Origin of the sequence: Neorhizobium petrolearium (genome assembly GCF_017873175.1) — a bacterium.
GTDB classification, from domain to species: Bacteria; Pseudomonadota; Alphaproteobacteria; order Rhizobiales; family Rhizobiaceae; genus Neorhizobium; species Neorhizobium petrolearium.
Genome location: NZ_JAGGJW010000005.1, coordinates 225,427 through 283,097, shown reverse-complemented (window position 1 = coordinate 283,097; position 57,671 = coordinate 225,427). Strand labels below are relative to the sequence as shown.

The window sequence follows — 57,671 nt, the reverse complement described above, 5'->3', positions numbered from 1 at the left end:
ACCGCCGCCTCGATCCGCTCGATCAAAGGCTGAAGCACCCGCATGGCGCGACCGCACCAATCGACCAGCGTGCTGTCGGGAATGTCGGCGCCCATGCGGGCGAAGATCTCGTTCAGGCGGTAGAGGGGCAGATGGTCGTCGAACTTCGAGACCAGGATATAAGCCAGAAGCCCGGCACCTGCCATGCTGCCCGGTATCGGGCGGCTTGGCGCCGGCAACTGCACCATCTTCTCGCAGCAACGGCAGGACTTCTTTAACCGGGCGACCTCGATGACCTTCATCTGCGCCGCGATCATGTCGAGGATTTCGCTGGCGTCTTCACCCACCAGGCGCAGTTCTCCTCCGCAATCGGGGCAGACTCTGCCGGGATCGATTTCCCTGCGCTCGCGCACGGCCTTTTCTGATACGCGTGGACGCCTGCGGATCACCTTCTCCCTGGAAGGATCTGTGGACGCCTCCGGGACGATCTCATCGTCCTCGTCTATTGGTTTGGTGCTGTTCTCCGACGCTGCGATCAACAAATCCTCCAGCGCCAGTTCCAATTGCTGGATTTCGCGCTCGATCTTCTCGGAGGATTTGCCGAAGGCCTGTTTCCTTAGCCTGGCGATGCGCAGCCGCAGGTCCTGGATCAATTGGTCGTGCGCCCGCAACGTCGCCGACATCTTCGCATTTTCCGCCTGCAAGGCAGCGATCATCGCCTTCAGGAAGGCGGGATCATCGGGAAGATTTTGGGTCGCGTTCGACATGAGCATGACTATCAAAAATCAGGACGAATTGCCATAAAAACAATAAGATTCAGAGAGATAAGAATCAGCCGACACGTGCCGGTGGTGCGCCCCAGTTTGGACGCCGCCAATCGATCCCTTCCCATAACATCGCCATCTGCGCCGACGTCAGCCGGGCTGTCCCGTCGGCCGCCGAAGGCCAGGGGAAACGTCCCTTTTGCAGAATTTTGTAATACAGGCAGAAGCCCTGCCCATCAAAATAAAGGAGCTTCAAACGATCACCACGTCTGCCTCGAAAGGCGAAGACCGCGCCCCCGGTCGGCTTCTGGCGCAATACGTCCTGCGCCAGCGCAGCCAGGCCCTCTATTCCTTTGCGCATGTCCGTAACCCCGCAAGCCAGGTACACGCGTACGCCAGTTCCTGGTCCGATCATGCCGCTTCCACCGCCCGGATAAGCCGCGTCAGGACGCTGGCGTTCACGCCGCTGTCGAAGCAAAGGCTGCGACCGCGGGGCAATCGCAACTCGATCATCCCAGATCGGTCTTGTTGATCGCCATATTGCTCGGTCTGCACGGCACTCATATCGACGGGAATAAACACCGCATTGGCGGATGACGACAACAATCCCTTCTTCTTCAGCTCGCTGCGCCAGGTGTAAATCTGCTGCCGCGTCACGTGGTGCCGATGAGCCACCTCCGTCACCGTAGCTCCCGAAACCCCAACCGACATGACGATCTCGCGCTTTTCTTCGTCGCGCCATCGCCGCCGCCGTTCCTGCCCAAGAATTTCCACGCGCATCGTAACACTCGCCTAAGACACGTCCCTAACGACGTCGTTAAACACGTGTCTTAGGCCATCAAGCCCCAATCCGGCAGGCGGTCACAATCGGGCGGTTACGATTTTTACGGCCTGGAGATCCCAGGTGAGGTGCGAGCCCGCAGCCTGCTGCCGCTGCTCGAAAAGGATGTCCGCCAGCGCGATGTTGCGGCATTCGGCGTGTTTTCCGGGCCGATCGGCGTGACGGATGGCGAATGGGTGCTCTATCATTATCCGCCGGATATTCTGGCGGGCGGACTGGTGGAATACACGCTGGCGCCCGCGCATATGACCGTGCCGTTCGATGCGGAAGAACTGCGCACGGCCAGGTTGGCGCCGCCGTTTGATTTTACCAAGGGCATACCGCTGCTCGCCATTGATGCCTTGAAGGGCGTGCCTCGTCCGCCCCGGAATGACGGCAAGGGTTTCGAGGATCTCGGCACGCGTCTCTACAACGTCATCAACGATCCGAAGCAGGAAATAACTGTCGAGGATGCCGGACATCAGGTACGGCTCACGCGTCTACTGCTCAGTGAACTCGCGGCACACGATGCGCCGCCGGAAGTCTATCGGTGGTATGGGCTTACGCAATAGCCTTCAAGGCCCCGCTTGCGAGGCCTTTTTCTTGTCGGATCGATGGGCCACTGCAAAGGGAGTCGCCTTCTCGAGGAATTTCCGCATCACCTTGATCGGCGGAAATTCCTTAGAGGAGCGATGATAGGTGATGCCGGTCGGAATGCTCCAATGGAAACCTTCCATATGGATTTCGCGCAATTGCAGGGTCGAATAGCTCTGGGCGAGCGGCACCGGCATGCAGGCGATGAAATTGTGCTCGACCAGCATCTTGAGCGCAATCTGCAGGGAATGAGATTCGAGCGCAAGCGGCGGTGCTGGCAGTTCATGGCTTGCAAAAAATCGATCGATCTTGCCGTTCGCCAGTCCACCGCTGAACAGGCTCAGCCAGGGATAGTCGAGAAGCTTCTCGGGCGTGATCTCGCCCCCGTCGAACAGCGGATGCTGGCTGGATGCGAACAGTGAATTCTCCTGATCGTAGAGGATATCCGTGATGAAATCGCGGCCTAGTCCGTCGATCTCGGTGGGAATGCCGCCAGCATAACATCTCAGATCACCGCGCTGCAGCAGCGGCAGAAGATCCGCGCCGACACCGGTCGACACTGCGACCCGCAGGTTCGGGAAATTGGTACGCAGGTCGGCCAGCATGTTGGGAAAATAGACTGCCGAATAAACCGGTCCGCCACCGATGCGCATCTCGCCGCCGAGGCCGCGCGTTTGCACCTTGAGTTCGACCAGCGATGCATTCCATGACGCCTCGATCTCCCGTGCCCGGTGTCGGAAGAGCTCGCCCGCCTCGGTTAGCCGCACGCCACCCGGTAGCCTCACGAACAGCGAGCAGCCGAGATCCTGCTCGAGCAGGCGGATCGATTTGGTCAACGCCGGCTGGCTGACATTGATCGCCCTTGCTGCCGCGTGAAAGCTTCCCTGTTCCGCAACACTCAGAAAATGATGCAGCCGCCAGATATGATGCATCGCCACAAGCGATATCCCCAGGTTATCGACATCGATGTGAGAGGTATTAGCGCAAGCCGAAGACTGCCGCTAGTTTCCGCTCATGGAGGATCGTTGATGCGTGCAGTTTTTGTGCTGTTCGACTCGTTGAACAGGCTTGCTCTGGGTTGTTATGGGGGAACAGCTGTTCCGACGCCGAATTTCGATCGGTTTGCAGCGCGGTCTCTGACCTTCGATAATCATTATGTCGGCAGCCTGCCCTGCATGCCGGCGCGGCGCGACCTTCATACAGGGCGTCTCAACTTCATGCACCGATCTTGGGGGCCTCTCGAACCCTTCGACAATTCCATGCCGGAGCTTCTGAAGAAGAACGGCGTTTACACACATCTCCTGACGGACCACTTCCATTATTTCGAAGACGGCGGAGCGACGTATCATTCCCGTTATTCGACCTGGGATTTCGTGCGCGGCCAGGAGTACGACACCTGGAAGGCGTTGGTTCAGCCGCCGCTCGATCGCTTCCGCAAAGAGTATTCCAACCAGCATTATAACGGTCCGAACCAGGCGAACCGCCTGCAGCATCAGATCAATCGAGAGTTCATCAAGGAAGAGAAGGATTTCCCGGCCGTCCAGTGCTTTGACCGGGCGTTCGAATTCCTGGACAACAACCGCGGCGCCGACAACTGGATGCTGCATTTGGAGTGCTTCGATCCGCACGAGCCCTTCTACACGCCGAAGCGGTTTCGCGAGAAGCTCAAGACGAATTATGACGGCCCGATTATAGATTGGCCGAAATACGCGCCGGTTTCAGAAAGCGAGGACGAGGTCGCCGAAATACGCGCAAATTATGCTGCCCTGGTCGCTATGTGCGACGAATATTTCGGCAAGCTGCTCGACTATTTCGATACCCACAATCTCTGGGAAGACACATGCCTCATCCTGACGACCGACCATGGTTATCTCCTGTCAGAGCATAATTGGTGGGCGAAGAACGTCATGCCCTATTATGAGGAGATTTCGCACATACCGCTTATCGTTCACCACCCGAAGCTCGACGCCCGCAAAGGGACGCGCACCAATGTCGTGACGCAGACACCTGACCTGATGCCGACGATCCTCAAGCTCTTCGACCAGGAGATTCCAGCCGAGGTGCAGGGCGCTTCGGTTCTAGACCTGGTGGAAAGCGAGGAGCAGGAAAGGTCGGTGATCTTCGGCATGTTCGGCGGCGCGATCGGCGTGACCGACGGCAGGCATACCTGCTTTCTTTATCCGCCTGATCTCGATGACGAAAATCTCAGGGAATATACCCTGATGCCGACGCATCTGCACAGCTTCTTCGCGCTGAACGAGCTGAAGACGGCAGAGCTTCACGAGCCGATGGATTTCACCAAGGGCCTGCCGGTGCTGAGCATTCGGGCGCTGAACGATGCCCGACGCCCGCCCGGCGGCGACCGCACCCATTTCAAGAGCTTCAAGACGGCGCTCTACGACAATGTTGCAGACCCGTACCAGCAGAACCCGCTCGATGCACCGGACCTGGAGGAGCGCTTCAAGGACGCCATATCGGCCATCCTCCGACAGCATTCCGCAACACCGGAATTCTTCGACTGGATGGGTCTGGAACAGTCGTAAGCGAGATTTCAATTCAGGGAGGAGAACCGAAATGTCTGAGAAAAAAATTGGCAGATACACGAGAAGGACGCTGGGCAGGCTTCTTGCCGGCCTTTCCCTCGCAGCATACCTTACGTCACCGGCGTTTGCGCAGGATGCGGGCACGATCAGAGTCCTGATCAGCCAGTCGCCCTGGCTGAACTCGTTCGTATCGCTTGTCGATCAATACCAGAAGGATACCGGCACAAAATTCCAGCTCGACGTGACGCCCTTTGGCGGCATGGTCGACAAGATGCGCAACTCGGTTCGCGCCCAGCAGGGTTCGTACGATATTATCAATATCAATGCCCAAGGGCTTGCGGAAATGTATGCCGGCGGTTTCCTGAGGCCGCTCAAGGAGATCGATTCCAGCTTCTCCCTGCCGGAGGGTGTGCTGGATTTCGGTGGTTCAGCCCACTGGAACGCCTCCAAGAACAGCTTCGATCCCAAGGGGGAGCTCCTCGGTGTTCCGACCAATGGCAACGTCCTGGTGCTTTATTACCGGAGCGACCTCTATAAGCAGGCCGGGCTGAAGGTGCCGCAGACCTGGGATGATCTGCTGGCCAATGCCAAGAAGCTGCACAATCCGCCAAAGACTTACGGCTTTGTGTCGCGCGGTACGCGTGAATCGATCCTGTTCGATTTCTCGCCCGTCCTCTTCAGCCATGGTGGCAGCTTCTTTGCAGATCCGGAAACCGGAGATTTTTCGGTGACGCTCAACAGCCCACAGGGCCTGCAGGCGCTGGAGACGTTCATCAAGCTCAACAAGGAAGTTGGCGCGGGCAATGCCGGCGCGCTTGAACAGGCCGAACTGATCCAGCTCCTTTCCACCGGCAAGGCAGCCCAGGGCACCGCGGTCATCGCAGCCGTCGCCGACCTTCAGGACCCTAACAAGTCGATCGTCACCGACACGATCGAAACCGCGCTTCTGCCGGCCGGCCCGGGCGGCAAGCACGCGTCGGTCGCCGGCCACTGGATGGCGGGCATTCCGAAGAACGTGCCGGAGGCCAACCAGAAGGCGGCGCTGAAATTCCTCAAGTGGTTCCTGCAAAAGGATACGCAGGTTGCCTATACGCAGGCTGGCGGCATCCCGATCCGCAAGGACCTCAGCGATACCGCACTTGCCGGCGATCCAGCGTACCGTTTCATCAAGGCGTTTTCGGAAAATGCCGATGTCGCCAAAATGAATACGCCGCTTAAGGAAGGCGTGCGTATGAAGGAGGTCATTTCGCTTTATCTCAACCGGGCGCTGATCGGTGAGATTTCCGCCAAGGATGCTCTGAACGGCGCCGCGACCGAGATGAATCAGATTTTGACTGCGGCCGGCTACAAGCTCACTCCTCCCAAGATGCTGTGAGCCGCACGGTGTCCGGGACACCATGCCCGGACACCCCTTTCTGGAGTTATCTTTCACAATGGCGATACGTCCCATAGACGCGACGAAAATCGAACGCGCTAATTTCTGGTGGAGGGTGGGCTCCCTTGCACCCGCCATCATCGTCCTCGCTCTTCTGTCGATCTGGCCGGTCTTCAATTTGGCTTATCTGAGCCTTTCCGACGTCAAGTGGGTGTCCGGCTCGGCCGTCGTCGATTTCGTCGGGTTGCGAAATTTTCACGAGCTTTTCACCGGCGAGGAGGTCTACTGGGCCGGTGTCAGGAACACGATCATCTTTGCGATTTGCGCCGTGACGTTGCAGATGATTTTTGGGTTCACCATGGCGCTTGCGGTGCGTCGCGCTTCAAAGATCGGTAGGAGTGTGCTGACGGCGGTCGTCCTCTTGCCCATCGTCATTCCTCCGATCGTCATCGGGGCCATGTGGCGCCTTCTGCTTGGCCGTGATTTCGGTATCGTCAATTCCTTGCTGAGCTACCTGAGCCTGCCGCAGGTGGACTGGCTCGGCGATCCGCGGTTCGCGCTGATGTCCGTTGTCGTTGTTGACGTCTGGCACTGGACGCCGTTCGTGTTCCTCCTGACGCTCGCCGGCCTGGAATCGCTCGATCAGGAAGTGTTCGAGGCTGCCAAGCTGGACGTCAAGAACCGCTGGCAAGAATTGCGCTACGTGACCATCCCGCTGATGATGCCGACCATCCTGATCACGCTGGCATTCCGCATGATCCTGTCCTTCAAGGTCTTCGACGAGGTCTTCCTGCTGACGGGCGGTGGCCCCGGTACGGCAACCGAAGTCATCAATTTCTCGATCAACCGCGTGTTCTTCGCGCAGGATCGGGTCGGAATGGGATCGGCAATGTCTCTCCTGACGATCTTCGGCGTTGCCGCACTGATCGTCGTTGCAAATACCGTGGTCCGCCGCCGCCGCAAACAGAAGGATGCCGCAGCATGAATGCCAAGAGAAGTCTCAGCGGCATCGGCGGAAACGTGATGGCTTGGGGTTATGCCCTGATCATTCTGGGCCCGATGCTGTGGATCCTGTCTAATTCGTTCAAACGGCAGATCGACATCCTGATGGGCACAACGGTTGCGCCAATCACGCTCGTCAATTACCAGCTCATCATCAATTCACGGCAATCGCACTTCCTCTGGAATCTCTGGAATAGTGCCGTTGTCGCGGTGATCGCGACACTGCTGGTACTGGCCATCGCAACAGTTGCGGCCTTCACCGTGGCGCGCCTCCAGCCGCCGCGCTGGGTGACCTTCATCCTGCTCGGCTGGGCGCTGGTCTTCCACATGCTGCCGACGCTGACATTCGTCGGGTCCTGGTACGTGATGTTCACGCAGGTCGGCCTGCACGGTACCTATACGGCGCTTATTCTGGCGCAGGTGGTGCAGGGGCTGCCGATGGCGCTATTTTTGATGATCGGCTTCGTCATGAACATCCCGAAGGAGCTCGTTCAGGCGGCGCGGCTTGACGGCTGCACCTATGCGCAGGTCTTCCGTCACCTGATCTTCCCTCTGTCGCTCGGCGGCATGGCAGCGGCCGGTGCGCTCGCCTTCATCTCGGCCTGGAGCGATTTCGCGATTGCCCTCAATCTCTCCAACAAAGATACGATGACCGCACCCGTGGCGATCGCTACCTTCGCCCAGGAACACCAGATCCTCTATGGGCAGATGGCCGCCTCCTCCATGCTCTCCATGATCCCGGCGCTCGCCTTCATCATGTTCGGGCAGCGTTTCGTCGTGCGCGGTCTTCTCGCCGGCGCCGTTAAATAGGAAAACCAATGGCACACTTGCAGCTTCAGAAAGTCGGTAAATCCTACGGCGCGGTCGAGGTCATTCCCGGCATCGATTTTGAGATCAATTCCGGCGAGTTTCTGGTTCTGGTCGGGCCTTCCGGCAGCGGAAAATCGACGCTGCTCAAGATGATTGCGGGGCTGGAGGAAACGACGTCCGGCAAGATCATGGTTGATGGCGAGGACATTACCCATCTCGACCCGTCGGCCCGCGACCTTGCCATGGTGTTCCAGTCCTATGCGCTCTATCCACATATGACGGTCAGGGACAACATGTCCTTCGCGCTCCGGATGCGTGGCGAGGATCCGGCCGAAATCGACCGGCGGGTCAAGGAAGCTGTCGTCATGCTCGATCTCGGCGGCCTTGAAAACCGCAAGCCGGGACAGCTCTCCGGCGGCCAGCGCCAGCGCGTCGCAATGGGGCGCTGCGTCGTGCGCAATCCGAAACTCTTCCTGTTCGACGAACCGCTTTCCAACCTCGATGCAAAGCTGCGTGCCCAGACCCGCATCGAGATCCGCCGCCTGCACGAAAGGCTCAACGCAACCTCGATCTTCGTCACCCACGACCAGGTGGAAGCGATGACGATGGCGGACCGCATCGCGCTCCTGAAGGACGGCAAGCTGCAGCAGATCGGCTCGCCGCAGGACCTCTATCTGAGGCCGAAAAATACCTTCGTGGCGACCTTTATCGGCACGCCGGAAATGAATCTCGTGGCGAGCCAGGTCGAGATGATCGACGGTGGACTCTGGCTCGGTGGCGCCAGCGGAATTTCGCTGCCGGTGTCGCCGGAGCGGCAGGCGAAGCTTGCTGGCGGGATGGCCTCCCGCAGGCAGGTCAAGGTCGGTATCCGACCGGAGCATTTCGAGATCGTTGCGGCCGGCACCGAGGGCGCGCTCGAGGTCAAGGTCAATGTCACGGAATGGTTGGGCCACGAGATATTCATCTTCGGCCAGTCGGCGCTCGGGCCGATCGGCGTGCGCCTGCCGGAAGGAATGGCGGCGGCGGCGAACGATGTCCTGAACATCCGCCCGGTCGCGGATCGCTGGCACGTTTTCGATATCGCGAGCGGCGACAGCCTTCTGGCCGAATGACAAACCAATCGGTCAGGTGCGAGGTGCTGAAATGGTGATGCTGTTCGGCCAGACGTTCACGAAGCGCGAACTCGGACGAGTTTTTCCCGATCTCATGCAAGTGGCGGGCTTCAAGAGGATGACGGTCGAGGATGGGGCGGGCCGCGGCATGCGGCTCCTCCAGATCGACAGCGGTGGCGGATTGCGGATCGATCTCCTGCCGGACCGGTGCTGCGATATCGGCCAGGTCTGGTGCGACAATATCCCGTTCGGTTGGATCAGCCCGATGGGGACGTCCCTCCCGTCCCTGATCGGCGAGAACAACGCTCTTTCCGGTCTGATGATGACCTGCGGCTTTGACCATATCCGACAGCCCGACACCGATCAGGGGCGGAGTTTCCCTTTACATGGCAACATGATGAACCTGCCGTCGAAGATCACCACCACGGATACGGTCTGGGATGGCGACGAATGCCTGTTCCGGGTCAAGGCCGAGGTGACCCAGTTCAACCTGAACCACGGCACGATCCGGCTGCAGCGGCATATCTATGTGCCGCTCGGAGGCCGCTCGCTGGTGGTTTCCGACCGCGTCACCGTGCTGTCCGGCAATCTACCGATCATGGCGATGTATCACATCAACCTTGGTTTTCCGGCGATGACCCCGGCAAGCGTGCTGCATCTCAATGGCGAAGATATCTCAGTGGATTGCCTGGGCGAGAATAAGATCAAGACCCACCCCTCCGGCGCGTCGGTATCGGAGGTCGAGCTAGCGGCTGGTGCCGGCAGCGGTTCGCGCTTCCGCCTGAAATATGACGGGCGGAAACTGCCTTCCCTGCAGACGCTTCGCAACTCGCACGATGGTGTAAATGTGTTCTGCATTGAGCCTGCGACGCATGATCGCCTACCGCGAAAGGAATTGCGCGAGGCAGGCGCTCTGGTGCCGACGGAGCGCGGCGGCACGCACATGTTCCATCTCGAGATGCTTTTCGACAGCGGCAGATAATGTCCGGCAGGGGCTCGCCGATATGGGGCGCTTGGAAGAAACAATGAGCGGATGCTGTTCGGCGGTGAGTCGGAATATGGGAAACGAAGCATTGGGCGCTGCTGCGAGGATCACGTCGCGCGGCAGGGCCGGTGCGGTTGTCGCGGTGAAGGGCGGCGAAAGCTTTGTTGGAACCTGTGAGCCGATCCTGACCGTCGATGGCGAAGGGCCGGAACGCAAGGTCACAGTCACCGATTTTTTCCTCGAAGCCGAAACCGTCACCGTCTCTCGCTTCGCCGAATTTGTGGCAACCACCGGTTATGTCACCGAGGCGGAAAAGTTCGGCTGCGCCGCGGTGTTTGTCGGCCTGCTCGAGGATAAGAAGCTCATCGCCGAAAATGTCGCCCGCACGCCCTGGTGGGCTCGTGTGGATGGCGCGGCCTGGAACATGCCGGAAGGACCGGGCAGCTCGATCGAAGACCGCATGGACCACCCGGTGACGCAGGTGTCTTGGAACGATGCGCTCGCCTTTGCCGCCTGGGTCGGCGGTCGCTTGCCGACGGAGGCGGAATGGGAGCATGCGGCGCGTGGCGGCAATCGCCGGCGGAAATATCCCTGGGGTAACGAGGAGCCGACGGACGACGAAGTGTTCTGCAACATCTGGCAGGGACGGTTTCCGCAGGTGAATACTCTGGCGGACGGTTATTTCGGCACGGCACCCTCGCGCAGTTTCTCGCCGACAGGGGACGGTTTCTATAATCTGTCCGGCAATGCCTGGGAGTGGACGAGCGATCCGTTCCGGGTTCGCTCGCTATCGCGTCAGGCGAAGCTGCGCAACGAACAGTCGAAGAAGAGCGCCGACAAGGTGCTGAAGGGCGGCTCTTTCCTCTGCCACAAGAGTTATTGCTACCGCTACCGGATCGCCGCCCGTATGGGGCTTTCGCCGGACAGCGCGTCGAGCAATACCGGCTTCCGCATCGCCTACGATGCGCGGCCGTGCGAGGGCGACGCGATCTGACATGCTAGTTAGCCGGGAGGAAAAAGCCGCCATGCGTCCGAATATCCTGATGCTTTTTCCCGACCAGTGGCGCGGCGACTGGCTGGGCGCGATCAGCAACTTGCCGTTGCGCACGCCGAACATCGATGCGCTGATCGCAAGAGGCGTTTCCTTCGGCCGGGCTTGGACGCCCAGTCCCCTCTGTGCACCGGCGCGCTCCTGCTTTGCAACTGGCAAGGGCTACGGCCGGGCACCCGTCGCCAACAATCTGATGGACAACCCGCCCGACACCCCCACGTTTTATGCCCGCCTGCGTCACGGCGGATATCAGGTGGCCAATGCAGGCAAATCCGATTTGCTCAAGGGCGCCCATAGCTGGGGCATCGACGGCCGGCACGTGGTGAATGGCGTCGATCAGCTTGCTCAACTCGGCTTCAGCCACGGCTTCGACAGCGCCGGCAAGAAGGCGGCCGAAAAAGCCTATGCCGAAGCTTGTCCCGAACCCTATACCGAAATGCTGAAACACCGCGGCCTGATTGACCGCTTCATGGCCGATTATGCGCATCGTTCGGTCGGCAAGGAAAAACCGCCGATGGCGGACTGGATCGAAGGCCGCATCCAGAGGCCGCCCGATGCTTATGCCAACGTGGCGCCGGTCGACCTGTCGGACGATGCCTATAACGACAATTTCGTCGGAGCGGCGGCGGACCGCATCATCCGTGACTTCGATCCGGCAAAACCCTGGTTCCTGATCGTCAATTTCCCCGGCCCGCACGAGCCGATGGACGTAACTGCAGACATGGCCACCCGCTGGAAGGACGTTAAGTTTCCGCTCCCGCATCTGAGAGACAATGCCGATGCCGCGCTGCAGCAGGACATCCGTCGGCGTTATGCCGCGATGCTCGAGAATGTTGACCGCTGGCTCGGCGTCTATATCGAGACGTTGCGGGAGATCAGGCAACTCGACGAAACGCTGATCGTCTTCGCCAGCGACCACGGCGAGATGCTTGGCGACAGAAATCTTTGGAAGAAACAGGTGCCGTACGAGGCCTCGGTGCGGGTGCCTCTGGTGCTCGCGGGACCCGGCGTAAAGCCGCAGGGACATGTGCCGGGTCTGCTTGCAAACCTTCTCGATCTCCCCGTCACATTCCTTTCCCATGCGGAACTTGCTGTCCCGGGCGACTATGAGGGTTGTGACCTGACCCGCATTCTGAAAGGCGAGAGACCGCCCGAAGGTCGGCTGTTGACCTCCGGCCTCGGCGGCTGGCGGGCAATCACCGATGGGCGCTACAAGCTGCTTGTCGGCTTCACGACCGAAATATTCCAGGAGAACCTGCAATTCGGCAGCTTGACGCCGGAGACGTTCGAGACCGGCTTGCTGTTCGACCTCGAAAAAGATCCGCTCGAAACCGAGAATCTTTGGGAAAGTGCCGCCGAAGTCCGCGATCGATTGCTTGCACAGTTACAGATCGAGGTCGACCGCTAGACATATGGGGGGCGGAAGCCCTCACCAAGGCAGAATCTGGCCATTGTAGTTGTAGAATGTGCCAGTCTGATGCGGCCCTGCCTCGGCAATGACTTCCCGCATGCGGTTGACGCTTGCCGATGCGGCAAGCCCCGCATTGGCGGCGAACGGTACGTTTCCGGGATGGATGCCAAGCACGCAGATCTGCCGCGGCGCCAGATCGATCGCGAAGCTTTTCATCACCATGTTGAGGCCGGCCTTGCTGGACCGGTAAGCGTAGGAAATACCGGTATTGTTGAGGCTGATCGAGCCCATGCGGCTGGAGATGAAGGCGATCACCTTTTGCTCGCTTCGCGCCACGTTTTCGATGAATGCCTTCGAGACGACGAAAGGAGCGATGAGATTGACTTCCAGCATCCGGCGCCAAAGGTGGAGGTCGGTGTCCGCCAGCGAAAGGTGCGGGCCGGGAACTCCGGCGTTGTTGATGAGGATATCGATCTCCCGGTCCTGAAGATCGGCGGCAAGCTGCAGCACGGCGTCTTCATCGGTTACATCAAGCCCGACGACATCGACATTGGAGCCCAGGCGATGTCTTGCCGAGAAATCAGCGGGGGAGAGGCAGGTCGCGATGACATGGTCGCCTTTTGCCGCATATTGTAGCGCAAATTCTTCGCCAAGGCCGCGGTCGCAGCCGGTAATCAGTATGGTCGCCATGAGTCGCTCGCAATATTGAATCTGAAAAATTGGTAGCGTTTTCATTACATGCGTCAAGGCAAAATTGCGTTGACCAGTTGCAAAACTGGCATTACGAAGGCAAGAAATGAAAACGCTTCCAAAAAGGGCGAGCCGGTGAAAGGCCAGGTGAAACAGCTGCAGTCCGGTCGTCCGAAAATGGCTGATGTCGCCCGCATGGCGGGCGTATCCGTCACGACGGTTTCCCGCTTCTACAATGAGCCTGATGCCGTGTCGGAAAAGATTCGTGCGCGGATCGCAGAGGCGGCGCAGGCGCTTTCCTATGTGCCGAACGTCATGGCAGGCAGCCTGGCTGCAACGCGCAGCAAGATGGTGGCCGTTGTCGTGCCGACGCTCAACAATTCCGTCTTCGCGCTCATGCTGGAAGAGATGAGCAGCGTCCTGAACCGCCGTGGTTATCAAGTTATGCTGGCATCCAATGACTATTCCATCGAACGCGAGGAAGAGCTCGTCAAGTCGCTGCTTTCCTGGTCTCCGGCCGGTATCGTCCTGGTCGGGCGGCATCATTCGCGCGGCACGTTGAAAGTGCTGCTCGAGGACGGTCTGCCGGTCGTGGAAGTAGGCGAATATCTGGACGGCGCGATAGACAGCAATATTGGCTTCTCGCACCGGGATGTCGGGCGGCGGGTCGCCCGACATTTTGCAAACCTCGGTGTCAGTCGCCTCGGGCTTGTGCTCGTGGCGCTGCCCGGCGACCGTCGGGCAGCTGACCGTGGCGCAGGTTTTCGCGATATCGCGCGGGAGGACGGGCTTCATCTGGAAGAATTCACCGCGCCCGAGCGGGCCTCGTCGAAGGTCGGTGCCACAGCGTTTGGCGAGCTGATGAGCCGGGCAGATGCGCCGCAGGCGATCTTCTTTTCAAACGACATGCTCTGTCTTGGCGCGTTGTTCGAGGCCGGCCGTCTCGGCATCCGCGTTCCGGACGACGTCAGGCTCTGCGGTTATGGCGACTTCGATTTCGCGACGACGACCTCGCCGTCGCTGAGTTCCGTCCGCCCCCCGGATCGCGAGATCGGCCGGCGGGCGGGAGAGCTGTTGCTCGAAAGGTTCCGGGGCGAGGGCGCGCCGGTATCCATCGATCTTGGCTTCGAACATATCGTGCGCGCATCCGGCTGACCGGAGATCCGCGATCTTGCAAGCTCAATTCCCGGAGGAACAGGTGTCAAAGTCCCAGGAGCGTCCGAACATCATCTTCGTGATCACGGATCAGCAGCGTTTCGATACGATTGCCGCCGGCGGGTTCCCCTACATGAAGACGCCGACCCTCGACCGACTGGTCGGGGAAGGCACCTATTTCCGGCAGACCTATGTAACGTCGCCGTCCTGCGCGCCGTCGCGGGCGAGCCTTTTCACCGGTGTCTATCCGCACACCAACGGGGTTTTCCGCAATGACGAGCCCTGGGCCTTCAGCTGGGTCCAGCAACTGGCCGAATCCGGCTATCGTTGCGTCAATATCGGCAAGATGCACACTTCGCCCTTCGAGGACTCCTTCGGTTTCCATGAACGGCACGTGGTGGAGAACAAGGATCGCGCCACGGCGCGCCTACCGTTCTTTCTCGATCATTGGGACAAGGCGATCTGGACCCGCGGTTTCGAAAAGCCGAGCCGCGTAACCTATCGCCGGCGGGAGGATTATCGTTCCTCCCTCGGCGCCTTCGTCTGGGAACTGCCCGACGAGCTGCATTCGGATAATTTCGTGCCGGAATTCGCCCAGATGTGGCTGGATTCCTATACGGGCAACGAACCGTTCTTCCTGCAGATAGGCATTCCGGGGCCGCATCCGCCTTACGATCCGACCCAGGAATATCTCGATCTCTACGCCGATGCCGACCTGCCGGAAGCAATCCTCAGCGACGAGGATCTTGTCGCTCAGCCGACAGCCTTGAAGAAATTGCGGGAGCAGCATCTCGCCGTAGACCATGACGCGGTCGTGCATCTCGCGAACCCGACCAAGGAGCAGTTGCGGCGTCAGCGGCAGCACTATTTCGCGAATGTCTCGATGATCGACGCGCAGATGGCTAAACTCATCGAGGCGGTCGAGCGGCGCCGCGTTCTCGATAACACGATCATCATCTTCACCTCCGACCACGGCGACAGCCTCAACGACCACGGCCACAGCCAGAAATGGTCGATGTACGAACAGAGCGTCCGCGTGCCGGCGATCGTCTGGGCGCCCGGCCGTGTGGCGGAGGGCAGGGTGGTCGATGATCTGGTGTCACTCTTCGATTTCGCGCCGACCATTTTGGAACTCGCCGGCCTGCCGGTTCCCGCCTGGATGGAGGCGCGGTCGCTCCTGCCTTATCTCAATGGCGAGGAATGCGAACCGCGGAAATTCGTGTTCTCCGAACATGCGGGAGACCGGATCTTCAACGGCACGGAATTCATGACGATGATCCGCAGCCAGCGTTACAAGCTCGTCCATTTCATCGACAGCGACGAGGGACAGCTGTTCGACATGGACAACGATCCCAAGGAAATCGACAATCTCTGGGATGATCCGGCGTATCAGACGACCAAGCAGGAACTCATCACCGAAATCCTGAAATGGCGGATCAGAAGCTCGCTCAAGACGCAAGGGTGGACGTTGGCAAGCGCCAAGCTTGGCGCCAATTCCGGGCGCACGCCGGAGAGCAATGCCCGTCAGGACGGGGGGTAACTTTCAGAGGCGGCCATGCGCGATACCCACGCCACACCTTCATGAGGGCAAGCTGTGCACAGGCAGGTTTTGCCGCCACTATGACAGGCGAGCCCTCACTGATTTTGAGAGTCCCGCCGCCGGGTGCTTTCACGGATGATAAGCTCCCAATCGACAACTGTCGTCTTCGGTGCTCCATCATTGATCCGTGCAAGGATCGCTTCCGCGGTCAGCTTGCCGATACGCTCACGATCGGGGCGGACTGTCGTGAGAGACGGGCTGACGCAGCTTGATGCTTCGTTGTCTCCGAACCCGAGGACGCCGATTTCACCTGGTATCCGCCTGCCGCTTCTCTTGAGCGCCCGCAACGCGCCAAATGCGACGACATCGCTGTTGCAGACAATGGCGTCGACCTCGGGATGCTGCTCCAGCAATTCGTGGGTCAGGCGCTCTCCGAGATCGGGGCTGCCGTTCTGCTGGGTGGTAAGCCTCACGATTTCGGGAAGCCCTGCCGCGACAACCGCGGTTTCAGCGCCGCGTAACCGCTTCTGCGCGCGTCTGTCGTTTTCGCGAAGGCTGCCGACAAACGCCAGGCGCGCATAGCCTTCAGCGATCAGATGGGTGGCCTGTGCCGCGCCGATGCTCGCGTGATCCATGCCGACCGCCGTATCGATTACCTCGCCTCCGACGTCCCACATCTCGATGATCGGGATGCCTGAGGCCTTCAGGAGTTCCACCACCTTCGGGGGATGGTCGACGCCGATGATGGCGACCGCCGCCGGCCTCCAACTGAGTATCGAGCGGACCAGGCGTACCTCCTGGTCGGGATTATATCTGGTATTGGCCAGCATCACCTGGAGATCCTGCTCCAGCAGGGCCGACTGCAGCGTGTCGACGATACTGGCGAATTCCGAATAATAGAGCGAGGTGACGACAACGCCGACGATATCCGAGCGTGTTCCCGAGAGGCCCCCGGCAAGCCGGTTCGGCACGTAGTTCAGCTCTTCCATCGCCGCGTTGATACGGCGGCGAAGCTCGACCCGTACCGTATTCGGAGCGCGCAGCGCCCGCGAGACCGTGTTGACCGAAACGCCCACCCGCTCCGCAATCGAGGCAAGGGTCGGGACGTTGCGCGTCTCTTTGTCAGCAATGCCCATGTTCATTCCGGAGCCCAAAAAAACGTGTGAGTGATCGTTGCGTTACCGTTAACTTTGTGCCATCGTTTTGATGGTGAGGCAAGCGGAAGAGGGGCAAAACCAGTTTCTTTCGCCCGAAATGATTGGCGCCAGCCGAAATCGGTGGCGTGGAGGAGCAGGTCATATGGCTGAAAGGCCAAACATCATTCTGATCATGACGGATCAGCAGCGCTACGATTCGATCGCGGCGCTCGGATTCCCCTATGCGGTGACGCCTAATATCGATGCTCTCGTAGAGAAGGGCGTGGCGCTGACCAATTGCCATATCACTGCGCCGAGCTGCGTTCCGTCTCGTGCGAGCCTTTTCACCGGCTACTATCCGCATACGACGGGCGTTCTGGCGAACGGTCAGAAATGGCAGCAGACCTGGGTCGAACAGCTTCGGGATGCGGGTTATCGCTGCGTCAACGTCGGCAAGATGCACACCATCCCCTACAATTCGGATTCCGGTTTCCATGAACGTTATGTGGTGGAAAACAAGGACCGCTACATGGAAGGCCGCTGGTATTTCGATGAATGGGACAAGGCGCTTGCCGCCAATGGCCTCGTCAAGCAGCAGCGCGAACTCTACCGCAAGCTCGACGACTACCGCGACCGGCTCGGCTGCTTCGACTGGGAATTACCCGAAGAGCTGCATGCCGACGCGTTCGTCGGAAACATGGCGAAGTGGTGGGTGGATACCTATCCTCCGACCGAACCGCTGTTCCTGCAGGTCGGCTTCCCGGGACCGCATCCGCCGTTCGATCCGCCGGCCCGTTATTCGGAGCCCTATCTGAAACGCAACGACCTGCCGCTGCCGAAGCCGGCGAAGGAAGAACTGGACTCGCTTCATCAGGAGCTGAAGGACAAGCGCCGGCATGACGTCGAGGTCGATCATGATTCCGTCGTCTGGAACCTCGATCCGACGCCGGACCAGATGCAGCGGCTTTGGGCGCACTACCTCGGCAATGTCACGCTGATCGACGAGAAGGTCGGCGAACTGCTCGAGGCGCTCAAGGCCCGCGGTTACCTGGAGGATGCGATCGTCATCTTCACGTCCGACCACGGCGAGTGCCTTGGCGAACACGGCCTGATCCAGAAGTGGTCGATGTACGATATCGTCACGCGCGTGCCGACGGTCATCTGGTCGACGGCAAACCGGTTCGAGGGCGGCCGCTCGATCGACGGGCTCTGCCAGCTCTTCGACCTCGGCCCAACGATCCTTGAATATGCAGGCATCACGCCGCCGAAATCCTTCGAAGCGCAGAGCCTCAAGCCGGCGCTGGAAGGCAAGGACTGGACGCCGCGCGCCCATGTCTTCTGCGAGCAGATCGGTGATGTGGCGATGGCCGGCGGCGTGGAATTCATGACCGGCGTCAGAAGCGACCGATGGAAGCTCGTGCATTTCAAAGGCTCATCCGACGGGCAGCTTTTCGATCTCGAAAGCGACCCGAAGGAGGTGAAGAACCTCTGGAGTGATCCGGCCTATGCCGAAAAGAAGCGGGAGCTTCTGGACGTGATGCGCGACTGGCTGATCGAGTCGAATTTCAAGACGCGCGACGTCATGGCCGGTGCCCGATGAGCCATCGATATTCGCGAACCGGACAAGCTTTCGTGAGGGAGTCATGACCTTGTCAATTTCAACGACCGAGGAAAAGCCGGGACCCGCACAGCGGCCGTCCCTGCTGTCGCGTCCGATGGGCATGCTGGCGATCAATATCGCCGCTGTTGTTGTCGGAATCCTTCTCTGGGCGATCGTGACCGCACAGGGCGTCGTCGGCCTGCCGACACCGCTTGCGGTTGCCAGGCAGGCGGTCATTCAAGCGCAGAACGGGCTTCTCTGGTCCGATGCATTGGCAAGCCTCGGCCGCGTCTTCACCGGCTTTGCGCTCGGCATCGCCGTGGCGATCCCCATCGGCTTCCTGATGGGCTGGTACCGCATCGCCCGCGGCATTATCGAGCCCTATGTGCAGTTCTTCCGCACGATCCCGCCGCTCGCCATCATCCCGCTGGCGATCGTCACCATGGGCATCGACGAGACGCCGAAGATCTTCGTCATCTTCCTGGCATCGTTTCTATCGAGCGTCGTCGCGACCTACCAGGGGGTCGTCAACGTGGACAAGACGCTGATCAACGCCGCCCGTGTTCTCGGCGCCAACGACTTCACCATCTTCCGTCGGGTCATCGTGCCGGCATCGCTGCCCTATATCATGGTCGGCGTCCGCATCGGCCTCGGTTCGTCCTGGGCGACGGTGGTCGCGGCAGAACTCATCGCGGCACAGTCCGGCCTCGGTTTCCGCATGCAGCAGGCGCAGCTCTATTACGACCTTCCGACAATCTTCGTCAGCCTCATCGCGATCGGCGTCCTCGGCCTCATCATGGACCGGATCGTCATGGCACTCGATAACGTGCTGACCGCCTGGCAGGAAAAGCTATGAGCATCAAGATTTCGTTCCAGAACGTCACGAAGACGTTCAACATTGCCGGTCAGACGTCCTTCAACGCGTTGCAGGGCCTCAATCTCGATATCGAAGACGGCGAATTCATCACCGTGGTAGGCCCGTCCGGCTGCGGCAAGTCGACCGCCATGAACATCGCCGCCGGCTTGACGGCGCCGTCCTCGGGCCAGGTGCTCGTCGACAATGTGCCGGTGAAAGGGCCGGGACCCGAACGTGGCGTCATATTCCAGCAATATGCGCTTTTCCCCTGGCTGACGGTTCGCGAGAATGTCGAGTTCGGCCTGCAGATTGCCAGGCACCCCAAGGCGGATCGCCGCAGGATCGCCGACCACTTCATCGGGCTCGTCGGCTTGAGCGATTTTGCGGACTCGCTGCCGAAGACGTTGTCGGGTGGCATGAAACAGCGTTGCGCGATCGCGCGTGCCTATGCCGTCAACCCGAAGATCTTGCTCATGGATGAGCCTTTCGGGGCACTGGATGCTTTGACCCGCGTCCAGCTTCAGGATCAGCTGCTGGCGACCTGGAGCAAGGAGCGGCGCACGGTGATCTTCATCACCCATGATGTCGACGAGGCGGTCTATCTGGCGAGCCGCGTCGTCGTCATGGCCGCCCGTCCGGGCAGGCTTCACAGGATCATCCCGGTCGATCTGCCCTATCCGCGCACCGAGGAGATGCGCCTTTCGCCGGAATTTTCGACATTGCGCAACGAGGTCTGGCGATCAGTCTATCACCCGGCCGCGGCCTGAAACACTGCCATATCATCGGCTGTCACAAGGAGGAGATGAACATGCTGACGAGACGAAATCTGATCAAGGCGACAGCGGCGATCACTGCCGCGACTGCGTTTTCGATCGGCGGAAGGGCGCGTGCCCAATCCGCGGACATGACCATCGGCTATATTGCCGACTTCCCGAATGCCAGTGTGCTGGCGATCGCCGAGGACCAGAAACTGTGGGAAGCCGAAGGCATCACGCCGTCGGTGAAGGTGTTCACCAACGGTCCGATCCAGATCCAGGCTATGGGCGCTGGCAGCCTGAACTTCGGCACGATCGGTCCGGGGGCCTTGTGGCTGCCGGCGAGCGGCCGCGCCAAGGTGGTCGGCGTCAACGACATCGGCTTCTCCGACCGTGTCATCGCGCAGTCCGGGATCAACTCGATTGCCGATCTCAAAGGCAAGAAGGTAGGCGTTCCCCAGGGGACGTCCGGCGACATGATCCTGCGCATGGCGCTGACCAAGGCCGGCATGACGATCGGCGACATCCAGGTCGTGCCGATGGACCCGGCGACGGTTGTCTCCGCCTTCACGTCGAAGCAGATCGACGGCGCCGGCATCTGGTATCCGCTGATCGACACGATCAAGCCACGCGTGCCGGACATGAAGGAGCTGGCATCGAACCAGGATTTCTACCCGCAGACCTCGTTCATCAACACATTCGTCGCACGCAACGAGATCGTCCAGGAGAATCCGGACCTCGTGAAGACATTCCTGCGCGTCATGAAGAAGGCGATGGACTATCGCGCCGCCAACCTCGAGAGGTCCATCCAGATCACCACGGCCTTCCTCAACGCGCCGGCTGATGCCACCGAGAAGGTTGCCCGCAGCCGCAAGATGCTGACAGCCAAGGAACTGGACGACTTCACCAAGGACGGCACCGTCAACAAGTGGCTGTCGGACTTCAACAAGATGTTCCAGGAATTCGGCACGGTGAAAGATCCGCTGCCGCCAGAGCAATTCTACACGGCTGACCTGTTTACCGGCGCTTGAGCCTTTATCGCTCCTCGCCGAGTCTCTTCGACGGGGAGCGGATACCGTCCAGCGTCGTGAAATCTGTCGGTATGCTACGTTTTGCGCTTAAGCCGTGCGATTGGTGCCTTACAGCGAAAATCCACAGCTTTCTCTCGCAGGGAGTATTTTCCGTAAATTGACGCTTCAGCCGCGTCAGTTGAAAATCCTTCGATCGATGGCCCCAGGCGCTTGAGCCTTGCTTCTCCGGCAGTTCTACGACATTCGGCTCATACGAGGGGACGCCTCGGACCGTTTGTGACTTTATGAGCAGTCATGAATGGTCCGCGGTTCCAGATCCGTAATCGTAGCTCATTAAGAATTGTTTGGCGGAGATATCGCGCTCAATTTCGGACCGCGGAGGCGTGAGAATTCATCTACACCCATCGTTACACGGCATTGCCGAATGTACGGCGGATGACGGGCTCGCTCCGGGGGTTAGAGCGAGCCCACCCGTGGTACGGCCGTAGTACCGGGTACCCGCAAGGAATGGGGGCGCGGGCAATCAAAGAAGGCGCCGAATAGCATTCTCATTCAATTCGTCTATTAGAAGTATAGGCGTTGAACATTTCGTTATCCCTGACGGATTGTCTCGAAGCCGTTCAGTGAGGTCGCGCCCATAAGTGCAAGGCGGCAGCCGACACCAACGGCCGTATGGCGGGGAGCTTGGGCACCTCGGCCCTTCGTTCATTTCCTGTTAAGCGAACGCCAGGCCCGCACGTCGTCACCAGTGATCCATATGCGTCCGTCGAATGCAGCCTTTTCGGTTTCGATCTTTCGGGTTGCGATCTCGGCGAAGACATCGAGATATTGTGCAAGCCGGGTAGCATCACACCGGGGAGGGGATTGGATGCCTGTCAAGGCATCGCGTGAGATCTGGACGGGTTGGCAGCTTTTGCCGTCGCTCATGATGATGAGCGCATCCTGTCCAACCATGCGATATCCAAGGGCGTTAATTGTCGGTTCCATCCCAAACTCCGTCAGGCGTTTTTGACCGAAGGACGTGCTCCAGGCATCCCTCATAAGCCGGATCGGACTGGTGTCTGAGAGGGCAGGAAAATGCGAAGAGCGCTCCCGATCAGGCCTGAGAGCCTGGCCGTGAGCGCCCGCGACGCAGACACAGCGCACGCATCCGGAGGATGCGCAAAGGACGCGGAGCTCTTTCAGTTCATCTTTGCGATACCCTTTGAGGCGGAGAGAGAGCCGGATGGAGCAAGGCTTACGCGAATGACATCGCCGGCCTGTATGCGCGTATGCTCCCCCGCCGGCATTTCCCTGTATTCGCCGCTGACCGGACGTACGACCGAGAATTTCGTCTCAATCATGTCTTCGAGACTGCTGACGCGCCTTGCCGTCGCGCCGATCTCGGCGATTGTCTGCAAACTGAAGGCGATTTTTTTCTGCAGCCGGATCATGTCGAGCTCGATCTCCCTCAATTCAGTGGCCGCGTCATTGTGCCGTTTGCTCTGGAGTTCGAGAATTCGTCGCTCGACCTCATTCTTGTTCTGCTGCGCGCGGGCAAGGAAGGAGCTTGATTCGAGCAATTGCTGGTTCATCGCGAGCAACTCACGTTGACGCTCCCTGAGCGCCGCCTGGGAGGCAGCTCCCCGTGTCACAAGCTCCTCGGACGCATTGACATCGAGACCCAGAAGGCGGAACTGCTCGTTGCGCAGGGACGCGCTCTTTTCGAGTGTCTCGATTTCCTGGATAAAGTTCTGCCGCTGCCCTTCCAGGTTGGTCTTTTCGTCCCGCATGACCGACAGCCGGAGCTTGTAAAGGCTTCGCTCCGCATCGACGATCTTCTGAACGACGGCAGGATCCCTGGTTAATCCGATTTCGTTGGTTTTATACTCGAACTCAGTATCGTTCAGCTCTGCCTCCAGTCGAACACGCTTGACGTCCTGGGACAGCAACTGCAGTGACATATCCTCGTATTCCTGCTGCGCGGAAATGAGCTGGACGCCGGACATGTCCGCCCGTGCCGTCGGCTCGCGCAATCCACCGCCGAGTGCAAACAGTTCCAGCACGGTCATGCCGGGGCGGTATTCGTATTTTCCGGGTTTCTGAACATCGCCGACAATGAAGATCGGCGCATATTCCTTCACGGCGACGGCAACCGACAGATTGGCCAAGTGCTTTGCGAGATCCTGGCCGATCTGGGTGCCGATCTGGTCAACGGTCTTGTCAACGACCTCGACGTTGCCGAGGATAGGATAGCCGATAGTGCCTTCCACGCTGACCGGGAAAAGGCCCGTCAGGCCGCTATCCCCATAGACGGATATCATCAACACATCGCCAACGGCGACCTTGTAGGCCGAGATCTCCGAGGCCGACACTTGCATTGGCGACAAGAGCAGGATCAGAAGCAGGAGGGTATTCTTGAGCCAGGATCGCCGTTGCGGATGTGAGTGTCGGGCGGGACGCGTGAATCGCATGTTCTTCACCTCGTATTCGAGACAGCGATTGGGGGACGGGGATTGTATGCCGGCTTCTGCATGGCCTGGTTTTTGGCCTTGAAGCTCATGATCCAACGTGACCGGCGCCGCTGTTTTTCTCGATGTACACCGTTGAGAATGATTCCGATGATATGCCTGCCTGCCACGCGAAGCTTGATGACCGCATTCTGGATGATTGCACTGTCGGCAGCATCTTTTCTGGCCACGAAGGCGACAGTGTCCGCGAGGGTTGCTATGCGCAGCAGATCAAGATCGTGCGACGCCGACGGCGCATCGATCAGCACGAATTCATAGCGTTGCCTCATGTCCGAGACGAGAGCGGCAAATCCCTTGTTGCCAAGCATGAAATCCGGTGGCGCGGCGTCCGCGTGCGCGACAATGACGTCCACGGAAGAGGAGCTATCGTGTTGGATGACATCATCGAAGGGAATCTCACGGGCAATTGCGCGTCCGAAGTTGGGCAAGGGCTGAATTCCGAACTCGCGGCTAAGCCCCGGATTCCGCAAATCCGCATCGATTACGACCAGCCTGACACCGCTCAGGGCCAGTGATCGGGCCAGGTTTGCGATGACGAACGACTTGCCTTCTTGATCAGTGGACGATGTAAACGCAATGACACGGGTTCTGTCGTCGGACAGCTGTATATACGCCTGAAGCTCCGCTACGGCGCTGTAGAAATCGGCAGCGCCGCTACTGAACTTGTCGAAGCTATTCCTGAGCATGTTGGAAGGAACGCGTGGTATGCGGCCGATTACGGCGAGGCCTGTCCTCTGCTGAAGGGAGGAAATGGATCCTATCGACCGATCCGTGAAGTTCAGGACGAAGGCCGCGGCCAGGCCGGTGCTCGCTCCCAGTAGAAGCCCCGCCAAGCCCCAAACCGTCGCGTCCGGGCTGGTGGGCCTGCGGCTCGGCATGGCACGCGAGATGATTCTCGCTTCGGCAGTAGCAATGCCGTCCTGTTCGATGGTTTGCTTGTAACGTGTAAGATAGGTTTCGTAGATCGTGCGGTTTGCAGTGGCTTCCCGGTCGAGTTGAGCGGATTGGACGAAAGCCATGTTGGCTGCGGATATGGCCTCTTGCACTTCATTGATCTTGGCCTCAACTTCCTCCTGCTGTTTTTCATTCACCTCGATCTCGTTGCGCAGGCTGCCGATGATCTGGGCAATCTCCTGTTCGACCTGCTTCTTCAGCGAGGCGAGTTGAGAGGAAAGCTGCGGCAGCTGGGCGTTCATGCGTGCACCGCTTTGGTCAATTTCCGCAATGGCCCTGATCACGCGGGCCTGCTCGGTACGCAGGACCTGAATCGTGGGTGATGAAAGAACCTCAGTCAAACCGATTCCATCACCGCTTTTTTGCACTTCCAAAGCGGTTGCAAGACGGGCTTTCGCCCCGGCAAGCCTTGCCTGCAGGGATGTCAGTTCGACATTCAGCCCTGAAAGTCGCTGCGCCTGCAGCGTGACGCCGCCGGCGTCAATCAGGCCCGATTTCTCGCGGAACTCCGTTGCCACCCTCTCCGATTCTTCAAGCTTGGTGCGCAGGCTACCAAGGCGTTCTCCCAGCCACTCGCTGACCCGACGTGTCGCGGTAGTCTGAAGGTCGATCTGGTAGTCGATGTAAGCTTCGCCAAAGGCATTGGCGACCATTGCCGCATAAGCCGGGTCGCTTGCATAGTAGGAAATGTAGATGGTGTAAGATCGCCCGTCGTTGATGACGCGCACGTTCTTCATCAAATCGTCGATCATCTTCCGAGTTTCAGCATCGTTGGGAAGAGAGTCCGGTTCGTTATACAAGCTGGCGTATTTGCCTTGCGGGCCGTTGACCGGAGTGGCCTTCTGGAGGCTCATGAGAACCCTTTCGGCCATCAATCTGGATCCTATGATGTCAAGCTCAGTGCGCAGGACCGGGCTTTCCTGCGGCAGAGGCGAAACCACGGATTCAGTTGGCAAAGCCTGGAGTTTGCGGACGTCGAGTGCAAGAATTGCCTCGGATTTGTATCGCGTGGGGCTGTGAAAATAGCCGAATGCGGCGATGGCGAAGCTGGCGAGCATGCAGAGGAAAATGACCTTCCGGCGCTCCCAGATGACCGAGAGGAAACGAGGGATGCCATCCTGCTCGTTAGGAGGCGACGACGACTGGATCATTGCGATACCTGCTGTAAACCGTATTCCGATATGCCTCAAAACGTGCGGCTAGTGCTCACACACCACCATATCGCCGATCTTGCAGGCCACCTCAGTTCGATTGGTTGCGCCAAGTTTCTTCATGATATTGCGGATATGCACTTTGATCGTGCTTTCACAAAGGTTGAGCTCCGAGGCGATATCCTTGTTCGCCTTGCCGCAGCGCAGCGCCCGTGCAATGGCGGATTGCCGATTTGTGAATTTCATGGCCGGCATAGTTCTGGGCGACGAAACGCCGAGAAGATCCCTTATATTGGCGATACTGCTTGCCGGGATGAACTTGCCGCCGGCGATCGCGAGACTTATCGCCTGAATGCACACATCTATGCTGACGGAGGTCGGTATATAGCCGCGAACACCGAGCCCGATTATGTCCAGAACCGTGTTGATATCCTGATTGTCCGACAGGACCACGACCGCAGCCGGGGCCACTGCCTCCACGAGTTCCGCGATCTCTGCGACCAGTTGCTGGTTGCTGGCCGCGCAATTGCCGGCGTTGAAAAGTACCGCCGAGGGTATGCCGAGATCCGCTCTCGCTTCCTGCCATTCCTGAAGATCGGAAAATGTGAAGACCCTTCGGTTGATATGATGGCAGTTGAGGCCATGTGCCAGGCATTCGCGCTCCAGCGTTCGCCGGTCTATGAGTGTGATGTATCCGCTCTCTGCCCGGCACCGAAGGTCGACCTGCGGGCTCTCGATGTCGTCTTGTCGCAGTTTCCCTCGCAGCTCATCGTATTTGTCGAGCCGAGCAGAATTATAAATTCCATCGTTCTCTACCATCGCTACGTACTCCCCCTTGTTGTGACATCAGATATTTCAGACGAACATGTGCTCTCTTCTTTCTTGACCGATCGAAGGACCCCCCCTCCGATCAGCCTTTTCATTGAACTCAGACCAGGACAAACTTCCTGACGGTAAATGCCTCTGCAAAACGGGCCGGCGCACGACATTCCATGCCTCTCAGGCGGGCCAGGCCTCTGAACGTATCCGCATCGAACCAGTCTTTGGACCTTTGTGTGCCGAAGTGCTCCAGGAGAAGCGCAACCTTCATGTTCAAGGCATCCTCAGTCAGCGGCACGTAGGTGTTGCGACTGCAGAAATCCCCATCCCACTTCGGAATCTCGTATTCCATTACGAGATGATCTCGAAACACGTTGGCCGTTAACTCGTTGATCTCCCGATGATCCTGATGGGCATCCTCGCGACTGTGCGTGAAGATCACATCCGGATCGATTTTCTCACGCAGAGCCAGGAGCCAGGACTTGATCTCGTTGCTTTGGCTCGGGAAGAAGCTGTCCCGGAACGATCCGAGTTCGATGGAATAGGACGCCGCTTTTCTCAGAAACGCTTCAGCAGAGTTCCGCGCTTCGGCCGCGCGTTCCTCCCCACCGCTCAACACGCACCAGTGCACGTCGAGTTGCACGCCCTCCGAAAGCAGACTTAGGATCGTGCCGCCGGCACCGATCTCAATATCGTCGGAGTGTGCTCCGACACAAAGCACGGACAACCGATCGCCGGGTGCGGCCAGACATATCCTTTTCATGGGATCTGTACCGCCGCCTGGGGAGCCATTCTTGTCGTGGCATTGCGCCTTATCCAAGGCATATCACCACGCTCCACCATGGCTTCCAGAGTCTGCCAGTCGCGAAGCGTATCCATGGATCGCCAGAAGCCCTCATGCTTGTAGGCCATCAGTTTGTCTTCGGCGATGAGACGGGCGAACGGTTCCAGCACGAGTTCCTCGCCGTCACGCATGTAGTCGAAGATCTCTCTCCGCATCAGAAAATAGCCGCCGTTGATCCACATGTCGGACGTCTCTGACGACCTGAATTCCTTGACCCGTCCGTTCTCCTCGATATCGGCAAGGTGGTAGGTGAGAGGAGGACGCACCGCGAGGAAACACGCAATCTTGTCGCTTTTTTCAAACCGCTCGATCATGTCGTCGAGATCGACATCCGTCAGGCCATCGCTATAGTTCGCCAGGAATATCTTTTCGTTGTCGAGGTGATGGCGCACCGCCCATAAACGCTCGCCAATATTGCGCCAGATGCCGGTGTCGATCAGCGACACACGCCAATCTCTGGGCGGACCCTCGAGCATCTCGACCCGTCCGGAGCTCGATATGATGCAATCACTGTAGCTTTCCGGCCTGCTGTTGAGAAAGAAGTCCTTGATGGTGCTCGCCTTGTAGCCAAGGCAGAGGATGAAGTCGTCATGCCCAAAACTGGAGTAATATTCCATGACATGGCGCATGATGGGTTGGGAGCCGAGCGGGATGAGGGGCTTCGGGACGCTTTCCGAATATTCGCGGATGCGTGTGCCTCTGCCGCCGCAGAACAAGACGACCTTCATTGTCCGAGCTCCTTCGGATCGATGACGGAGACGTCCGGTATCGGGATGACGAACTTGCCGCCCCAATTGCCGATGTCCTTCATCTGACTGACGATTTCACTCTTGAGATTCCAAGGTAGGATGAGAATGTAATCCGGTTTGGCACGCTCGATCTCGCTGACGGGCTTGATCGGGATATGCATGCCGGGCGTGAAACGGCCGTGTTTGTAGGGATTCCGATCCACCGCGAAATCGATGAAATCCGTGCCGATGCCGCAGTAGTTGAGCAGGGTGTTGCCTTTTCCGGGCGCGCCATAGGCGCAGATGGATTTGCGCATCTCCTTGAGACGTATGAGGAACGACAGGAGGTTTCGCTTTGTCTGCTGTATCGCGTCGGCGAATGCGGTGTAAGTTTCGATCTGGTCAAGCCTGGCTTCGCTCTCACGGTGCCGCAATGCGTCCACCCGGGGTTCACGCGGCCTTAAGCTGGAGGCGTGGGTGAGATAGACTCGCAGGGACCCCCCATGGGTGGGCAGTTCCTCCACGTCAAACACCTTCAAATCATGCCGCTCAGCCATTTTTTCGATGGTCAGAAGCGAGAAGTAGGAGAAGTGCTCGTGATAGATCGTGTCGAACTGGTTTTCCTCGATCAGCCTCGCGATATGCGGGAATTCGAGCGTAACCACACCCGACGGCTTGAGCAGGACCTTCATGCCGGCAACGAAATCGTTGAGGTTGGGCACCTGAGCAAGGACATTGTTGCCGATGATGAGGTCGGCTTGTCGCCCTTCCGCTACCATCTGCTTTGCCAATGTCTTGCAGAAGAAATCGGTGATGGTCGGAACACGCTTTTGTACCGCGACCTTCGCAACGTTGAGCGCCGGCTCGATGCCGAGGATGGGAATATCTTTCTTCAGGAAGTGCTGCAGCAGGTAGCCGTCGTTACTGGCAATCTCAACAACAAAGCTATTGTGATCCAATGCAAACCGCTCGATCGACGCTTCGCAATACTGCTTCGCGTGCGCAACCCAGCTATCCGAGTACGAAGAAAAATAAGCGTATTCTTCAAATATATCCCGCGGTTCGACATATTCCTGGAGCTGGACGAGGAAACATTCACTGCAAACGAAAGCGTGCAGCGGATAATATGGCTCCATGCTGTTGATAGCACCGGCAGGCACAAAACTTTCGCATGGCGGCGACATACCGAGGTCGGCGAATGTATGTTGGAGTGGTGAGCCGCATAGCCGGCACAGTCCCACGTTTTGAGCAGTATCCATGCTGAAGGAAACTTCAGTACCGCCATTCATATCGTCACCCCCGGTTACGTATATTAATTGAATGCCGTTTTTATTATTGGAAAGACTTTATTACGGAAGGACGGAGGAAGCGATATTGTATTCCGATGTAGGGTATCATCCAAAAGATGTATTAGACATCTGTCTTTTAGCGATCTTATCAAATGGTTGTAGTTTTTCAGTTTTGTAATCACATTTGGGGGGCGGTGGCTAATACAACTTATAGATCACTTTGCGGGATGAGCGGGGTGAAGGAAAGTCATTGGTCTTGAGGGATGGGGATCACGTCCGCTGCGGAGGTAGCAATGCGGTTTGTCAGAACGAAAATTGAAGATCTCTGGCTCATTGAGCCAGAGCGGTTCGTTGACCAGCGCGGCTCTTTCGCAAGGACATTCTGCAAGCAAGAATTCTCTGACCACAACCTGGCGACCGACTTCGTTCAGCACAGCATTTCCATATCGACACTCAAACACACGCTGCGTGGACTTCATTTCCAGAAAACACCGCATCAGGAGACCAAACTGGTCTCCTGTGTAAGGGGAGCGATCTGGGATGTGGCGGTGGATTTGCGCCGCAGCTCTTCAACCTACCTGCATTGGGTTGCCGCGGTACTCTCGGCCGAGAATGGATTGCAGTTCTATATTCCCGAGGGATTTGCGCACGGTTTCCAGTCGCTTAGCGATGACGTCGCCGTTTCTTACATGATCTCAACACCATATGTCGCAGATAGTGCCTGTGGTATACGCTATGATGAGCCTGCGCTCGGTATCAGCTGGCCGGCAAAGCCATCGGTGATTTCGGAACGGGATCTGAGCTGGCCCAGATGGGCCATGTCCGACATTTCTACCGTTCTGTGAAGCCCAGGTTCGCAATCAGTCCGACTTCCTGAAGCGCCGCGGCCGCAGCGGCGATTTCCGAAAAAGGCATCTTCGATCTTTCCGAAATGTCCAGCAATGAGTTGTGCCCATCGGAGAGATTGAGCACCCATAGATATGCCAGGGTTCGGTCGCTGTTGGTCTTGTGTCCTCCGATGACGGAGAAAAGCCCGTACTTGCTCAATTGCGGCTCTCCCTTGGGAGAGAGGTTCAGAGGTGTCCAGTTCCCTTCCAATGCATCGATCATGTCCTTTACCATTCGGAAGGAGGTTCCGAGATGTTCCGGACGAATGAAATCAAGATTGTCAGCTGATGTATGATATTCGGGAAAGGTGCCGAATGCACTTCTCTGCAGAAGGCCCACGGGAAGATCGAAACCTGGCGAACAGAACTGTCGCTCGTCATATCCGTAGGGACTGAAGTCCTTGATAGTGAGAGGGATACTCTCATCTCCGCAACGCGTACAGGCGGCAATGCGATCGATCATCGTATTGCCTCGCCGGCTTCGCTTGTAGTTCGGAACCGCGCCGTCTCCAATGCAGGACAGAACGAGGCCGTGAGCTATATCCGAAAGGCGATGTTCGTTATTGGCCAGCCAGGCAAGCGAACCAATGGTTCCCGGCGCGAAGATGAAACGATAGCTATAATGCGTGCTGGCCGCCTTCAGGTACGCGGCGAGGCATGTAAGCAATGCCAACCCGGAGCAATTGTCATTTGCGAGCGACGGATGGCAGATGTGTGCATAAAGGAGGACTTCCTTTTTACTCCCCCCCGCGTGAAGATATTCGCCATAGACGAGATGGCCCGGCCGCTTTTCTGTATCGATGACGACGTCGTAGACGTCATCCCGGAGTTTCAGGAACTCCCGGTGCGCCATGCAGAAGCCCCAGGCATCGGTGTAATAGGCGGTCTTGTAAGGAATGAGGTCCGGCTGCGCCGGTAAGGTATAGATATGAGTTTTTAGCTCCGCCAGCGGCATAACCCGCCGTACCGGAATGCTGTAGTTCATGAGGTGGAGGTTGGACGCCGCGAAATCGATAACTTTCCGTCCGCGGGAATCCTTCACATAGGCATCTCTGACGATCCATTCGTCGGGAATAGTCCAATCGAAAACGCGTGTACCGCTCGGAACCTCCCGGCATTCGACATCGATATAATCTCGCATGATGCGGATCGTATCCCTGACGCCCTTGCCCGTGATGCTACGGCATATCGGAAAGAGCCGGCAGGCAAGCATGTAGATCGCCTGTCCCATTTCTCTGTCATTCCGGGAAGTCGCGGATGAGCCGAGCGTTTTCCCAACGCTATCCATGTCGGCCTCACATTCCGGCTACCGCAATATGGGTGGCGGGTTCCGGTATCCGCGGTGGGCGTCGCAGATTTTCATCGATCTCGTGATCACGGATAAGCTTTTGAATCTGACCGATGCGCTGATAATGCGGGCCTTCGAACTCGGCGAGCGTGAGGCCGGCGCTCGTATAGGCCTTGTAAAGTTGCGCGGCGCCGGCGGCCGCGGTCCAGGTCGGTTTGAAAGCCGGGAGCGTTCGCTTAATCTTGCTGAAATCCACGCGATAGGAGCGGGTATCCGGACTGGCGTCACTTGCATATTGCAGGCGGCATCCCGGAACCGTCATGGCGACGATCTCGGCGATCTCCTTGATCTGATAATTGTGTGCGTCCTGGCCCACATTGAACGCCTGATTGCGGACGTCGTCGGCCGGTGCCTCCAGCGCCGCCAGAAATGCGCGCGATATATCCTCGATATGAACGATCGGACGCCATGGCGTGCCATCAGACTTCAGCAGGATAAGCTTTTCGGTGACGGCCCAAGCCGTAAGATTGTTGAGCACGATATCGAAACGGAGCATGGGAGAAAGCCCGTAGGCGGTCGCCGGCCGCATGTACACGGGGCAGAAGTTGGCGTCGGCAAGGCCTGCGATTTCCTGCTCGGCGAGAACCTTGGAGATGCCATAGGCCGAGACGGGTTTCAGTTCCGCGGTCTCATTGACGAAGCCTTCGCCGGCTGCGCCATAGTTGCTGCAGGACGAAGCAAACAGAAAGCGCTTCACGCCGGCTTTCTTGGCAGCGACCGCCGTGCGGACACTGCCGCGGTAGTTGATTTCGTAGGTTATCTCCGGATTGAGATTACTCAGCGGGTCATTGGAAAGTGCGGCCAGATGGATGACCGCCTCAAATCCCTCGAGGTCGGCTTGTGTTATGTCGCGAACGTCCTTGCACACGCCCGGGACCCTGGGCAACTGCCCTCCGGGAAAGTAGGTGCAGCGATGGTAGAATTCGCTGTCGTACCCGTGCACCTCATGGCCCGCCTTCAGCAGCATGGGCACCATGACCGAGCCGATATACCCTCTGTGGCCGGTAACCAGAACTCTCATTGCCGTTTTCCTTCTCCGCAGCTCTTGACGCGGAGAAGCGTATCGCCTCGGCCGACCGCGTAGGACTGAGGAAACCGGTCGCCGCAGGCATGCGATTGGATGAGGTGATCCTAGCCGCTACGTCTTTCAGATGATCTCAGAGCAGTTGGCGCAGCTGGCATTGGCTCCGGGTCGTGTGCGACCAGCGATTGTTGGTTGAAGCGTCGGAAGACGACATCGGAGGGTCTCCCGATGAGATATTTCTCGACGCCATGTTCCAGTGCTTTCTTGTAGATGCCGAGCGCTCCATCGATAGCGCCAACCGTTCTTTCTATGTCGTCATCCATGTGTGTATAGCTGACGACCAGCGACGGGGCGAGAAGACCCCGGCGTATGGTTTCCTGCAGGAAGAGGGAGCGAAAGGCCTGGGAGGGTTTGCCTTCTTCATCAAGGGTCGAATAGGTGAGGCAGGCCGGATGACCGTGGACGCTAAAGTGGTTTGCAAGCCCATGGCCTGCGGCGACCTGGTTGACTGCTGCCCGCAACAGATTTCCCTGGCGGACGAGATGCTCAACGACGGGTTCGTGCCGATAGACATGCATGGTGGCGATAGCCGCCGCCATTGTGTGGGTTTCCGCACCATGGGTCGTCGAAAGCAGAAATACGCGCGGCTTGGAAGTTTGCTCGATACCGCCACGTTCCATGAATTCCCGCTTTCCAGCAAGCGCGGAAATGGAAAAACCGTTGCCCAGCGCTTTGCCGAAACACGACAAATCCGGAACGATACCATAGGCTTTCTGTGCGCCGCCGGTGTGCCACCGAAAACCGGTGATCATCTCATCAAGAATGAACAAGGTACCGTTTTCGTGACATAGTCTTTTCAGCTCGTGAAGGTAATGGTCCTTTGGATCTTCTCCGCGCGACGCTTCCAGGATGAATGCCGCGATCTGGCCCGGATATTGGCTGAAGAGACTGCGCGCGCGCTCCAGATCGTTGTACTTGAAGCCGACTGTAAGAGCCTGAATCGCTTTTGGAATTCCCGCATTCATCTCGGTTGTCCCGATGAACCAGTCATCGACCGAAAAGAATGGGTGATCGCTGCAACGGGCGATGAGATCCCGCCCCGTGACCGCCCTTGCAAGGCGTATGGCCGCTGACGTCGCATCCGAACCATTCTTGCAGAACTTGACCATCTCGGCGGTTGTAATCGTTTCCAGAAATGCGGAGGCGCAATCAATCTCGATCCGGGACGGACGCGTGAAATTGCAGCCTCGTTCCAGTTCTGCTCTGGCCGCATCGACAACGTGGAAATAGGCGTGGCCGAGGCCGACAGCCCTGTTGCCCATTCCGTACTCGATATATTCGTTGCCATCGACATCCCAGACGTGGCAGCCATACCCTTTTTCGATGAAGCCGGGGGAAAGGATGGGATACTGATCGTCTCCCTTCGCATAAGTGTGGGCACCGCCGGGTATGAGTTGACGTGCCCGCTTGCGAAGACGATCAGAGTTTTCAAAATCTTGGATCAGGTTTTCCATTTACGAGGCCCCGGTTGCGATCTTCGAATGACGATTAATACCGCATCCGGGCTGCACGTTTTCATTCCACCATTTGACGGGCCGGCTCGATCGAAAGGTTTAGGTTATGCATCCATGAACCGGATCGAAAACGATATGAGCGGATTTCTTTGGCTACGAAGAGCAAATGAGCTGACAACGTCTCTATTTTTGAGTCCGTTGCGACAAAGAGCCGGTCACAGGAGATCGTTCTCTTCCGAGGGGCAGATGACGTGCGACCGACGCATATCCGTCAATTATTCGGAGTGAACACCCAAAATCCATCGAGGCGAGCACGTCTCAGACGAGGATCACCGCGCGGCCTTGATAGAGAAGCCAGATTGGGGATTTCTACTTAAACAGATCGGATATCTTGAAAATGATCTCCGTCCTGTTTCTGGCATGCAGCTTTTTCATGATATTCCGGATGTGGACCTTGACCGTGCTTTCGCGGAGGTTGAGCTCATAGGCAATGATCTTATTGGGCTTTCCGCGTGTCAGTGCGTCGATCACATCGGCTTCACGTTGTGTGAACATGGCCGTCCGGCGCCGCTCCTTGTCCTCGGCTACAACCAGCAACTGACGAAGGTCATCCGGGTTTTCCACCGAGATAAACTTGCCTCCCGCCAGAGCCAGTGAAATGGCGCCGACGCAAACATTCAACCCGATCGCCGAGGAAATGTATCCTCGAACACCGGCTTCAAAAGCCCGGAGAATTTGCCGGAGGTCACGATTTTCCGCCAGAATGACAATAGGTAGTTCCGGAAATTCCGAAATAAGGCGTTTGAGATCATTTATAAAGAGATCGTCGCAGACGTCGTTCCGGCCGATATTGATCAAAATGCCGGCGTGCCGGGATTCTGCGGTGTTCCTCCACATCTCGAGGGACGAGAACAGTTCCACATCCATCCCGAGCCCATGAGCAATCAGACTTTGAGCCAGGCATTCACGGTCTAGCGCTCGATCATCGATAATCGCCAGTTTAGGTGTCTCTGTGTCAGGCATTTCGGAGCCGCGCAGCGAATTGGCGACCACCCTAAATCGCGCCGCGTTCGGCATATAGCCATAAGTAGGGATTGCTGTTGCCACCTTTTTCCCCCTTCCAACCCTTATTTCCAGCGAAAGTGCTGGATTTCAAGTAAAGCTTCGGCTTCACATAATTGTGGTCCCGTTTAGTTTTTTATTATATTTTAATTCTATTAAATAAAAACTTACAAATGCAAATACAATACTTTTGTTTAGGTGATTTTTCCGATGTTTGCTTAGAACTGAGGCGCTACGCGATGCTTCCGACTTGGCGCACAACGTGCCCAGGCACTCTCTCATGGCAGTAGGTTACAATGGAGCGACGCAAGTGGAAAAGCATCGGAAAATACCTAATTCTTCGTATACCTTCATTAATACGACAAAAATTGGGAGCGCGGAATTGCATCAAAATAGGTAAGAAAACGTGAAGAACTACTGGCTTGATCCCCTACTTAATTATTTGGGTAATGCCCTACAACTTAAGGGTATATCCCCTTCAGGGACGTATCTAGGTAATATATCGAAACCGAAACTATATAGAAACCTGACGAGCCGCACGATTTCGTCGGAAACCGCGGTTGAAGGGAGGACCCGCAACGATCGAGAATGGCGTCTTTTACCATCGGAGTTGGTCATCACCGAACCCGCCAGTGACAACATGATCCAGAAACCTAAGGAATGCTCGCCGAGCCGATGAAGTCCTCTCGACTTCGTTGCGGCTGCCTTATGGACAATCAACTGGCACCGGCGGCCCTTCATCAAAATAGCACAAGCGGGAAGTAAGTATGGTGAAACGCCGCTTCAGTCGAAGAAGAAAGGCGCGGCGATCCGGCAGAGATTCGGGCGAACCGTTACATGGCCTCGCGTCGAACCCGATAACCGGCTTCAAGGTGGTTGGCATAGGCGCGTCCTCGGGAGGGCTGAATGCGGTCAGCTCGCTTTTGAAAGCCTTGCCCCACCGGACCGAATGCGCATTCATGCTTGTGCAGCATCTCGATGCGGCTCACCAAGGCATGTTGGCCGAATTGCTGTCGGCTGAGACTTCACTGAAGGTGCTCCAGGCAACGGATGGCATCGTCATCAAACCCGAGCATCTCTATATCATTTCGCCGGAACTCTACATGGAGGCGGAAGCGGGCAGGCTTCATCTCGCCCCGCCTCACACCCAGGCCGATGCGCGATTATCGTTAGATTTCCTGTTGTATTCCCTGGCTCGCGAATATGGTGCCCGCGCGGTTGCAGTCATCTTGTCCGGTGCCGGGGCTGATGGCTCTGCCGCGATCGCCTCAATAACGGATGCCGGTGGCCTCGTCGTCGTACAGGATCCGCAGGAAGCCGAGTTCGACGGTATGCCGCGCAATGCGATCAGGTCGGCTATTGATCCGGTCATCCTGCCTGTTGCAAGGATGCCGGAAGCAATCCTCAACCGGACACCTATGGCTCCAGCAAACCTCCGCGCTCGATTGGCGACCCGTCCCGAGCGCACATTCTCACCCTCCGGAAAAGGTTCCTTGGCTGAAGCCGTCTCTCGGGTCTTGCTTGATCGTTATGCCCCAGCGGCGCTTCTTATCGATCGACGACATGAATGCCTCTATTCGACCGGCTTAATGGCTAAATTCCTCAATGTCGCGCCGGGGTCCGCATCTCACAATCTTTTCGCCATAACCCCCAAGAGACTTCATAGAAAACTCAGATCTGCGATCCAACACGCGACAGAAAACCGAAAGCCTTTCGTCGCAACAGGAGCAATGATCGAAAATAACGGCGACAAGATTCATTTCAGCATTCACGTCGAGCCGCTGATCGACCACGGGGAACATTATTTTCTGGTTTGCTTCGTTGAGGATATTTCTCTGGACCATAGGACAGAGCGGCCGCAGGGCGCACGCGCAGATGATGCCCGCGTTGCGGAGCTTGCGGCCGAGCTGGAGGAGACGCGGGCCGAATTGCAGGCCGCCATCCGGAACCTGCAGACCGCAAGCGAGGAGCAGCAGCTCATCAATGCAGAAGCTCTCTCCCTCAATGAGGAATACCAAGCGGCAAACGAAGAGCTCGTAACCTCTCAAAAGGAATTGCAGTCTTCGAACCAGGGGCTGGCGTCTGTCAACAATCAGCTCCGGGAGGCTTTAGAGAGCCAGCGGGCAATCTCGAAGGATCTCGAGAATATTCTCAGCAGTACAGACATTGCTACGCTGTATCTCGATAACGAATTGAATATCCGCTTTTTTACGCCTGCAACCCGGTCTCTGTTCAACATAATATCTTCCGATATTGGGCGGCCGCTTTCCGATTTCACGACATTGACGGATGATGGGACGTTGCAGACTGATGCGCTCGACGTCCTGAAAAGCGAGGGGGCAGTCGAAAGAGAGATCAGTGCGCGCGACGACCGCTGGTACATCCGCCGGATAAGGCCCTACCGAACCCAGGAAGGCCGGATCGAGGGGGTTGTGGTTATCTTCATCGATGTGAGCATTCAGAAGCAGATACTGCAGGATAGAGAGGCGGCGAAGAGATCCGCGGAGCTCGCCACTCAAGCAAAATCTCATTTTCTGGCTGCCGCCAGTCATGATCTTCGTCAGCCTCTGCAGACACTGAAACTCCTTCAGGGGCTGTTGGAGAAAATGGTCAAAGACGAGCAGCCGCGAACACTTGTGCTGAGGATGGAAGAGACGCTTGCCTCGATGTCGGGCATTCTCAATACGGTTCTCGACATCAATCAGATCGAAGCCGGCATGGTGCAGCCGAAGTTTGAAAGCTTTGCAATCACCAATCTCCTGGTTCGGATGCAGAAGGAGTTTTTCTACCCCGCGCGTGCAAAAGGACTCGAACTGCGGGTTGTCCCTTGCAGGCTGGCGGTACGCACGGATCCCCGTCTGTTGGAGCAAATCCTCCGCAATCTCCTGTCGAATGCGCTCAAATACACGCTTAGCGGAAAGATCCTTCTCGGATGTCGCCGGCATGGCAGCAAACTTCGGCTTGAGGTCTGGGACACCGGCATAGGGATTCCCGAAAATCAGATCGAAAAGATCTTCAACGAATACCATCAGCTCGACATACCCATTCGGGGCAGAGACCGTGGTCTAGGGTTGGGCCTTTCAATCGTTAAGCGTCTGAGCGATCTGCTCGGATCGAAGATTTCAATACGATCACAGCTTCAGAAGGGATCGGTTTTCTCGATCGAGATCGATCGCGCTGCTATTGACCAACCCCTGGTGGCGTTGCTCCCGTTGGATCTTCGGGCGGAAAGAGCTCAAAACTCTCCAGTGGCATCAATTCTTATCATAGAGGATGAGGATGCAATGCGAGACTTGCTGAGAATGGGGTTGGAGCAGGCCGGACATACCGTCGCGACCGCAACTAACGCTTTCGAAGCGGTAACCCTTGTCAAGCAGGGGCGCTTCATGCCGAACTTTGTCCTTGCCGACTACAATATCTCGTCGGCTATGGACGGCCTCGCGACGATTGAGAACATACGCAATATCCTCGGGCGTCGGATTCCCGGATTGATACTGACAGGCAACATATCGAGCAACGCACTCAAAAAATACGCCCAGCATGCTATCCCGCACCTGAACAAACCCGTGAAGCTGAGGGAGGTCATTCAGGCGGTCGATGACCTTCTTGTGCATTCCGACAAGGGGAATGCAACAGACAATAGTCATGCCGCGAGGTCGGACGCCGCACTCAGTCCGCTGATCGAAGTGATCGACGATGAGCTAGGCGTTCGAGAGAGTATACGAACTCTCTTCGAGGGGATGGACTGGGCAGTTCTGACTTACGCCAGCGCAGAAGAGTTCCTGGCTGGCTACGATCCGGACAGACCGGGCTGCCTTGTGCTGGATGCCTATCTGCTCGGCATGAGCGGGCTTGAACTGTTACGCATATTAAAGGAAAGGCAGCATCGTTTTCCCGTCATTGTCATCACCGGTCACAGCGATGTCCGCATGGCCGTCGATGCGATGAAGCACGGGGCGGCGGACTTCATTGAGAAGCCGTTTTCCCTTGAGGATATTCAACGGAGTGTCACAACGGCGCTCGAACAGGTGCGCGATACAAATGACCGCTCCGGCCGTCGTGACGCGGCCCGTGCCAAGCTTGCTGCCTTGACGCGGAGGCAGCGGCAGATCTTGGACAGAATTATCCTCGGACAGCCGAACAAGATCATTGCTGCAGAGCTGGGATTGAGCCAGCGGACGGTTGAAAACCATCGAGCTTCCATCATGCGCAGAACAGGCTCGTCCTCTTTTCCTGCCTTGCTGCGGCTTGTGGTTGCGGCAGAGGAATAGTGTCAGGCCGCCTGCATCAATGAAAGCGGCGTCTGAAAATTTTCGGCCACGCTGAAAGAAGAAATCTTATGCGGCGACCAGCGTCGGGCCGATGTAGGAGGTAGCCGACAGGTGGCAGAAAAGCCTTAAGCGGTGAGATGCGAAAAGCCAGCCTCAACAATTCGAAAGCCTCGATATCTCCCCGGAGAAGGTGAGAGATGCCGGACCAGTAGGCTCGGTTTGCAATACCCCGCCGGGCCAGCTGCCGCATTGCGTCACTGCCCACCATGTTCTTTCCTTCATGGCTGAAGAAACTCTCGGCAGCCGCGGCCGTATGAAGGATGTGCTGTGTCTGGCGCGACGCAAATGTCTTGGAGCGGTTGTTCGCATGTGACCGAATACCGGCCTGGACACATGCAATCTCGGCTACCGAGCCATGCAACGCCAGCCGCAGCCAGATTTCATAGTCGTCGCTGTGGGGTAAGTTAGTGCGATAATGGCCGACGCGCTTCTGGATGCTCGTCCTTACGACAACAGATGATCCGGGTATCTGGAACACTCCCATCCTGCAGAAGCGTTCGATGAAGGCTCGACCTTCGTGGAGTTCGAACGGCGTTGGATAGGGTTGAGGTGGAATCCGAGGAATTGGCGCGTCGTCTTCGACAGCGACGTCCAGTCCATAGCAGAATGCGACCGACGTGTTTCGCTCCATGAGGTCGACCGCGCGCTTCAGAGCTCCGGGGACAAGAAAGTCATCGGAGAACATCAGCAGGAAATAGTCGCCCTGGGCCCAATCCACGCCCTGATTGAAGGAGGCATGCGTTCCCAGGTTTTCCTGGCGGAGAATAAGCTCGACACGGTTGTCGTGGGCGAGCGATCCTGCGATCTCTGCGCTGTCGTCCGTCGATGCATTGTCGATAATCAGGACGCGGACCTGGACCTCTTCCTGATTCAGGATGCTTTCCACGCAGGTGCGCAGGTATCTTCCGTAATTATAGTTGGGTACGACGACGTCGACGGTCCTCATCTGTCTATGCTCTCAAGGCCGGAAAATGTCGGCGCAGCCACGGCGCTGCGTTTGACAGCGTACGCAGGATCAACCGGATTTCCGTCAGAAATGGATGATTTGCGACAATCAGGCCGGGGAGCCACCCTGCAGCGGCGGTCAAAAGCATCAGCCCGAAATGCAGGAAGTTCATCTGGAAGTTCCACCCGTTGAAGGCAAGAAACGCCAGCGGTCCGATCACTGAAAAAAGGGTGACGACGACGCTTGGAAGAATTGCCGCCATCAGTTCAGCGAATGTAAATCCCAGATGTTTTCTGGCAAAATAGAGAGAGATCAGCATCTGTGCGGGCAGGGAGATGAACTGGCTTGCTGCCATGGCCGTGATGCCATAGGTGCTGGCCCCGCAGAGCAGGACCAATGCCAGGCAACGGCACAGGAAGCCGGAGAGAAATGCGTCACGGTTGTGCCCGAGTGCGAGCAGCAGCGGATTGGTGACAACGACTGCGAACCAGAAGACTGCAGCAAGCGAAAGAAGTCGAACGAGCAGAATTGCATCACCCCATTGAGGCCCAAGAATGAGATCGACGATGGGGGCAGCTGTCAGTGCGATGAGGAGTACGCCCGGCCAATAGAGTCCTGACAGATAGCTGAGCGTATTGAGGTATGCCTTCTTGATGTCTCCGCCCCCTCTTACGCTGGCAGCCAGAGCCGGAAAGGCCATCGCATAGAAGGCCGACATGACGATCCTGTCGGGAATTCCGCACAAGGTGTTGGCCCGATTGTAAAGACCGACGGAGGACATCGATATGATCTTGCCGAGGATCAACTGCGGAACAGTTTCATAGATGCGATCGACTGCCTGAGAAGCCCCCTTGAAACGCCCGAACGCAACCACCGTACGCCAGGATTCCAAACTCGGCCGGCATATAAGGACGAGAGAATGGGGAGAGACAAAAGCAGACAAGCCGGCGAGCGTGATCGCGCCGGCGAGCATAGCCCATGCATAGCTGATATAACCGAAACCGAGAAATCCCAGCAGGATCGTCGACGAAGCGGAAACGAGCAGGGCTACGCTGCGGATTTTGGCGAGTACTCCAAACGCCATATTACGCCGCAGGGTTGCGACAATCGGCTGCGAAACCACGTCGGCGAAGGCCGACATCATGACAAGAAAGAGAAATAGCGGCAGTTCGGGTGCATCATAAAACTGCGCGATCTCGTTTGAGATGATCACCATTCCAACAGTGATCAACACGGTGAGCACAAGGAGCATCGTAAAGGAGGTTCGGAGATCCTTTTCCTCGATCTGCGGCCTTTGAATGAGAAATTCCGGCGTCACGAATTCTCGCAGCGACAGGGCGATTGCGCCAATACCAATACCCGTCACCGCATGCCCGATGGCATCAGGCGTCAACAATCGTGCCATCGCGGCCACGACGATGATGTTGATAGCCAGACCCAGATACTGCTCTATCGACGACATAATGAACGCGCGGCGAGGGGTACTCATGTGCCGCTCCGAAATCCGGTGAACCTTGCGATCCGATGGAGACGGTCGGTTCTTTTCCTGTGCCGATACATTTTAAAGACCCCCGGGGCTACTCAAGGATTGGGCATGCGTCATTCCAGATGTTGTTTTGTATTCACGTCAGACCGGAGGCGCTGAAAGCAACTGCTTGCCCAAAATCTGCTGCTGCTCGAGAAGCTGACTTTGGAAACGCTCATTTACGATCCCGATCTGGTGTTTGATGGCTTCTCGTTTATCGAGCATCTCCAGAAACAGGGTCTGAAGTCCATCCACGTCGAATGCTTCTATATGCCGACAAAATTGCTGCTGGCCGAAATCCCGCATCAGATCATCATTCTTCTTCGCATATCCGAGCGATATCGTCGGCCGGCCAAGCTTCAATGCGCAGACGAGATTGTGATATCGCGAGACCACCGCCAGATCGACGGTTGAGATCCGCTTCATCAGGTCGTGGAGTGATCCTCCTCCCGAAGCGATCTCGACCCGAGCCCAGTCCGCTTTTGCGACCGTGTTTGCGAGGATGTCGACAATATCGTCGCACGCGCGCTGGTCGGTGACGTCCCCCATAAACAGATTGACACGGTATCCTTCTGCGACAAGCCAGCTCGTGAAAGCGGAGATCTTGCGGATGTAGTTTTCATAGATCGCGTCGGCATGAGATTCGCCGGGCTGCCATCCGCGATAATGCATGATGCCGACTCCAATGCACAAACCTCCACCGGCCGGCTTTTCAGGGCCGCATGCGGGAAGTGGAAGGCCGAAGGCAATATCCGGGTAGCGGTGGTCGCCGGAAACGTCGACACCGAGTGAGCGCATATATTCCAATGAATAATCGTCGCGATATGACCGGTATGAGGCCATCTTTGCCGCAGACACAAGAAACCACCGGCTGAGGCGGCCTTTTATCGGTCCCGCGCCGATACTGACGAAAGCGATCTCAGTTCGGCATAGCCGGGCGACGAAACACCAGCAGAAGATCACGAACGGCCAGCCGAATGCTTTCTCCTGGAAATCATCAAGGATTCCGGTTCCTGGGATGATCATCAAATCAAACCCGTTCAGTTGTGCAATCGCGATGCCGAGCAACGCCAGCCGACGGGGCAGTTTCAGGAGGAGCCTGTCCAGCGTCCTGGCCCATGGAGCGGAAAGGGCGGGGCCGCCAACGCTCATACACCGTATGTTATAACGCGCTTCAATGACGGCCGGGTTGGAGCAGATACATAAAAATTCAGCGTCAGGCCGCAACTTGTGCAAATAGATGAGCATCGCCTCCAACGACCCGTCATTGCCGGAGTTGCCGGATCCGAATTGCCCGAGCAGGCTGATCTTCATCTGGTCTTCCATGAGCGCGAGACTGCGGCCGGTGATACCGTCGCTTCTAAAGACACTGATATCGGCTCGACGAGTGCCTACACACATCGTAATTCGGCTGGAATGATCCCCCAAACGAATACATGCTCCTGCGGCCATCCTTCTAAGGACGATGCGACTTAACCCAGCATTCGACTACCTCCAGACAGTCGGGGCTCTAGTATCCTCGAATTGAGCGGAAACGGTGCTTTCGATCATCCGGATGGATGGACCGTCGCTTCGCCTGCGATGAGAGAGGCCGTAGATGAAGCTTGCTTATTTCGTGCTTCCGCATGTCGGCGGAACCTATTCCGTTTTTAAACATCTGCGGGCTGGTTTGGCGGCATACGGGGTCGATGTTCAATGGCTCGGCACATGCAGCGACGGATATGAACTGCCGGCAGCGATGCGAGAGGAAGGCCCGCTTGGATTGTTGCTGGAAATGCCAGCCTCGTTCACGGAAGGCGCCTGTGCCAAGCGAATGGCGGAAGCAATCGAAAGCGAGGGTTTTGACGGGGTCGTCATCAATGTCCTTGGCGACAGGCTGCAGACGAATATCGCCCGATACCTGCCGGAACACATCCTGCGCATTCTGGTCGTCCACAGCATCACCCCGGGTACCTATGCTGCAGCAAGGTCGATCCGCGATTTCGCGCATGCAACGATCGGCGTATCGGAGCGATGCCGCACCGACTTGGTTGAACGTCACGGTTTTCCCGCCGACCGAACCTATACCATTCCGAATGCGGTCGATACGGCCGCTTTTCGCGAGCAGGAGGGCCGTCGTGTGCGCACCGGAGCGGAATTGCGTGCTCTCTATGTGGGACGGATCGAAGATACATCCAAAGGCGTCCTGTGGCTCCGTGAGATTCTCGACGGCCTGCCGGAGACCGTATCCCTGACGGTGGTCGGTGACGGACCGGATATGCCTAAGCTCAAGCGACGTCTTGCGGGGCATGCGGATCGCGTGCGCTATACCGGAACGATGCCGCTTGCTCTGATTCCGTTAGTGATGGCGGAACATGACGTTCTCATCATGCCCTCCCGTTTCGAAGGCTTCGGACTGACTTTGATCGAAGCAATGGCGGGAGGATGCGTCCCGGTCGTGTCCCATATCCGAGGTGTCACGGATACGATCGTCGAGAATGGCAAGAACGGAATGCTTTTTCCCGTCGGAGACTATACCGCGGCTGCGAATGCTGTCACGCGCCTCCATCAAGATCGCGATCTGCTTGAGCGCATGTCGTTTTCGGCGCGCGCAATAGCCCCGGAGCGTTATAGCATCGAAAGGATGGCGGATCGCTATTACGACGTCATAAGCTCGGCGATGACCGGCTGGCCGAAGCTGTCGCCTGTGCTGGATATTGACGGCTGGTCGATCCCTCCCGGACTGCGGCCAGGGTTGCGCACTTATATCCCCCTGCCGATCAAGAATTGGCTGCGTGTCGTACGTGAGCGGCTGTGATACGATGAAACGCTATCTCCTATCTCCTGGGCGCCGCCTTCAGAAACGACCGGCGAACGACGGCCGAATGCGCTCCTTGATAAGGATGTCCATCAGCTCCTGTCTGTTGTTCATGCTTACGACTTCCTCCTTTGCCGGGGGTATCGAATTTCCGCTGCGAACGGCACGGGGTAGTCATTATCTGGAGGACAGCCAGGGCCGGCCATTTCTTATCTCGGGTGACAGCGCCTGGTCGCTGATCGCGGATCTCTCCCTGAACGACGCGGAATTCTATCTCGATACGCGAAAGCGGCAGGGCTTCAACACAGTCCTGGCATCACTGATCGAGCATAGATTCGCACATAATGCGCCGGCAAATTTTTACGGCGAAGCGCCATTTCTCGGCGCCGCCTTCGAGGTGCCGAACGAGGCCTATTTCCGAAGGGCCGAGATGGTCATCCAGGCCGCCGCCGATAGAAATCTCCTCGTCCTCCTGTGTCCGGCCTATCTCGGGGCCGGTGGCGGGCCGGATGGTTGGTATCTGGAAATGGTTGCCGCAGGGCCGGAGAAGTTGAAAGCCTACGGGCGGTACATCGCCCGCCGCTTCGCCAAGTTTTCAAATATCATTTGGGTACAGGGCGGTGATTACGATCCGCCCGACAAGGCTCTGGTGACGGCGATCGCCGAGGGGATAACAGATGTCGCGCCGGATGCGCTTCAGACCATTCACGCCAATCGCGACACGGTCAGCAGCGACTACTGGCAAGGGGTGGATTGGCTCGACATCGATACTGTCTACACATACGACGATGTCGCCGAGGCAGTTTCCGCACGCCATCGATCCGGGCCTCGGAGGCCTTTCTTCTTTATGGAGGGAAAGTACGAGGGTGAGCATGGCGTTGACGAGCGTGAAGTCCGTTTGATTGCTTACAGCGCACTCCTTTCAGGCGCTGGCGGCCAGATGTTCGGGAACAATCCCGTTTGGCATTTTTCCGGTCCCGGTCTCTACGGCTCCTCGGAAACCTGGCAGCAGGCGATTTCGAGCCATGGTGCTGAAAGCCTGAAGCATCTCAATACGTTCTTCGGCGGACTGGAATGGTGGAAGCTCACGCCGGATCAAGGTTCCCTGCTAAAAGGCGGGGAAGGCATGGGCCACCGCAAGATATCGGCGGCGCGCAGCGTGGATGGCTCCTTTGCCGTGATCTACGTCAGCGACGCTACTACGTTGACGATCGATCTCGCCAGCCTGGCGAGAGGCGGAAAGCTGCTGCGATGGTACGATCCATCCAGCGGTATCTTCATGAAAGACAGTGAGCGGTTCGTCGGTGATGGCGTGAAAGAAATCGCTGTCCCCGAGACGCCAAACGATTCCGGCTTCCACGACTGGGTGGCTGTCTTGTCTAACGACGACGAGGACGTCGCTCGGCCTGCTCAGCATTTGATGCAAACACCTCCAAAATCTCTCGCGGATTAGGTGCCGGAGGGGCACCAGAAGCTCACTCGCCTACGCCTTTCGAGACTGGAACCGCCATAGGGGTTAGAGGGGTAGGTATCCGCGGCACCACCTCCTTCCTATGTCGGAGAGCTCTGCTCCCTTTGCTCGCGTACCGCCCTCCGCCGAGGTTTTTTAGAATCACATCGAAGGTCGGCGTGGTCGCTCGACCGAAGCTTACTCTCCTCCGTGGCAAGGGAATTCGAGATGTCCTGGCTATTTGTCAATACGATCGCAACATTCATCCTGAGCGTCTCATTGATCGTTGGTTTGCGCCGTCTGGCCGTGGCATTTCAGCTTGTCGATCGCCCGGATACCGTCAGGAAGCGCCATAGCGGTGCCATTCCGCTTTGCGGGGGGATCGCCGTATTCTCCGCCTTCGCCATTGCCACCTTCTTCGGAGGAAGGCCCGATCTACTCGGATTGAATTTCTGGCTGGGGCTGCTGATCATCACGTTCATTGGTGTCGTTGACGACCGCCTGCCCCTTCCCGCCATCGGCCGTCTGATTCTGCAGCTGTCGATAGCGGTTGCCCTCGTTGGCGGTACCGATATCAGTTCATTAACGGTGGGGGCTCTGTTTTCCGAAGATACCGCACTGTTCCTGCCATTCTTTTTCTTTATTGGCGTTCTATTCGTCGCAGGGCTTGTGAATTCGTGGAACATGCTCGACGGGGTCGATGGGCTTGCGGGCGGCGTGGCGGCTGTTTCCCTGATCTGGTTGATCGTCATCGCCGGATCGGCAGAAATGACGGAGTTCATTGCCTCGCTCGAGACGCTTTTCATCTGCCTCTGCGCGTTCCTGGTGTTTAACATGAGAAGCCCCTGGCGCATGCGTGCGAGCGTGTTCCTCGGCGATGCCGGCAGTACGGCTCTCGGCGCAACGATCGCTTATGTCATACTTCTACTGGCGACCAGAAGCAGTGCGGTTTCCTTTCCCGCATTGTTGTGGGTCGTGATCGTTCCGATCGTCGATACGCTGAGCCTGATCGCTCGCCGGCTGCTTGCCCACCGCAGTCCGATGTCGGCCGATCGCTGGCATCTCCATCATCTGCTGCTCGACAATGGTCTCAGTCATGCTGCGACAACCAACACCGTGATATTAGCGTCGGCGATCTGTGGCGGGATCGGTTATGTGGGAATTCGGGCAAATGTGCCTGGCGAGATCATGGCACTCGGGCTCATCTTACCGATCGCCGTTCATACGCTGTTCGTTCTTTCCACCACTGGCTACCGAGCCAAAGTGCAGCCGGAAGGAAACGGAGCGGGGTTGCGATCAAGCAGAACGGACATGCTCGGCGGCGCTGCGAGCAGTATGGTTTTCAAGGGAGCGGCGAAGCCGGTCTTGAAAGATGAATGATTGCTCCTGGGTGGCGCTGCACCTTCGGCCGAAACCTGCCGGGACATATGTGCCGACCCTCGTCAGGGTGCAGCCCTTTGGACGGCTGGCTCGCATCTTGGCATATCTGAGTGCCATGGTCGCCGGTATCCTTGTGCTTTATGGCCTGGCGCTCATTTCCGCAGGTTCGTTGCTAATGGCGCGGGACGTTCTCGCGAACGCGGATATCATCGTCGTGCTGGGGGGCGACGGGCCGCCACGAGCAGCGCGAGCGGCGGCACTCTGGCATCAGAGAAGGGCACCACTTGTGCTGGTCACAGGCCGCGGCGACTGCAATTTCATTCGCCAGCTGCTGATTGAAGCCGGCGTGAAGTCCGAGGTGATCACGACGGAGTGCCAGTCCGGCAGCACATGGGAGAACGCCACGTTCTCGCAGCCTATACTCACCGGCATGCAGGTCCGGAGCGCGATCCTGGTGACGAGCTGGTTTCACTCGGGCCGCGCGGTAAAGCGTTTCCGCTCTTTAATGCCGGACATCCGCTGGATCTCGGTACCTGCTGAAAGGGAGAAATCTTACTGGATGCTCGCTTTCGATATCGACGGCGTCCAAATCGTAAAGGAATATATCAAGACCATCGCCTACGACGTAAGGAGCCAAATCTCCACTGCCGCAGCCCCCAAAGCGCTGCCACTGGCTAACGCGGATGCCGGGCGATGAACATCTTTCTGGTCTTCTGTCTGACCGGCGTCGTGCTCCTGCTTCTCGGATGGGGAATGTTGCGTCCTGAAAGGATCTACGAGTTCCCATTCCTCACAGGTGTCATCACATTCAGCTTCATCCTTCCGCAGGTTCCGGGTCTGGCGACGGATAGCTTTCTACCGGAGACGGCATTCGCCAGGACGATCGCGTTCACGATAGTCTGTCTTTTCATGTGCTGGTGGGGGTGGAGCCAGACGGCAAGGCCGTTGGCATTTTTCCGTCTCGACTTTGATGAAGGCCGCCTCCTGATCATAGCGGCTCTGCTTTCCATTGTCGGTGCCTATTTTTATTTCAAACTGAGCCGTCTTCCCGGTGAACTCACCATTGCAGTGCAGATGACCGGTACTCCCGTCATGTACGTCTTCTTCTCGCGTCTGTTGAGTTATGGACTGGTCATCGCCGCACTCTGTTTCGCGCGACGTTTCTCCTGGTGGGCCGCCACCATCATTGCTTTCGATCTTGTCTTCTATCTCGATCGGATCGTGATCACCGGCAAACGTGCAGAGACGGTCGAACTGATCATGATCTTCATGCTTGCATGGTGGTGGTATAAAGGCCTGGCCATTCCGCGCACTCTCATCATCGTCGGGGTTTTACTTGGCACGCTGCTGATGAACAGCATGGGGGACTATCGCACGATAACCAAAGCGAATTCTGCGCCTGTGTGGGATGAAATCAAGAGAATCGACGTGGTGGGCAATTTGTCGGGGGTCTTGAGAGATGGCGGAGAAGAGATGCGCAACGCCATCGTTCGGATCCATCATGCCGCCACGACCATGCAATTCGATTACGGCAAATTCCACTGGAACAGGCTCGTTTTCAGTTTCGTGCCCGCCCAGGTTGTTGGGGTTGATGTCAAACAGTCTTTCATGTTGCCCATGCCGCCACGGGCTCGGGACTTTAATCCTGTCGTTGGCACGACCGAAACGGGCATGGCGGATGCATTCGAATCCTTCTGGTATCTCGGTGCGTTCAAGTTCTTCATTCTCGCTTATCTTCTCCGCCGCATCTGGGTCACGGCCAATAGTGGAGAATTCGCGGCGCAATTTACCTATGCGCTTTCGATCATTCCTTCGATGCATGCGATTTCCCACCAAACCGACTGGGTGTTGATGGTCTGGGTGCACATGCTGATGTTTGCTGCGCCGGTTTTGGCTTTTGCGATCATCCCCTACCGTCGCCGCAACCGGTATGAGATGCATCCTCCTTCGCTTGCGGCCAATGGATAGGTCATGCTGTCAAGATACGACGATCCGGCCTTCAAACACGCCGCCACCCCCTTGCCGCGGTTCGGAGGGCCGACATTCGCCCTGCGCTTCCGGCTAAAGCGACTGATCTGGATGACGGTCTGGCGTCTTCTCGCGTCTTGGACACCGCCACCATTGCGACGCTGGCGCAATCTTCTTCTGCGGGTGTTCGGGGCAGACATTCACTCCACCGCGATCGTCCACGCAAAGGCAGTGATCTGGTGGCCGGGACATCTCGTCATGGAGCGTTACGCCCTGATCGGGCCGGGCGTCATCTGCTACAACGTCGACAAAATTACAATTTGTGAGTTTGCCTCCGTCTCCCAGCGGTCGCATCTGTGCACTGGTTCACACGATATCCAGGACAGCGCCTTTCCGCTGATGACCCAACCCATTACGATAGAGGCGAACGCCTGGATCGCGGCGGAAGCCTTCGTCGGCCCAGGCGTCGTGATTGGAGAAGGGGCTGTTTTGGGGGCGAGGGGTGTTGCCGCTAAATCGCTGGCGCCATGGACGATCTATGTCGGCAACCCGGCAAAACCGGTCGGACGCCGGCGATTGGAAGCGGCGGCCTCCTATGCACTCAAGCGGTAGCTGCGGAGTGTCGTGTCGGCAATTGCCGGCCAGGTGAATTTATCGAGAACCAGCCGCCGTCCATTCTGCCCCATTGATTGTGCTCGCGCGCGATCATCAAGGATCGCCGCCAGAGCTTTTGCAACCTCTCCCTGGTCGAGCGAGACGACGATCCCGGCGTCGGCCGCGGCAACCTCCGGAAAGTGGCATTGATCGGTAATCACGACAGGGGTGCCGCAAGCAAGCGCTTCCGTGATCGCCATGCTGAAACCTTCCTGCCTGCTCGGCAGACAGAAGCAGTCCGCATCCACCATCGCCTCGATCTTGGTCTTGCCATAGAGCGGGCCTGTAAGATGTACCCGATCCTCGATGCCGAGCTGCCTGACCAGGGATATGAAATCGCCTTCTGCCCCTCCCGCGGGACCAGCGACGACCAGATCGACATCGGGATACGTTCCACAGATTTCGGCGAAAGCTTTGGCGAGAATATCCAGGCCTTTCTTGAAGTGCAGGCGGGAGAGAAACAGGATGTAGCGCCGGTTCGCCGGAAGGGCAATTTGGGGCCGGAAAAGCCCTTTGGGTGGAAGGGGATCAAATTCCTCGGCAAATATCCCGTTCGGGATGATGAAGTTCGGGGCCTTGAATTCAAGCGGCTTGATTGCCGATGCCTCGTCGACGTTCAGAAGATGGAGGAAGGCCGCATCATTCAGCATCCTTCTGTAGCAAAGGCCCAAGGCGATCTTCTTCTTCCATGATTTTTGCTGGAGGCTCCAATGATCGAGCATTCCGGCCGGGCAGACGCAATAGGGGATGTCGTCCGCTTTCGCCAATTTCGCAGCATGCAGGAGGAACGGTTCCCAAATACCATGAATGTGCATGAAGGATGCTTGTTCAAGGACCCTGCGAAGCATTCTTCGGCCTCTGAAGCAAAAGAGCCTCTCAATCCCGTTTGCGTCCGGGAGGATATGCCAGTGGATTTTGGAGAAGCCTGGTATGCCCTTCCCGATCTCCATCACCTGCGTGTTTACCGCTGTGTTCCCATAGGTGACGATGTGGACATCGAGGCCCATGGCCCCTTGCGCAGCGGCGATGCGCATCGCGACTGCCTGCAAACCGCCGTTTTTGGGGTCGATCGACGCGATTACGTGCACGATCTTCATCGGAAAAATTGCCGTTGAACTTGCGTTTCAGGAACAGTCCTTGTTCCTGTTGGTTGGTTTGCATTCGAAATCGACAAGGCTGTGAGCAGCCGCTGTCCGTAAGCTTCCACAGTGAAATCAGCCGCGCGATGCAGTGCGTTGGCGGACATCAATGCCCGCAGCCCGTCATTTGCGGCGAGACGCTCTACCGCCAATGCGATTGCCTCGGCATCGCAAACAGGCACGATGAACCCCTCTATGCCGTCGCGCACGACAGTCCCGCTATTCTCTGTTGTGATGACGGGCAGACCGGCGGCGAGCGCCTCATAGGCTGCGGTGGCCGATCCTTCGCAGAGCGACGGAAGGAGGAAGACATCGGCCCAGCGAAATTCATCGGCGACCTGGGACCGGGGAATGATGCCGCGAAGTTCCACCCACCGCGAGATGTCCTGCCGGACGGTTTCGGAGATACTGAGGCGGCCGGCCATCCGGAATGTCGCGGCCCCTCCGACCAGTCGCGCGGCCTCGGCAACATAGGGGGAGCCCTTGCGTAGCCCGACCTCTCCGACCGTCAGAACCCGTAGAGGTCCGGGCGATCGTCTTCTCCGGTCGATAGTGAAAGCCGAATTGACGCCGTAGGGCACGACGATACAGCGTTCACCGGGACCTCCGCAGGCGATGACATGTTGCCGGACGAAATCCGAAGGACAGACGATGTAGTCGGCGAGAGCCCACTCAGCCCTTTCCCGGTTGGCGAATATGCGAGCATGAGGGTTGTGGCGAGGCAGCCCTGCCCACTCCGGAAAGCGATGCATCTCGCGATCCACGAGTGTTTCCACCACGTCGCGCGGCGCGATCATCTGTTCGACTGCCGTCCAAAGCCCCTGCCGCTTCGCTGCGTGCATCTGTTCGAGGGCATCGCCGCCGAAGGCATAAAGTCCTGCGGCGTCATGGAACCCGTTTCGCGCGACCATCCGCGAGAACGTCGATCCCGCCCATACCGCGTGGCCGGTCTCCTCGATGGCATCCTTGACACGCATCCGGCGCAGTGCCGAGCCGATTCCGAAGCCTGAAAAGACCGTGGTGAGCTCTGCTGGAACGCCCCTGGGGCGGCGACCAGCAAGGCGTTTGAGGGGCGCAGGAAAAAGACCGGAGGGCAAATAGTTGACTATTCTTGGCCAGCCCTTCGTCGCGCAGATGTCGGTGTAGAAATGGGCCAGCCGATCCTGCGATGCGAATATCCTGGGCACGGCATAGTGCATACGGGCGCCGAGCTGGCTGACGACGACCTTTCCGTTCATGGCGAAATACCCTGAGCGAGGGGAGAGACGGACGGACTCGCATTCCGGACCCGCGTGATCAGCGCGCACCAGGCATCGATCGCTCTCTCTCGCGAATATTCTTTCAACAGGAGCTGACGAGCCTTTTGCCCCATCTCCGTGCGGAGTTCAGGACTATTTCGCATGTCGCATATGGTGGCCGTGAGGTCATCGACTGCGCCGATCTCGACACTTCTTCCGCACCCATTGGAAGCGAGCGCGCGCGGTACTTCGCCATCCTGATCCCCGATGAAGATTGTCGGGCGACCGGCCGCGAGGATGCCGTAGAACTTGCTCGGTACGATGCAATGCTCGAGTTCGGGCAGCAGCGACACGAGGTGCACATCTGCAGCGTTCAGGCTTTCGGACAGATTTGCTATAGGCTGCAGCGGCTTGAAGATCATGTTGTCCAGCTGGAACTGCTGCGCGGCCTCCATGACGGCAGCATGCTGATGTCCGCCTCCGATCAGAAGAAAGCGGATGTCGTCGCGGTCTTTCAGTCGCCGTGCGGCATCGATGATCGTCTGGAATTCATGCGCTCTTCCAAAATTGCCGGAATAGCCGACCACGAATGTGCCGCTTAATCCCCATTGGCTGCGGAGCCTGTTCCGGGATGGTGGGATCGGATAGATTTCCTCGTCATCCGACCAGTGGTGCATGATGGTCAGGTGGTCCCGCGGCAATCCCTGTTGTTCGACATATGTCGCCATCCTGCTCGTAGAGCAGACCGTAATTCCGGGTGAGTTCAGTGACCAGTTGCGCGCCTTGCGAGCGAATTGCATGGGTAGCCGCCAACGCCGGAAAAAGCCGAGTTCGACTGCCGTTTCCGGAAATAGATCCATGATCCAGTTTACCATGATCCCGCCCTTCAGGCGCAGCGCTACGGCACTCGTCACTGACAGGAATGGAGGGTCGGTGCATACCACCGTCATATCGCCCGCCGAAACATTGCGCAGAAGCCAGAAGAACGCGAGGACGTGAAAGCAAAGATAATCGATCGCCCTGCCGACCACCGTGTGCCGGCCAAAGCGGAATGTGGCAAGGCGCTTAACCTGCACGCCCGCAATGACCTCATCTGCAGGCAGGCTGGTGGTGCGTTGGTTATGGATTTCGCGGCTGGCGACAGCCATCACATCGAATCCGCGTTGCACCAGTGCGAGTGCGATCGAAGTGGTCATGCGGCTGGTGGCCGACTGATCCGGGAAGAAATAGCGGTTGAGGAAAATGATCTTCATGCCGTGCCCCCGCAAGCCACCCAGGGCCTACCGGAGCAATCTTGGCAAGACGGAGCAAGACCGCAAGCTGATCGAAGGTGATAGGGCCGTCGGAATCATACCTACTGCGATCAGTTCAGGCGTATGTCGCAGAATGTAAAAAGCGGCTCGCCGGCTCCTGTCAGATGTTGCTCGACGGGTGAAGTGAGCGCCGACTGACCGTCGATGAGTGGCGGTCGGCAACATGGTCACTTACGGCATTGCGCAGGTCACCACGCGGATGTCTCGTCGAAAATCGGAAGGTGACATGCCGGCAATATGCCGGAAGGACTTATTGAAGGCGCTGATCGAACCGAAGCCGCTGTCCATCGCAACCTGCAGCACGTTGGCTCCCTCCTGCATGAGGAGGGCCTGGGCACGCGATAGCCGCAGCAGATTGACGTATTTGCTGAGCGTCATCCCGGTGGATTTCCGAAAGATGTTCATCGCATATTTGGGGTGAAGTTCGGCGGCGCGGGCGATGTCGATCGTGTCGATATCCTGCATGAAGTTTGCCGCGATGAAATCGCACATGCGTGCGACGCTTCTCGCCGATTGCGCATAGGGCTGGTCGGGGCTGATCGGCTCGGCTCCCGATAGCGCGTCGGGGATCATGCAATAGGAATCGAGGGCAATACGCTCTATCCGCAAGAGCAATTCATCGACGGCATGTTGCCGTTTGAGAGGATTGCCTGAAGTCACATATTCGAACCAGCGCGCGAAATTCTCCCGGTCCGCCGTGTCGGTGGCGGATGTCAGCAACGTCGCGCCGTGCATCAGTTGCCTGGAAACGTCGCCCGGCAACCGCAACCGGAAAAAATGCACCAGCGGCAGATGGGCGCCGGCATAAAGGGAATCGTCGGAGGACTCGTCCATGCGATGCGGCTGGCCTCCCCAGAAGAGGCACATCTGCCCGGCGTCGAGACGAATGTCGTGTTCCCCCATGCGGTACCGAACCGTACCCCGGATCACGTAATTTACCTCTACCTGTGCGTGCCAGTGTGGCATCAGCATGATCAGCGGATGGGTGAAGAACATCTGCAAGGCAGTTGGTAAGCCCTCGATGCTGCTTGCCCCGGGTTGATAGATCGCTCTCGTGGCCACCTTACTTTCCGCCAAATACATGTTCCCTTTGTCGGAGACAGACGTTTCGCAGGCGATAATTTAGGCATGTTTCCGAAGGGACAGCAATTGAAAAGGGAGGGTTTTCAATGCGCTTCAAACTTGCGGGGGCGACGGCTGTTGTCGCATCGCTCATGTCCGGTACCGCCTTTGCGCAGTCCGGCGAAGTGACCATCTGGAACTGGGACGTTGCCGCGTCGGCGCTCAAGGCGACACTTGAGGGCTTCAACAAGAAATACCCGGACATCAAGGTCAAGGTGGAGGACCTTGGCAACGATCAGGTTTACGACAAGACGCTGGCGGCCTGTGCGGCGGGAGGAGAAGGCCTGCCCGACATCGTTTCGATCGAGAACTTCGAAGCCGAGGTCTTCTGGAATCGTTTCCCCGATTGCTTCGCCGATCTGAGTGAAGTGGGATATACACCGGAAATTCAAGCCCTGTTCCCGGAATTCAAGCGGACGGAACTCGAAGTGGATGGCGTATCCTATGCCGTGCCGTGGGATTCCGGCCCCGTTGCCATCTTTTATCGGCGCGACTTCTATGAGAAGGCGGGCTTGGCACGACCATGATCTACGTGACACATGATCAGACCGAAGCCATGACGCTTGCCGACAAAATCGTCGTGTTGCGGGCAGGGCGCATCGAGCAGGTGAGAGCGCCGCTCGACCTTTATGACGACCCCGCCAATCAGTTCGTCGCAGGTTTCGTGGGGTCGCCCAAGATGAACTTCCTGAGAGCCGAGGTGGTGGACCGCAGTCCGAAGGGGATCACCGTGGCCTTGGCCGCAGAAAGTAAGATAAGCTTTACCGTTCCGATTTCGTCCGACCTCGCGCCGGGCAGTCCTGTAATCCTCGGCATCCGGCCGGAGCACTTCGTCAAGGCGGGAGAAGGTGACGCCGATTTGAGGGTTGTTGTCGAGGTGGCAGAGCATCTCGGCAATACCAGCTATGTCCATGCAAGTCTTTCCGGCGAGACGATCGTCATCGAGCAACCGGAATCCCGCCACAACGGCGATAGCGCGCACCTGACCGTGGGCGTGTCCGCTCCGCGCCTTTCTTTTCGACGAGACAGGCAATCGTCTCCGCTGAGCAATTTCATCATCCAAGGAAAGAGTCATGACCATAGAAAACAAAATCCGCTGGGGCATTATCGGGCCCGGCACGATTGCGCGCGCCTTCGCCGAAGGGATTGCACACTCACAAACCGGCCGACTCGTTGCCATCGCCACGCGCAATCCGGACAAACCCGGGCTTTCAGAGGCCTTTCCCGGTGCGAGGATCGTCGCCGGTTATGAGGCGCTGCTTGGTGATCCGGAGATAGACGCAGTCTATATCGCGGTTCCCCATACCGGACACGCGGAATGGGCGATCAAGTCCATCCGCGCCGGCAAACATGTGCTGGTCGAAAAGCCGATCGCGCTTTCCGCCTATGATGCCGACGTCGTCTTTTATGAAGCCGGAAAAGCGAAAGTTTTCGCCGGCGAAGCCTATATGTACCGTCTTCATCCGCAGACGGCGAAGCTTATAGAACTGGTGAAGAGCGGCGTGATCGGAGACATCAGGATCATCCGCTCGAGCTTCGGCTTCAACATGGGAGGCTTCAAGCCTGAACATCGCCTTTTTAACAACGACACGGCGGGTGGCGGCATTCTGGATGTCGGAGGCTATCCGGTCTCCATGGTCCGCCTGATTGCAGGAGCCGTCGAGGGCAAGGATTTTCTGGAGCCCAAAACAGTCACCGGCGCAGCTCATCTCGGTCAATCAGGTGTTGACGAATGGGCTTCCGCCGTTCTCAAATTTGACAACGGCATCGTCGCGGAGGTCTCCTGCTCGATCATGGCTCAGCAGGACAACACGCTGCGTATCATCGGCTCCGAAGGACGGATCGAAGTCAAGGATTTCTGGTTCGCTTCGGGCCGACAAGGGGGTGTCGGGCGGATCGAGATATTCAGAGGGAACGAACGCGAGGCGGTTGAGCTTGAGGAGAGACGATATCTCTATTCTTTTGAGGTGGATGCGGCCGGCGGGGCTATCCGGGAAGGCCGGACCGAATTCGCCTGGCCGGGCATGAGCGCTGCGGATTCACTTGGAAATTTGCGCGTGCTCGATCAATGGCGGGCTTCGGTCGGCCTGGAATATGGCGTGGAGAAAGCTGCAAAGCGTCTCACGAACCTTGCCGGAGGGACCGTTCGTGCCGGCCGCAATGTGCCCAAGCGGCAGATTCCGGGCTTAGCGAAACCGGTTTCCGTCGTCAGCCTGGGGTTTGAGTTCTTCCCGAACTTCGCTGCTGCGTCTTTGACCATGGATGCCTTCTATGAAGCGGGAGGAAATGTTTTCGATACCGCCTATGTTTACGGCGCCGGCAAGACGGAGAAGATTTTCGGCGACTGGCATACGAGCCGAAGGCTGCCTCGCGAGGATTTCATCCTGATCGGCAAGGGCGCTCACTCGCCGCTCTGCTATCCCGATGTGATTGCCAGGCAACTGGATCAATCGCTCGACCGCCTCAAGA

At 57.7% G+C, this 57,671-nt stretch carries 47 protein-coding genes and 3 pseudogenes (2 of these 50 only partly in view); 26 read left to right on the top strand and 24 right to left on the bottom strand.

The genetic code is table 11. From position 1 onward, the window contains the following. The 3 genes and pseudogenes from tnpC to tnpA form a co-directional block, all read right to left on the bottom strand. Window positions 1-746, bottom strand: a pseudogene (tnpC, locus tag J2046_RS11825) (IS66 family transposase) (it extends 876 nt beyond the left edge of the window). Between the two features lie 64 nt (window positions 747-810). Further along, a complete protein-coding gene (tnpB, locus tag J2046_RS11820) occupies window positions 811-1,158 on the bottom strand; it encodes an IS66 family insertion sequence element accessory protein TnpB (RefSeq protein WP_014332410.1) in 348 nt (115 codons plus the stop codon). Further along, window positions 1,155-1,523 (bottom strand): IS66-like element accessory protein TnpA, encoded by a 369-nt coding sequence (tnpA, locus tag J2046_RS11815; RefSeq protein ID WP_233469709.1) that lies wholly within the window; start codon window positions 1,521-1,523, stop codon window positions 1,155-1,157. The genes tnpB and tnpA overlap by 4 nt, the downstream gene beginning before the upstream one ends. 129 nt (window positions 1,524-1,652) lie before the next feature. On the opposite strand from tnpA, the gene J2046_RS11810 reads away from it, so the two are divergent. Further along, entirely contained in the window at window positions 1,653-2,135 is a 483-nt protein-coding gene (locus J2046_RS11810) for a hypothetical protein (protein ID WP_210051932.1), read from the top strand. 3 nt (window positions 2,136-2,138) lie between these two features. On the opposite strand, the gene J2046_RS11805 is transcribed toward J2046_RS11810, so the two are convergent. Continuing rightward, on the bottom strand, window positions 2,139-3,089 hold the full coding sequence (locus J2046_RS11805) for a LysR family transcriptional regulator (protein WP_210052179.1): 951 nt from the start codon (window positions 3,087-3,089) through the stop codon (window positions 2,139-2,141). Window positions 3,090-3,185: 96 nt separating this feature from the next. Here J2046_RS11805 and J2046_RS11800 point away from each other — a divergent pair, with 96 nt between their 5' ends. The 8 genes from J2046_RS11800 (at window position 3,186) to J2046_RS11765 (ending at window position 12,443) form a co-directional block, all read left to right on the top strand. Then, complete coding sequence (locus J2046_RS11800) at window positions 3,186-4,700, top strand: sulfatase (RefSeq protein ID WP_210051930.1); 1,515 nt, start codon at window positions 3,186-3,188, stop codon at window positions 4,698-4,700. Window positions 4,701-4,731: 31 nt separating this feature from the next. Next, window positions 4,732-6,075, top strand: a complete 1,344-nt coding sequence (locus tag J2046_RS11795) for an ABC transporter substrate-binding protein (protein ID WP_210051928.1) — start codon at window positions 4,732-4,734, stop codon at window positions 6,073-6,075. A gap of 58 nt (window positions 6,076-6,133) precedes the next feature. Beyond that, a complete protein-coding gene (locus tag J2046_RS11790) occupies window positions 6,134-7,060 on the top strand; it encodes a carbohydrate ABC transporter permease (protein WP_210051926.1) in 927 nt (308 codons plus the stop codon). Next, entirely contained in the window at window positions 7,057-7,887 is an 831-nt protein-coding gene (locus J2046_RS11785; protein WP_210051924.1) for a carbohydrate ABC transporter permease, read from the top strand. Before J2046_RS11790 ends, J2046_RS11785 begins: the two co-directional genes overlap by 4 nt. An 8-nt stretch (window positions 7,888-7,895) precedes the next feature. Continuing rightward, a complete protein-coding gene (locus J2046_RS11780; RefSeq protein ID WP_210051922.1) occupies window positions 7,896-8,999 on the top strand; it encodes an ABC transporter ATP-binding protein in 1,104 nt (367 codons plus the stop codon). 31 nt (window positions 9,000-9,030) lie between these two features. Beyond that, entirely contained in the window at window positions 9,031-9,981 is a 951-nt protein-coding gene (locus tag J2046_RS11775) for a DUF4432 family protein (protein WP_233469708.1), read from the top strand. A 76-nt stretch (window positions 9,982-10,057) separates the two neighbouring features. Beyond that, window positions 10,058-10,978: a formylglycine-generating enzyme family protein gene (locus J2046_RS11770; protein WP_233469707.1), complete on the top strand. Its 921-nt coding sequence runs from the start codon at window positions 10,058-10,060 to the stop codon at window positions 10,976-10,978. Window positions 10,979-11,009: 31 nt separating this feature from the next. After that, window positions 11,010-12,443, top strand: a complete 1,434-nt coding sequence (locus J2046_RS11765) for a sulfatase family protein (protein ID WP_210051918.1) — start codon at window positions 11,010-11,012, stop codon at window positions 12,441-12,443. A 21-nt stretch (window positions 12,444-12,464) separates the two neighbouring features. On the opposite strand, the gene J2046_RS11760 is transcribed toward J2046_RS11765, so the two are convergent. Further along, a complete protein-coding gene (locus J2046_RS11760) occupies window positions 12,465-13,136 on the bottom strand; it encodes an SDR family oxidoreductase (protein WP_210051916.1) in 672 nt (223 codons plus the stop codon). A 147-nt stretch (window positions 13,137-13,283) separates the two neighbouring features. Between J2046_RS11760 and J2046_RS11755 the strand changes: the two genes are divergently transcribed. Both J2046_RS11755 and J2046_RS11750 read left to right on the top strand, forming a co-directional pair. After that, window positions 13,284-14,291, top strand: coding sequence for a LacI family DNA-binding transcriptional regulator (locus J2046_RS11755; protein WP_325169748.1), 1,008 nt, complete (start codon window positions 13,284-13,286; stop codon window positions 14,289-14,291). Window positions 14,292-14,334: 43 nt separating this feature from the next. Continuing rightward, window positions 14,335-15,831, top strand: coding sequence for a sulfatase family protein (locus J2046_RS11750; protein WP_210051914.1), 1,497 nt, complete (start codon window positions 14,335-14,337; stop codon window positions 15,829-15,831). A gap of 95 nt (window positions 15,832-15,926) precedes the next feature. On the opposite strand, the gene J2046_RS11745 is transcribed toward J2046_RS11750, so the two are convergent. Continuing rightward, window positions 15,927-16,967, bottom strand: coding sequence for a LacI family DNA-binding transcriptional regulator (locus J2046_RS11745; RefSeq protein ID WP_233469706.1), 1,041 nt, complete (start codon window positions 16,965-16,967; stop codon window positions 15,927-15,929). A gap of 163 nt (window positions 16,968-17,130) precedes the next feature. On the opposite strand from J2046_RS11745, the gene J2046_RS11740 reads away from it, so the two are divergent. The 4 genes from J2046_RS11740 to J2046_RS11725 all read left to right on the top strand — a co-directional run bounded on the left by J2046_RS11740 (window position 17,131) and on the right by J2046_RS11725 (window position 21,209). Beyond that, window positions 17,131-18,567, top strand: coding sequence for a sulfatase family protein (locus J2046_RS11740; protein ID WP_210051910.1), 1,437 nt, complete (start codon window positions 17,131-17,133; stop codon window positions 18,565-18,567). Window positions 18,568-18,682: 115 nt separating this feature from the next. Next, on the top strand, window positions 18,683-19,423 hold the full coding sequence (locus tag J2046_RS11735) for an ABC transporter permease (protein ID WP_210052174.1): 741 nt from the start codon (window positions 18,683-18,685) through the stop codon (window positions 19,421-19,423). Beyond that, window positions 19,420-20,190 (top strand): ABC transporter ATP-binding protein, encoded by a 771-nt coding sequence (locus tag J2046_RS11730; RefSeq protein WP_233469705.1) that lies wholly within the window; start codon window positions 19,420-19,422, stop codon window positions 20,188-20,190. Before J2046_RS11735 ends, J2046_RS11730 begins: the two co-directional genes overlap by 4 nt. 44 nt (window positions 20,191-20,234) lie before the next feature. Then, complete coding sequence (locus tag J2046_RS11725) at window positions 20,235-21,209, top strand: aliphatic sulfonate ABC transporter substrate-binding protein (protein ID WP_411828491.1); 975 nt, start codon at window positions 20,235-20,237, stop codon at window positions 21,207-21,209. A gap of 705 nt (window positions 21,210-21,914) precedes the next feature. Here the strand turns inward: J2046_RS11725 and J2046_RS11720 are convergent. The 7 genes from J2046_RS11720 to J2046_RS11690 all read right to left on the bottom strand — a co-directional run bounded on the left by J2046_RS11720 (window position 21,915) and on the right by J2046_RS11690 (window position 29,504). Then, window positions 21,915-22,196: a hypothetical protein gene (locus J2046_RS11720; protein ID WP_210051906.1), complete on the bottom strand. Its 282-nt coding sequence runs from the start codon at window positions 22,194-22,196 to the stop codon at window positions 21,915-21,917. A gap of 194 nt (window positions 22,197-22,390) precedes the next feature. Beyond that, a complete protein-coding gene (locus J2046_RS11715) occupies window positions 22,391-23,662 on the bottom strand; it encodes a polysaccharide biosynthesis/export family protein (RefSeq protein WP_233469704.1) in 1,272 nt (423 codons plus the stop codon). A gap of 5 nt (window positions 23,663-23,667) precedes the next feature. Then, window positions 23,668-25,824: a GumC family protein gene (locus J2046_RS11710; RefSeq protein ID WP_210051904.1), complete on the bottom strand. Its 2,157-nt coding sequence runs from the start codon at window positions 25,822-25,824 to the stop codon at window positions 23,668-23,670. 48 nt (window positions 25,825-25,872) lie between these two features. After that, window positions 25,873-26,643, bottom strand: coding sequence for a helix-turn-helix transcriptional regulator (locus tag J2046_RS11705; RefSeq protein ID WP_210051902.1), 771 nt, complete (start codon window positions 26,641-26,643; stop codon window positions 25,873-25,875). Window positions 26,644-26,752: 109 nt separating this feature from the next. After that, window positions 26,753-27,406, bottom strand: a complete 654-nt coding sequence (locus J2046_RS11700) for a PIG-L deacetylase family protein (RefSeq protein ID WP_210051900.1) — start codon at window positions 27,404-27,406, stop codon at window positions 26,753-26,755. Further along, a complete protein-coding gene (locus J2046_RS11695) occupies window positions 27,403-28,215 on the bottom strand; it encodes a glucose-1-phosphate cytidylyltransferase (RefSeq protein WP_037145562.1) in 813 nt (270 codons plus the stop codon). The genes J2046_RS11700 and J2046_RS11695 overlap by 4 nt, the downstream gene beginning before the upstream one ends. Next, complete coding sequence (locus J2046_RS11690; protein WP_210051898.1) at window positions 28,212-29,504, bottom strand: class I SAM-dependent methyltransferase; 1,293 nt, start codon at window positions 29,502-29,504, stop codon at window positions 28,212-28,214. The genes J2046_RS11695 and J2046_RS11690 overlap by 4 nt, the downstream gene beginning before the upstream one ends. Before the next feature lie 293 nt (window positions 29,505-29,797). On the opposite strand from J2046_RS11690, the gene rfbC reads away from it, so the two are divergent. Then, window positions 29,798-30,349 (top strand): dTDP-4-dehydrorhamnose 3,5-epimerase, encoded by a 552-nt coding sequence (gene rfbC, locus J2046_RS11685; RefSeq protein ID WP_210051896.1) that lies wholly within the window; start codon window positions 29,798-29,800, stop codon window positions 30,347-30,349. Here the strand turns inward: rfbC and J2046_RS11680 are convergent. From J2046_RS11680 to J2046_RS11665, 4 genes are all read right to left on the bottom strand, one after another. After that, the gene (locus J2046_RS11680; protein ID WP_210051894.1) at window positions 30,336-31,679 is read right to left on the bottom strand and encodes a DUF4910 domain-containing protein; all 1,344 of its coding nucleotides are present in this window, start codon (window positions 31,677-31,679) and stop codon (window positions 30,336-30,338) included. The two genes, rfbC and J2046_RS11680, sit on opposite strands and share 14 nt — an antisense overlap. Before the next feature lie 7 nt (window positions 31,680-31,686). Beyond that, a complete protein-coding gene (locus tag J2046_RS11675; protein ID WP_210051892.1) occupies window positions 31,687-32,760 on the bottom strand; it encodes an NAD-dependent epimerase/dehydratase family protein in 1,074 nt (357 codons plus the stop codon). Window positions 32,761-32,870: 110 nt separating this feature from the next. Beyond that, complete coding sequence (locus tag J2046_RS11670) at window positions 32,871-34,277, bottom strand: glutamate-1-semialdehyde 2,1-aminomutase (RefSeq protein WP_210051890.1); 1,407 nt, start codon at window positions 34,275-34,277, stop codon at window positions 32,871-32,873. A gap of 369 nt (window positions 34,278-34,646) precedes the next feature. Next, complete coding sequence (locus tag J2046_RS11665; RefSeq protein WP_210051888.1) at window positions 34,647-35,384, bottom strand: LuxR C-terminal-related transcriptional regulator; 738 nt, start codon at window positions 35,382-35,384, stop codon at window positions 34,647-34,649. A 722-nt stretch (window positions 35,385-36,106) separates the two neighbouring features. Between J2046_RS11665 and J2046_RS11660 the strand changes: the two genes are divergently transcribed. Beyond that, window positions 36,107-39,610, top strand: coding sequence for a chemotaxis protein CheB (locus tag J2046_RS11660; protein WP_210051886.1), 3,504 nt, complete (start codon window positions 36,107-36,109; stop codon window positions 39,608-39,610). A 16-nt stretch (window positions 39,611-39,626) separates the two neighbouring features. On the opposite strand, the gene J2046_RS11655 is transcribed toward J2046_RS11660, so the two are convergent. From J2046_RS11655 to J2046_RS11645, 3 genes are all read right to left on the bottom strand, one after another. Beyond that, complete coding sequence (locus J2046_RS11655) at window positions 39,627-40,616, bottom strand: glycosyltransferase (protein WP_210051884.1); 990 nt, start codon at window positions 40,614-40,616, stop codon at window positions 39,627-39,629. 4 nt (window positions 40,617-40,620) lie between these two features. Beyond that, a complete protein-coding gene (locus J2046_RS11650; RefSeq protein WP_210051882.1) occupies window positions 40,621-42,105 on the bottom strand; it encodes an oligosaccharide flippase family protein in 1,485 nt (494 codons plus the stop codon). Between the two features lie 138 nt (window positions 42,106-42,243). Then, window positions 42,244-43,455, bottom strand: a complete 1,212-nt coding sequence (locus J2046_RS11645) for a polysaccharide pyruvyl transferase family protein (RefSeq protein WP_210051879.1) — start codon at window positions 43,453-43,455, stop codon at window positions 42,244-42,246. Between the two features lie 283 nt (window positions 43,456-43,738). Between J2046_RS11645 and J2046_RS11640 the strand changes: the two genes are divergently transcribed. From J2046_RS11640 to J2046_RS11615, 6 genes are all read left to right on the top strand, one after another. Beyond that, window positions 43,739-44,938 carry a glycosyltransferase family 4 protein gene (locus J2046_RS11640; RefSeq protein WP_210051877.1) on the top strand — a complete coding sequence of 400 codons (1,200 nt, stop codon included), beginning with the start codon at window positions 43,739-43,741 and terminating at the stop codon, window positions 44,936-44,938. 4 nt (window positions 44,939-44,942) lie between these two features. Next, on the top strand, window positions 44,943-46,391 hold the full coding sequence (locus tag J2046_RS11635) for an apiosidase-like domain-containing protein (protein WP_325169752.1): 1,449 nt from the start codon (window positions 44,943-44,945) through the stop codon (window positions 46,389-46,391). Window positions 46,392-46,598: 207 nt separating this feature from the next. After that, window positions 46,599-47,768, top strand: coding sequence for an MraY family glycosyltransferase (locus J2046_RS11630; protein WP_325169747.1), 1,170 nt, complete (start codon window positions 46,599-46,601; stop codon window positions 47,766-47,768). Between the two features lie 115 nt (window positions 47,769-47,883). Beyond that, window positions 47,884-48,465: a YdcF family protein gene (locus J2046_RS11625; RefSeq protein ID WP_233469702.1), complete on the top strand. Its 582-nt coding sequence runs from the start codon at window positions 47,884-47,886 to the stop codon at window positions 48,463-48,465. Further along, window positions 48,462-49,736 (top strand): hypothetical protein, encoded by a 1,275-nt coding sequence (locus tag J2046_RS11620; RefSeq protein ID WP_210051874.1) that lies wholly within the window; start codon window positions 48,462-48,464, stop codon window positions 49,734-49,736. The genes J2046_RS11625 and J2046_RS11620 overlap by 4 nt, the downstream gene beginning before the upstream one ends. A 3-nt stretch (window positions 49,737-49,739) precedes the next feature. Next, window positions 49,740-50,348, top strand: a complete 609-nt coding sequence (locus J2046_RS11615; protein ID WP_210051872.1) for a putative colanic acid biosynthesis acetyltransferase — start codon at window positions 49,740-49,742, stop codon at window positions 50,346-50,348. Here the strand turns inward: J2046_RS11615 and J2046_RS11610 are convergent. The 4 genes from J2046_RS11610 to J2046_RS11595 all read right to left on the bottom strand — a co-directional run bounded on the left by J2046_RS11610 (window position 50,330) and on the right by J2046_RS11595 (window position 55,163). Further along, window positions 50,330-51,397: a glycosyltransferase gene (locus J2046_RS11610; protein WP_233469724.1), complete on the bottom strand. Its 1,068-nt coding sequence runs from the start codon at window positions 51,395-51,397 to the stop codon at window positions 50,330-50,332. The two genes, J2046_RS11615 and J2046_RS11610, sit on opposite strands and share 19 nt — an antisense overlap. Window positions 51,398-51,483: 86 nt before the next feature. Next, window positions 51,484-52,767 (bottom strand): glycosyltransferase family 4 protein, encoded by a 1,284-nt coding sequence (locus tag J2046_RS11605; RefSeq protein ID WP_210051868.1) that lies wholly within the window; start codon window positions 52,765-52,767, stop codon window positions 51,484-51,486. Further along, complete coding sequence (locus J2046_RS11600; RefSeq protein ID WP_233469701.1) at window positions 52,764-54,020, bottom strand: glycosyltransferase family 4 protein; 1,257 nt, start codon at window positions 54,018-54,020, stop codon at window positions 52,764-52,766. The genes J2046_RS11605 and J2046_RS11600 overlap by 4 nt, the downstream gene beginning before the upstream one ends. 231 nt (window positions 54,021-54,251) lie before the next feature. Continuing rightward, on the bottom strand, window positions 54,252-55,163 hold the full coding sequence (locus J2046_RS11595) for a helix-turn-helix domain-containing protein (RefSeq protein WP_210051866.1): 912 nt from the start codon (window positions 55,161-55,163) through the stop codon (window positions 54,252-54,254). Between the two features lie 86 nt (window positions 55,164-55,249). Between J2046_RS11595 and J2046_RS11590 the strand changes: the two are divergent. From J2046_RS11590 to J2046_RS11580, 3 genes and pseudogenes are all read left to right on the top strand, one after another. Next, window positions 55,250-55,717, top strand: a pseudogene (locus J2046_RS11590) (ABC transporter substrate-binding protein); the annotation flags it as partial. Further along, window positions 55,714-56,248: pseudogene (locus tag J2046_RS11585) on the top strand (TOBE domain-containing protein); the annotation flags it as partial. The pseudogenes J2046_RS11590 and J2046_RS11585, both read left to right, overlap by 4 nt. 27 nt (window positions 56,249-56,275) lie before the next feature. Further along, window positions 56,276-57,671 carry the 5' portion of an aldo/keto reductase gene (locus J2046_RS11580; RefSeq protein WP_210051864.1) on the top strand. It continues 614 nt past the right edge of the window, so only the first 1,396 of its 2,010 coding nucleotides appear in the window; it begins with the start codon at window positions 56,276-56,278; its stop codon lies beyond the right edge, outside the window.

Coding starts and splice junctions, on each gene's coding strand:
- tnpB (WP_014332410.1), bottom strand. CDS start 1,158: ATGATCGGACCAGGAACTGGCGTACGCGTGTACCTGGCTTGCGGGGTT.
- tnpA (WP_233469709.1), bottom strand. CDS start 1,523: ATGCGCGTGGAAATTCTTGGGCAGGAACGGCGGCGGCGATGGCGCGAC.
- J2046_RS11805 (WP_210052179.1), bottom strand. CDS start 3,089: ATGCATCATATCTGGCGGCTGCATCATTTTCTGAGTGTTGCGGAACAG.
- J2046_RS11800 (WP_210051930.1), top strand. CDS start 3,186: ATGCGTGCAGTTTTTGTGCTGTTCGACTCGTTGAACAGGCTTGCTCTG.
- J2046_RS11795 (WP_210051928.1), top strand. CDS start 4,732: ATGTCTGAGAAAAAAATTGGCAGATACACGAGAAGGACGCTGGGCAGG.
- J2046_RS11790 (WP_210051926.1), top strand. CDS start 6,134: ATGGCGATACGTCCCATAGACGCGACGAAAATCGAACGCGCTAATTTC.
- J2046_RS11785 (WP_210051924.1), top strand. CDS start 7,057: ATGAATGCCAAGAGAAGTCTCAGCGGCATCGGCGGAAACGTGATGGCT.
- J2046_RS11780 (WP_210051922.1), top strand. CDS start 7,896: ATGGCACACTTGCAGCTTCAGAAAGTCGGTAAATCCTACGGCGCGGTC.
- J2046_RS11775 (WP_233469708.1), top strand. CDS start 9,031: ATGGTGATGCTGTTCGGCCAGACGTTCACGAAGCGCGAACTCGGACGA.
- J2046_RS11770 (WP_233469707.1), top strand. CDS start 10,058: ATGGGAAACGAAGCATTGGGCGCTGCTGCGAGGATCACGTCGCGCGGC.
- J2046_RS11765 (WP_210051918.1), top strand. CDS start 11,010: ATGCGTCCGAATATCCTGATGCTTTTTCCCGACCAGTGGCGCGGCGAC.
- J2046_RS11760 (WP_210051916.1), bottom strand. CDS start 13,136: ATGGCGACCATACTGATTACCGGCTGCGACCGCGGCCTTGGCGAAGAA.
- J2046_RS11745 (WP_233469706.1), bottom strand. CDS start 16,967: ATGGGCATTGCTGACAAAGAGACGCGCAACGTCCCGACCCTTGCCTCG.
- J2046_RS11740 (WP_210051910.1), top strand. CDS start 17,131: ATGGCTGAAAGGCCAAACATCATTCTGATCATGACGGATCAGCAGCGC.
- J2046_RS11735 (WP_210052174.1), top strand. CDS start 18,683: ATGGGCATGCTGGCGATCAATATCGCCGCTGTTGTTGTCGGAATCCTT.
- J2046_RS11730 (WP_233469705.1), top strand. CDS start 19,420: ATGAGCATCAAGATTTCGTTCCAGAACGTCACGAAGACGTTCAACATT.
- J2046_RS11720 (WP_210051906.1), bottom strand. CDS start 22,196: ATGGAACCGACAATTAACGCCCTTGGATATCGCATGGTTGGACAGGAT.
- J2046_RS11715 (WP_233469704.1), bottom strand. CDS start 23,662: ATGCGATTCACGCGTCCCGCCCGACACTCACATCCGCAACGGCGATCC.
- J2046_RS11710 (WP_210051904.1), bottom strand. CDS start 25,824: ATGATCCAGTCGTCGTCGCCTCCTAACGAGCAGGATGGCATCCCTCGT.
- J2046_RS11705 (WP_210051902.1), bottom strand. CDS start 26,643: ATGGTAGAGAACGATGGAATTTATAATTCTGCTCGGCTCGACAAATAC.
- J2046_RS11700 (WP_210051900.1), bottom strand. CDS start 27,406: ATGAAAAGGATATGTCTGGCCGCACCCGGCGATCGGTTGTCCGTGCTT.
- J2046_RS11695 (WP_037145562.1), bottom strand. CDS start 28,215: ATGAAGGTCGTCTTGTTCTGCGGCGGCAGAGGCACACGCATCCGCGAA.
- J2046_RS11690 (WP_210051898.1), bottom strand. CDS start 29,504: ATGAATGGCGGTACTGAAGTTTCCTTCAGCATGGATACTGCTCAAAAC.
- rfbC (WP_210051896.1), top strand. CDS start 29,798: ATGCGGTTTGTCAGAACGAAAATTGAAGATCTCTGGCTCATTGAGCCA.
- J2046_RS11680 (WP_210051894.1), bottom strand. CDS start 31,679: ATGGATAGCGTTGGGAAAACGCTCGGCTCATCCGCGACTTCCCGGAAT.
- J2046_RS11675 (WP_210051892.1), bottom strand. CDS start 32,760: ATGAGAGTTCTGGTTACCGGCCACAGAGGGTATATCGGCTCGGTCATG.
- J2046_RS11670 (WP_210051890.1), bottom strand. CDS start 34,277: ATGGAAAACCTGATCCAAGATTTTGAAAACTCTGATCGTCTTCGCAAG.
- J2046_RS11660 (WP_210051886.1), top strand. CDS start 36,107: ATGGTGAAACGCCGCTTCAGTCGAAGAAGAAAGGCGCGGCGATCCGGC.
- J2046_RS11655 (WP_210051884.1), bottom strand. CDS start 40,616: ATGAGGACCGTCGACGTCGTCGTACCCAACTATAATTACGGAAGATAC.
- J2046_RS11650 (WP_210051882.1), bottom strand. CDS start 42,105: ATGAGTACCCCTCGCCGCGCGTTCATTATGTCGTCGATAGAGCAGTAT.
- J2046_RS11645 (WP_210051879.1), bottom strand. CDS start 43,455: ATGAAGATCAGCCTGCTCGGGCAATTCGGATCCGGCAACTCCGGCAAT.
- J2046_RS11640 (WP_210051877.1), top strand. CDS start 43,739: ATGAAGCTTGCTTATTTCGTGCTTCCGCATGTCGGCGGAACCTATTCC.
- J2046_RS11635 (WP_325169752.1), top strand. CDS start 44,943: ATGAAACGCTATCTCCTATCTCCTGGGCGCCGCCTTCAGAAACGACCG.
- J2046_RS11625 (WP_233469702.1), top strand. CDS start 47,884: ATGGTCGCCGGTATCCTTGTGCTTTATGGCCTGGCGCTCATTTCCGCA.
- J2046_RS11620 (WP_210051874.1), top strand. CDS start 48,462: ATGAACATCTTTCTGGTCTTCTGTCTGACCGGCGTCGTGCTCCTGCTT.
- J2046_RS11615 (WP_210051872.1), top strand. CDS start 49,740: ATGCTGTCAAGATACGACGATCCGGCCTTCAAACACGCCGCCACCCCC.
- J2046_RS11610 (WP_233469724.1), bottom strand. CDS start 51,397: ATGGGCCTCGATGTCCACATCGTCACCTATGGGAACACAGCGGTAAAC.
- J2046_RS11605 (WP_210051868.1), bottom strand. CDS start 52,767: ATGAACGGAAAGGTCGTCGTCAGCCAGCTCGGCGCCCGTATGCACTAT.
- J2046_RS11600 (WP_233469701.1), bottom strand. CDS start 54,020: ATGAAGATCATTTTCCTCAACCGCTATTTCTTCCCGGATCAGTCGGCC.
- J2046_RS11595 (WP_210051866.1), bottom strand. CDS start 55,163: ATGTATTTGGCGGAAAGTAAGGTGGCCACGAGAGCGATCTATCAACCC.